We start from the raw sequence: 57,437 nt of genomic DNA, 5'->3' as shown, positions 1-57,437 counted from the left end.
TCTTCCCATGATCAACGTGACCAATCGTACCAATATTAACATGCGGTTTTGTTCGTTCAAACTTGCTCTTCGCCATCGCTATTAATCTCTTGTTTTATTCCCTATTCTTGTTAGCACCTAGGGACAGTCCTGCAAAACTCAATCCGACTAGGCTGTAACCAGCTCAATCACCACAACTCTTAGACGGAAAACCCCACCCAATCTATAAATGGAATATCCTCCATCATACCTATTTGCCCAATCACCAACAACTATTTGGAGCGGGTAGCGGGAATCGAACCCGCATATTCAGCTTGGAAGGCTGCTGCTCTACCATTGAGCTATACCCGCTTGACTCACATAATAACTCTCCTTCGATGAATGGTGGAGGGGGTTGGATTCGAACCAACGTAGCATACGCAACGGATTTACAGTCCGCCCCCTTTAACCACTCGGGCACCCCTCCATTACACCGGTAAAGTCGCGCAATGAGACATTACGGAAACCATCTTGAATACCCATTCAATTCAATCTGATTGCGAAGTGGTTATGACGATTACTATTGTATCTGTCAACAGAATAAATACAATTCTGTACAAATTTCCTGCTCATAACTTTAAATCACAGATTTTTTCTCTCTATTTTTCTTATTAACACGCTATAAAGAAGCTATGAAAGAAAAAACATCACAAAATTCTCATTATGCTCGTTTACGTCGCCGATATCGCGATACAAAAGGCTCTCCTTCTCGATCTTTTACACACCTAAAGAAGAAAGCTGCTTCTTTACAGCAAGGGATCATCCATCTTTATGGCATTCATTCTGTTCAGGCAGCTTTAGAAAACCCAAAAAGAATTTTAAAATGTCTTTACGTTACACAAAATGCCTTAAAACGATTAAATATATCCGAATCAGATTATCCTTGCTCTGTTACATTATGCACCCCCAAATATCTTGATTCGCTTGTTGGAAGTGAGGCTGTTCATCAAGGTATTGTTTTGGAAACTTTACCCCTCAAACCATGCAAACTTTCGGAACTAACCAATACTGATCTGGTCATTGTCATGGATCAAATTACCGATCCGCATAATGTTGGCGCTATTATGCGCTCTGCAGTTGCATTGAAAGCTAAAGCGCTTATTACAACTTGCCGTCACTCTCCCCACGAAAGCGGTGTTCTTGCGAAAGCGGCATCTGGAGCTCTGGAAATGATTCATTATATTACCGTACGAAACCTCGCTGAAGCTCTTCAAGAACTTCATCAAACAGGTTTTACAAGCTTTGGTCTCGATTCAGAAGGGGACAAACCTCTAGAAACAGCATTAACAGGGAATAAAATTGCTCTTGTTTTAGGAGCAGAAGGTAAAGGTTTACGTAAAAAAACACGTGAAACCGTTTGCGCTTTAACACGCCTTGATATGCCTGGAAATATTAAATCATTAAATGTTTCAAATGCAGCAACAATAGCGCTTTATGTGGCACATAAATATCTTAGATTCTAGTTTTTAATTTTTTTGTGAAACATCAAAAAAACCAACCAACAAAAAACCCGCAAGAAACCCGCCAATATGAGCTTCCCATGCTATTGAGATGCCATTTTCTTCAAACAAAATAGAAGAAATACCTATGATAAAATCAGCCGTCAGCCATACACTCATATAAACAAGTACCCCCTTAGAACACAGAGCTTTTTTGACGGACAATAAAGGTCCCAAAAAATTTTCGTTCTGCGCATTAACAGATAGATAACCACTAGAAAAACCGTAACGTGCAATAGCTCCCATCATTCCAGATACGGCACCTGACGCCCCAATAAGTGATATGGTACTTTCTTGATGAAATGTAAAATAAGTCAAAACAGAAATAACAGCCGTTAACACCCAAAAAATTAAAAAACGTAAAACACCAAAATGCCTTGCTAAAGGAGAGCCAAAAACCAAAAGCCAAACCATATTAAGAGCAACATGTTTAAAACTACTATGCATAAATGAATAACTCACCATGGTATAACAGAGTGCTACAGGATCCCTCTTAAACAATGCTGGTATAAATGAAAAAAATTCAAGACTTTCAACATAAACCTTATGAGAAAAAAAATACTGAGAAATGCAATAAAGACAAAAACAAAATGCTATCAAAACAACTATAATAAATGGAACATTCAACAAGGGTTCTTTAGGTTGTTTCGGTAATCGAGAAACATTATTATGTTGGTGACTAGAAACTTTCATTTTATAAAATCTCGTATTCTTTAGAGAATGGGTTATTCTTTATACAAAATAAATATACCACTCCCAGTGATGCAGAATCTTTTCAACGCCTCTTCGAAGCCCCTTTTTAAATTTTCAATAGCTCTACATGAAAACACGTGTATTTTATACAAAAGATTTTAAAAAGCACGGATATCAAGAATATGATTTACAAACTTAGCGGTATCCTGCTTATTTAAATGTGAAGTTATCATGTAATATACAAGAACTTACGAATAGACAAACTCACTTATGAGGTGGTGTATAATAAAAATATATAAACATTGTTTTTTTACTAGAAACATACTGATCATTGCATTTTATAACCAAACTATACTTCGATTGATAAACTTTAAATAATCTTAAATCTCAATTTTTCCATTAATATAGCTTGCATTGCTTCTACTCTTTGAATGAAAAACGACATCTCTATGAGAAAAAACTATCAACACAGCTTTCTCTAGATATATTCATTAGTGTTTCATGATGAACTACTCACTTGATAGTCTGTTTCCCTCATAAATGCAAAAGCTTCAGTTCATCTCTTTAACAAATATCAACAAGCCTTTCATTTCAACCTCTAACAAATATAATTCAAGAACTGTCTCTTATGAAACACTGCAAAATATGTTTATTTTAATGATGCCTCTTTGAATTTAAACAGTTCATGAAGGAAATTTTTATTCCTTATCTTAGAGAATCTTATCTGCACATCCGCCACTTGTAATGCGCAAGAGAATAATTTGGATTAATTCAATATAGAAAAATTTTAAATGAGGCAATCATAGGAAATTGAACCTCTTATTAAGTTGTAAAATGATAAAGGGCCATTATAAATCAATGTATTATAATAGATAACACACTAATCATTGAAGAGGAAGATCTTGAGAATTCTGCTTGCAATCCTTTAACCACACATCATAAATAGGATGCTCAACAGCGTTCAAACCAGGACTATCTGCAAACATCCATCCTGTAAAAATACGCCGTACTTTTTTATCTAATGTCACTTCATTGACTTCAACAAAACCAGTTGTACGCGTTGGTTCATCTTTAGAGCTCGTATAACACGCACGTGGCGTCACCTGTAATGCACCGTACTGATAAATTTTACCAAGAGTAACTTCAAAACGTGTGGTCCGCCCCGTGATTTTGTCAAGACCTGCAAAAACAGCAATTCCATTGCTAATACGCTCAGCCCGCACTCCACTATTTAAGGATAAAAATACTAAAACTCCCATTAAAAAAATATATATAAAATGCTTTACCCCTAACAATAAAAAAAATCTCATCATATCAAAATCAATCGCATCTTAAAAATAATTCTTTTCATAACATAGAGTCCAATAAGACAAAAATACACGCGCACACTAAAATCTTTTATTTTTTAGGTGACCACGCATCATAATCTTCATGCACACAAGAACGCTCTCCATTGGAGGTGATAGCCCCCTTTGGTCGATAGTCCTCACTTGTTCCTGTCATATTTGCAACATGAGGCTTTTCCCATTCATAAGGATGATAATCCTCCTGTGTTGGTGGGTACTCACAGCGATGATGAATCCAGCCGTGCCAACCTGGTGGAATAGTAGAGGCCTCAGAATAGTCTTTATAGATAACCCAACGGTGCGGATAACCATCCTTATGAAGTCCCCCTTCATAATATATATTTCCAAATTGATCTTCCCCTATCCGCTTACCTTTGCGCCATGTGAAAAAACGCGTACCAATGGTATTGCCATTCCACCATGTGAAGATTTGCTTAAAAAAATGAGCCATCTGCTATTCCATTCATTTAGTGCGCTCATGAAATTAATCGTTGGAATAAAACTGTTAACGATTGAAATTACCGAAAAAGTTACTAGTAAATTCAGCTACAATTCCAATTGATAGGATAACGTGCTATCCCTTAATTTCAAGAAGATATCATATGTATGGCTTCTTCTCCACCCCATAAAATTTAATCTATGCCAAGTTTCATCTTAACCAATTCATTAACAGCTTGAGGGTTTGCCTTACCACCTGTTGCTTTCATTACCTGTCCAACAAACCAACCAGCTAAAGCGGGTTTCTGTTTTGCTTGCGCAACTTTATCAGAATTATTAGCAATGATTTCATCAACGGCTCTTTCAATTGCCTTTGTATCTGTCACCTGCTTCATATTTCGCTCTTCTACAATTTGGCGTGCATCTCCCCCCTCATTCCAAATAATCTCAAAAAGATCTTTGGCAATTTTTCCAGAAATAACTCCTTCTTTTATGAGATCAATAATGCTTCCCAATTGATTTGGCGATACCGGTGACTCTTCAATCTCACAATTATCTTTATTTAAAGCCCCTAAAAGGTCATTAATCACCCAATTGGCAACTATTTTTCCATCACGCCCACGTGCTACTTCTTCAAAATAATCAGCAATAGCCTTTTCTGTCACAAGAATGGAAGCATCATACACTGTCAATCCCATTTCCTTAACAAAACGTGCTTTTATAGCGTCAGGCAATTCTGGTAAGTCTGCTGCCAAAGCATCCACAAACGCTTGATCAAATTCTAATGGTAAAAGATCAGGATCAGGAAAATAACGATAGTCATGTGCTTCTTCTTTTGAGCGCATAGAGCGCGTTTCACCTTTAGCCGAATCAAAAAGCCGAGTCTCTTGATCTATGACGCCTCCATCTTCTAAAATTGCGATCTGACGACGCGCTTCATACTCAATGGCTTGACCAATAAAGCGAATAGAATTAACGTTTTTAATTTCACAGCGCGTTCCAAAATTTTCACCAGGACGACGAACAGATACGTTGACATCTGCACGCATAGAACCTTCATCCATATTGCCATCGCAAGTGCCCAAATAACGAACAATCGTACGCAATTTTGTCATATAGGCTTTGGCTTCATCTGATGAGCGCATATCAGGTTTGGAAACAATTTCCATAAGAGCAACACCAGAACGATTAAGATCTACAAAAGACATCGTTGGATGTTGATCGTGCATCGATTTTCCAGCATCCTGTTCAAGATGCAACCTCTCAATTCCTACTTCAATATCCTCAAATTGGCCATTCGAATCTGGACCAACAGATATGATAATCTTTCCCTCTCCCACAATGGGATAGCGAAATTGAGAGATCTGATACCCCTGCGGTAAATCTGGATAAAAATAATTTTTGCGATCAAAAACAGATTTTAAATTAATATGCGCCTTTAATCCTAACCCCGTTCGAACCGCTTGACGGACACATTCTTGATTAAGAACAGGCAACATACCTGGCATGGCTGCATCAATAAGTGATACATGATTGTTTGGCTCTGCACCAAATTTGGTTGATGCTCCTGAAAAAAGTTTTGAATTTGATATGATTTGCGCATGAACTTCCATGCCAATGATGACTTCCCAATCACCTGTAACTCCAGAAATAAAACGCTTAGAATCAGGAGTACGCGTATCAATGATGCTCATTGCCAATCCACTACCAATATTTTAAAATATACTCATGGCTTATCTAAAACCATTCTCTCAGTGCAATCCTAGGATATAAATCTTACAAAAAGCCCGATTCTATCGGGCTTTTTCTGTTTGCATAAATATTAAGCTTTTTTAGGAGCTTTTTTCTTAGCTGATGTTTTCTCTGTAGACGTTTCTTTCACTGCAGACTTTTTCTTTGCCGGCTTTTCTTCAGGGACATCTGATTCGTCATATTCTTTCATCAACTCTTCAACCGTCACTTCTTTATCTGTGACTTTTATCTGTGCTAATAAATGATCAATGACCTTTTCTTCAAAAATCGGAGCACGTAGATTTTCAACAGCTTCCGGAGTCCTGCGGAAAAAATCCATAATCTCTTTCTCTTGTCCAGGATACTGGCGAACCTGATCAAAAACGGCTGCTTTTAGCTCATCCTCACTAACTTTAACACCAACCTTCATTCCAATTTCAGAAAGCACCAAACCAAGACGAACACGACGTTGCGCAAGGACACGATATTCCTCCCGTGCCTTTTCTTCTGTAATACCTTCATCTTCAAAACTGCGCCCAGCCTTTTTCAAATCATCATTAACCTGAGCCCATATATTGTTAAACTCAATCTCTAAAAGTTCCTCAGGAATCTCAAAATTATAATCAGCATCTAAAGCATCAAGAATTTGACGCTTAACTTTTTGACGTGTCACTGAACCATATTGGCTTTCAATCTGCCCACGAACGACCTCACGTAAGCGATCTAGAGACTCTAAACCAACTTTTTGTGCTGCTTCATCATCAATTTTTAATTCATCTGGTTTAAAGACAGCTTTGACAGTAATGTCAAACTCTGCTTCCCGTCCGGCCAAATGTGCTGCACTGTAATCATCAGGAAATTTAACAAAAATCGTTTTTGCATCCCCAGCTTTCACACCAACCAATTGCTCTTCAAAACCAGGAATAAATTGTTTTGATCCAAGAATCAGTTGTGCATCACTATCTGCCCCACCTTCAAATGGAACGCCTTCAAGCTTACCTTGATAATCTATGGTAATACGATCACCTTCTTCAGAAGCCCCCTCTTTTAGGGAATAATTACGCGTAGAAGAAAGGACGCGATTGATTTGATCATCAATATCCTGTTCAGGAATAGTTGCAATTTCACGGATAACCTTAATATGTTCAAAATCTTTAATTTCAATTTTTGGTAAAACTTCATACTTTAAACTAAAAGTAAAATCAGCTTTGCCATCTAGAATTTTTTCATCTTCATCTATATCAATTTTTGGCTGCATCGCTGCACGTTCATTGCGATCTGCTAAAATAGACCGAGGCGCATCACTGAGTATCTCATTGAGAATCTCCGCCATAAAGGATTTACCATACATTTTTCGCAAATGTCCACTAGGCACTTTACCGGGACGAAAACCATTAAGCTTGATTTTTCCCTTGGTATCATCCAATCTTTCATTCAGCTTTTCTTCTAAATCTTTCGCTGGAACCACGATCTTAATTTCGCGCTTCAGTCCTTCATTAAGCGTCTCGGTAACCTGCATTAAACACCTTCATTTTCCTAAGGAGAGGGATAAACCCACTCTAATAATCATTACATTCTAACACTTCGAGTGTTACATTTACCATGAAGCGGAATTTCAGACACGTAGAAATCCGTAGCACTTAAGGGATTGCTTTGGTGCGGATGGAGGGACTCGAACCCCCACGGTCTCCCGCCAGAACCTAAATCTGGTGCGTCTACCAATTTCGCCACATCCGCTCAAACTTACAAGCTAATAACCTTATACAAGCGGCGTCTCTATACCATTAATTACGGGAAAAAAGCAAACAAATATATTAAAAAAAACAAAATCTATGCTTTTCATACATAACTGCTTACGCTAAAAGTCAATTATGTTAAAGACATTCGATATCCCAATTCATATCATCGGTGGTGGTCTTGCGGGGTGTGAAGCAAGCTGGCAAATCGCTCAATCAGGAATTCCTGTTGTTTTGCATGAAATGCGACCCGAAAAAAAATCAGATGCCCATAAAACCGATAATTTGGCAGAACTGGTTTGTTCAAATTCATTTCGTTGCGATGATTCATTAACAAATGCCGTAGGGCTTTTACATGCTGAAATGCGATTAGCGAAATCGTTAATTATGAAAGCTGCTGATGCCAACAAAGTTCCCGCAGGTAGTGCCCTTGCTGTTGACCGTGATGGATTTTCAAAAACCGTTACGACAGCAATCGAAAACCATCCTCTTATAACAATCAAACGTGAAGAAGTTCAAGAAATTCCTAAAGCTTGGAAACATGTTGTCATTGCAACGGGTCCCCTTACATCACCTGCACTTGCTCAAGAATTACAAGCAATAACCGGTATAAAAGCTCTTTCTTTTTTTGATGCGATTGCACCTATTATCCATACCGATAGTATTGATATCAACATTTGTTGGTATCAGTCTCGCTATGATAAAATTGGTCCTGAGGGAACAGGAAAAGATTATCTTAATTGTCCCCTCAACAAAGAACAATATAAAACATTCGTTGAAGCATTAAAAAATGCTGAAAAAACAGAGTTTCGTGACTTTGAAAAAACGCCCTATTTTGATGGATGCCTCCCCATTGAAATTATGGCTGAGCGCGGACTTGAAACGTTAAGACACGGTCCTATGAAACCTATGGGCTTAACCAATGCCCATAACCCTACAGTTAAACCCTATGCTGTCGTTCAATTACGCCAAGATAATAAACTTGGAACGCTTTACAATATGGTCGGCTTTCAAACAAAACTGAAATATGGTGAACAAATTCGCATTTTTAGAATGATTCCCGGTCTTGAAAAAGCAGAGTTTGCGCGTCTTGGTGGTCTTCACCGCAATACCTACCTCAACTCGCCAATTATTCTTGATCAAACCCTTCGTTTAAAACAAAAAAAACAACTACGCTTTGCAGGGCAAATTACCGGATGTGAAGGTTATGTAGAATCAGCGGCAATAGGGCTTCTTGCTGGACGTTTTGCTGCTGCCGAATATCATCATATTTCCCCTTGCCTACCCCCACAAACGACAGCATTCGGAGCCCTTTTGAATCATATTACAGGGGGACACATCATAGATGAAAAAGCAGAAACACAGTCCTTTCAGCCAATGAATATCAATTTCGGACTCTTTCCCCCTATTGCTTCTATTAGACATTCAGGAAAACGCCTAGCAAGTAAAGAAAAAAAATTAGTAAAAAAACAAGCCATCACAGCAAGAGCTCTCAATGATTGTACTCAGTGGTTAGCAGATAAAGAATCAAAGAGTTCCTTATAAAAAACACACGATTCGCCTCTCATCTACTGAATAGATCTTTATGACTCTCGTGAAAAAATCATTCTAAAGCCTTTTAAAGACTGTCTCCCCCAATCAATAAATACTACTCTACGTTTCATCATTTATTTAATTATGTAGGTGCTTGTAAAATAACTTTTGGCTATAAAAAACCTTTACCGCTATCAACAATTTAATATGATTTAATGACTAAAAATAAAATAATTATATCAATATATTATGAATAATAAAAATTTAAATAGATGGAAAATAAACAAGCAATACTGTATTATCTCTATTAATATTTTTTATATTACGTAATATACATTATTTTATAAGAGTAATTTTTCTGTTTTTTAACTTCCTTCATCAAAATTTGTGTTATTCTCTCACTTTAACTCTTGTGTGATGAAGAAAAAACGCTCGCTTGCATATCACAAGTGAAATAGGGATATGGAAAAAATATTTGTAGGATAGAGCTGGATCTATCTCTTCCCTCTCAAATGCCAAGAAAAATCACAATATTGAAAGTGAAATCTGAATATCATAAGATTCTTTCATTTCAGAATCTCTTATAATAAATCAATAAAACTTATCCTCTTGGTGCGTCACAAGCAAGGTTGGCGTATAAGTAAAAGAATAAAACTATTCCTTATGCACTCATCTCAGATGTTGAGGGCTAATCGCAACATTATAGGAACTGAGAAAAACAGTACGGTGGCACCAACATGCACTTTTATTAAGCGTAAATGGTAGTATATAATAACTTTTATAGACTTTACAGAGTTTTTTGCCTCATACTATTTACGGATCTTGTTTTGAAATAAATATCGTAACACTTCAGCGTAATAAAAGTTAACATTACATTTTATAAGCCACACCGGTACTGCACTAATACAGTGCAATATTTTACTGAAAAGGCTAAAAAATATATTTTAAGCTGACAGTATTTTATACAACACTTAAAATTATTTTCAAAAATACAAGTAATACATGAAAATAAAAAATACCGCAAAAATCTCAACGTGTTATATGAAAAATGGGCATAATACATGTGCTAAAAAAAAACCCGCTTATAAATAAATCGGGTTTTTTTATGTAGCTTAAATTATTTTTTATTAACTGCTTCTTTAAGGCTTTTTCCTGCAGAAAATTTAGGTACAGAACGTGCTGGAATATCGATCTCAGCACCAGTTGAAGGATTACGCCCCTTTGTTGCAGCACGATGAGAAACTTCAAAAGAGCCAAAACCTGGAAGACGAACATCTCCCCCTGAAGCCAAAGCTTCTGTTACAGAAGCCATAAAAGCATCAACAACAGCACCAGCTTGCGCTTTCGAAACACCTGCCTTTTCAGCAACGGAGCTAACCAATTCACTTTTATTCATAAAATATTTCCTTTCCCTATATTACCTGACAACATGACTTAATCATGTTATTGGTCAGTTTATTGAAAAGTACAGCAAACAGAAGTCTTATTTTTATCCAAAACATTGTTTTTTTAGCAATAATCACAGTTATTCACGGAATTTTTCACTTTTTCCAACAAAAAACAGAACAATAACCTCAACAACGCCTTCTGCCACCTAAAAAATGCCGTTATAAATGAGATAAGTGAATCAGTGCGCAATCTGTATTCCTTCACTATCACTGCCCTCTGACCGGATTGGGACAGCCACCGTAGAGGGTTCTTTCCATTCAATAGTGTCTGGAAAACGAACCAAAGCGTGTTTCAAAACTTCACTCACATGATTTACCGGAATAATTTCCATATTATTTTTGACATCGTCAGGAATATCAACCAAATCTTTTGCGTTTTCTTCAGGAATAAGTACCTTTTTTATCCCTCCTCGAAGAGCTGCTAGGAGTTTTTCTTTTAATCCACCAATTGGTAAAACGCGTCCACGTAAAGTAATTTCACCAGTCATTGCAATATCTTTATGCACAGCTACTCCTGTAAGAACCGAAACAATTGCTGTCACCATTGCAATCCCAGCAGATGGGCCATCTTTTGGCGTAGCACCCTCTGGAACATGAACATGGATATCGCGTTTTTCAAAAAGTGGAGGTTCAATACCAAAATCAACAGCACGAGAACGTACATAAGATGCTGCCGCTGAAATGGACTCCTTCATAATATCACGTAAATTTCCAGTTACAGTCATCTTACCTTTGCCGGGCATCATAACTCCTTCAATGGTCAATAACTCTCCACCGACTTCTGTCCACGCAAGGCCTGTCACAACACCAATTTGATTTTCTCCTTCAATCTGATTGTAATGATAACGTTTAACACCCAAGAAATCATGAATATTACTTTCTGTAACTTTTACAGATTTTTGATGCGTTTTGAGAATTTTTGTAACAGATTTGCGGGAAATTTTCATGAGTTCACGCTCAAGGTTACGAACGCCTGCCTCACGTGTATAAAACTGAATAATTGACCTTAGTGCTCCATCAGAAATACTGAGTTCTTTTTTAGACAAAGAGTGATCTTTTAGTGCCTTTGGTAAAAGATGCTGTTTAACAATTTCCATTTTCTCACATTCAGTATAACCAGCAATACGAATAATTTCCATACGATCCATTAACGGACCTGGAATATTAAGCGTATTGGCAGTTGTGATAAACATGACATCAGAAAGATCATATTCAACTTCCAAATAGTGATCAATGAATGTACTGTTTTGTTCAGGATCAAGAACTTCTAATAAAGCGGATGAAGGATCTCCACGAAAATCTTGTCCCATTTTATCAATTTCATCAAGCAAGAAAAGCGGATTAGATTTTTTTGCTTTTTTCATAGACTGGATAATTTTTCCAGGCATCGAACCAATATATGTTCGGCGATGTCCGCGAATTTCTGCTTCATCCCGCACGCCTCCCAAAGAGATACGAACATACTCACGCCCCGTCGCCTTTGCAATAGAGCGCGCTAATGATGTTTTCCCTACACCAGGAGGACCTAACAAACAAATAATAGGACCTTTTATCTTTGACGCGCGACTTTGTACAGCCAAATATTCAATAATCCGCTCCTTAACCTTTTCAAGACCGAAATGTTCATTATTCATGACCTTTTCAGCAAAATCTAAATTGTTTTTAATCTTAGATTTTTTACCCCAAGGCATTGCTAATAACCAATCAAGATAGTTACGGACAACTGTCGCTTCTGCAGACATAGGAGACATATTCCGTAATTTTCTCAATTCTGCCCCAGCTTTTTCCTGTGCTTCCTTGGATAGTTTTGTATTCTTGATACGTTCTTCTAATTCAGAGAGTTCATCTCGGCTATCATCACCTGCCCCTAACTCTTTTTGAATAGCCTTCATCTGCTCATTGAGATAATATTCTCGTTGGTTTTTTTCCATTTGCCGTTTAACATGCGAACGAATACGTTTTTCAACCTGCAAAACAGAAATTTCTCCTTCCATGAAGGACAGAACACGTTCAAGACGGGCCCGTACAGGTAAGAGCTCTAGTATTTCCTGTTTTTCTGCAAGTTTAATCATCAAATGAGAAGCAATCGTATCGGCAAGCTTAGAAGGATTATCAATCTGACCAATCGCATTAACAACTTCAGGAGAGATTTTTTTATTAAGCTTTACATAGTTTTCAAAATAAGCAATCACTGACCTTGAAAGAGCTTCAATCTCAACATCACTCTCTCTAGATTCTTCTGTAACAGTCGCATATGCCTGATGATAACCTTCACTTAAAGCAAATTGACTAATTTTTGCACGTGCAGTTCCTTCAACCAAAACCTTTACAGTACCATCAGGAAGCTTTAAAAGTTGAAGAATATTAGCAAATGTACCAATATGATAAATATCCTCTGATTTTGGATCGTCATCAGAAGCATTTTTTTGTGTCACCAAGAGTATTTGCTTGTCAACCGCCATCGTTTCTTCAAGAGCACGAATTGATTTTTCGCGGCCCACAAAAAGTGGAACAATCATATGGGGGAAGACAACAATATCACGAAGAGGTAAAACAGCATAAACCCCATCTCTTACTTCATCTGTCTTTTCATCAATATATTGCATAACTCTCCTTTCTGGAGCCTATGAGCTATCTACAACAACCAGCTCACCTTTAGAAAACCTCAGCTCTTCACAATACATGAAGTGGTAATTACTAATACATAAATCAAGCATTATAATGATATTATTATAAACACCCATCAAATACTGTTTATTACCACCTTTCATATTGTGCTTAGCACAATATCATGCTGATACATTTTCTTTATCTTCTGCACGTTCTGAGTAAATATAAAGAGGACGCGCTTTCCCATCAACGACATCACTCGAAATAACCACTTTTTGAACGCCTTCAAGAGCCGGTAGCTCAAACATCGTCTCAAGAAGGATCTTCTCCATAATAGAACGTAAACCACGAGCGCCAGTTTTACGTTCAATTGCTTTCTTCGCAATAACACGTAAAGCATCTTCATGAAATGATAACTCGACATTCTCCATTTCAAAAAGACGCTGATATTGCTTTACTAAAGCATTTTTAGGTTGTGATAAAATTTGCATAAGGGCGTTAACATCTAAATCCTCTAAGGTAGCGACTATAGGAAGGCGCCCAATAAATTCTGGTATTAAACCAAATTTTATAAGATCTTCAGGCTCTAAATCACGAAAAATTTCACCGACACAACGCTCATCAGGAGCCTTAACGGTCGCAGAAAAACCAATAGAAGTTTTTTCACCACGCCCTGAAATAATCCGTTCTAACCCAGCAAAAGCTCCCCCACAAATGAATAAGATGTTTGTGGTGTCAACCTGAAGAAACTCTTGTTGCGGATGCTTACGTCCACCTTGAGGAGGAACAGAAGCAATCGTTCCTTCCATAATTTTTAATAACGCTTGCTGAACTCCTTCCCCCGAAACATCTCTTGTAATAGAAGGATTGTCAGCCTTACGAGAAATCTTATCAACCTCATCAATATAAACAATGCCACGTTGTGCACGTTCAACATTATAGTCAGCAGCTTGAAGAAGTTTCAAAATAATATTTTCTACATCCTCACCTACATAGCCTGCTTCCGTCAAAGTGGTCGCATCCGCCATCGTAAAAGGCACATCAATAATACGTGCTAATGTTTGTGCAAGATAAGTTTTACCACAGCCCGTTGGACCAACAAGAAGAATATTTGATTTAGCCAACTCAATATCATTGCTTTTAGACTGATGCGCCAACCGTTTATAATGATTATGAACAGCAACAGAAAGAACACGCTTTGCATGCTGCTGACCAATAACATAATCATCAAGAACTGTTATAATTTCCTGTGGCGTAGGAACACCATCACGCACCTTAACCCCAGAAGACTTATTTTCTTCCCGAATAATATCCATGCAAAGCTCTACACATTCATCACAGATAAATACAGTAGGCCCCGCAATGAGCTTACGCACCTCATGCTGACTCTTGCCGCAGAACGAGCAATAGAGAGTATTTTTTGATTCGTTCCCGCTATTGCTAATTTTGCTCATTTTTCTTTCCTTTCACCACGATATATGAATACTTTGCCTTTCCAAAGGAAGCTTTTCATCATGAAAACTAAAAGACATATAGAAAACCATGCATGTCTCAATATTTTTAGGTGTTTCTCTTATTTTGCGATATTTTTTATAAAACTCTGTGATTTAAAGTAGCTGTTTTTTCTATAAAAATTCTTAATCTTTTTCTTCTTTTTCAGTTTCTGCACGATATTGTATAACATCATCAACTAAGCCAAACGCTTTGGCTTCTTCTGCTGTCATAAAATGATCGCGATCGAGAGTTCTCTCAATAATCTCATAATCTTGACCTGTATGTTGAACATAAATTTCATTTAAACGCCGTTTCATCTTTATAATGTCTTGCGCATGTCGCTCAATATCTGAAGCTTGACCTTGAAAACCACCGGATGGTTGATGCACCATAATACGTGCGTTTGGCAATGTAAAACGATGACCTTTTGCTCCAGCTGTTAACAATAAAGACCCCATAGATGCCGCCTGCCCCATGCAAAGCGTAGAAACAGGAGGGCGAATAAACTGCATAGTATCATAAATAGCCATACCAGATGTTACGACACCACCTGGAGAATTAATATAAAGACTAATTTCTTTTTTAGGATTTTCCGCTTCCAAGAAAAGCAATTGTGCACAAACAAGCATTGCCATACCATCTTCGACAGGACCATTAATAAAAATAATCCGCTCCTTTAAAAGACGGGAAAAAATATCATAGGCCCGTTCACCACGATTGGTTTGTTCAATAACCATAGGAACAAGGCTTAATGCTGTTTTCATTGGATCACTCATATTTCTACTTTCCGTTCATATAACAACCGCTCTTTACACATTCAATGTTTTTATCCATACGTTAACATTACTCTCTTGTGCAAGCTACAATCAAGAGCTGTTTAAGATAGATTAAAATCCCAATAGTTAAAATAGCAATAATAACTCTACTTAAACAAATGATGAACATCAGGAATGCGAGATACCGCCCAATGGTAAAAACTTCCTTCCCGAGGTCTTTTCGTGGTTTTTGTCTTTCTGTGAATATGAAAGCCTATCAAGCGTGAATCTGTAAGCGGCTTTACGCCAAAAGCTGGTTCAAAAATACGTTCAGCTTTTCGCCCAGTCCAATAATAAAAAGTTTCCTTTTCCTTTGCTGCATGAAAAAAACCATATCGTTTTGCTAATCGCGAAATACCATCATTGCCAAATATCGTAACGCCAAGACTTCCCGGCAAAATCGGCATTTTTTTCCTCTTTAACCAGAAAGGTCTCCAAACACGACGCTTAAACCCAAGCCAATGAGGAATAATTTCTGTGCCTGCCCAATAATCTTCAAATACTTTTATAATAGGGTTATTAGGCGGAAAATAAAGTGCAGAAACGCCTACTCTTGTATTATTTTCTCTTGCCAACCAAACCTTATCCGCATCTGGATGAAATTGTTTAACAAGGTAAACATCTGTATCTAACCAAACACCTTGTTGATATTTCATCAGCATAACACGAAAAAAATCCGAAAACTGAACAATTGTACACCCTGGTTTATCATCAGAAAAATCGGGATCAAGGCGATAAATTGCTGAGCGTGGCAAAATTGATTCGGCTTCATGCAACTCAACACCGGCAGGAAGATTATCTATTTTTTTATCATAACTAAAAAGCTTAACGCGCTGTCCAGTTTTAACCATTGAGGACAAACAAAGCCTATCCACCAATCTTAATTGTCCACTATACCAAAAAGTACAAATATCCATAGATAATATATCAAAAATATTCTAAACTTACGCGAAAGAGTTGTTCAACATCACGAACCCTATCAGCAAGAGCAAAAATCACTATTCTATCACCAGACAAAATGCGCGTATCTGCCGAAAGCTGTATTATTGTCTTATTGCGATAAATTGCACCAATTCTCAAACCATTTGATAAATTGAGCTCTGATAATGACTTACCAACCAATGAAGATGTTTGCATCACTTCAGCTTCAATAATTTCTGCTCGGCCATTAAAAACTGAATGAACAGAACGAATACGTCCACGGCGCATTTGTTGCAAAATTCTCGATATTGTAACGCTATGGGGATTAAGATATGCATCCACACCAACAGCACGACTAAATTCTTGATAGGCAACATTATTAATCAATACCATATTGGCTTTGCAGCCCAATCTTTTAGCAATAATAGCGCTTAAGAGATTAACCTGATCTTGATTGGTCAATGTAATCATTAAATCGGACTGATCAATTCCCGCATCTTGAAGAATCACTGGATCTAACACGTTACCGTATAAAACTGTTGTTTTTTCAAGCTGATCAGCAATCGTGAGAGCTCTTTCTCTATGCGATTCTATAATCTTCAATTTTAATTTATGGAAACGCTTTTCAATAGCCTGTGCAACATAAAGGCCAATGTGACCGCCTCCTGCAATAATCATGCGGTGGGCATCTTGTTCTTTATGACCAAAAAGCCCAACAGCACGGCGCATTTGATCACGAGCAACAACAAGATAGGTTATATCACCAACGCGTAATTGCGTTTCTGAATGTGCAACCAATAATTCCGCGCCACGTTTAATAGCGGTAACCGTCGTATGAAGATCTGGAAAAAGCTCTGTTAATTGACGCAAAGGTGTATTAATAACTGGACAATCTTCCATGCATTCCAAGGCTAGCGCAACAACATCATCATTACAAAAATAAAGAACATCTATTGCACCAGGTAAAGCAATACGGCGCAAAACCATTTCCCCAACTTCAACTTCTGGCGAAATAACCACATCAATGGGAATATTCTCTCTGGAAAAAAGCGTCTTATAACGTGGCTCTAAATAAGATTGTGAACGAATACGAGCAATTTTTGTGGGCACATTAAATAATGAATGTGCCACTTGACAAGCTACCATATTGACTTCATCAAACAAAGTGACAGCAATCAACATATCAGCTTTGTCTGCATCTGCAGCCAAAAGAACTTCAGGACGTGAACCGTGACCAACAAAACCTCTCACATCCAATGTATCGCGAATCTTTTCAATTAATCTCGTTTCAATATCAATAACAGTAACATCGTGATTTTCAGCAGCAAGACGCTCTGCTATCCCATAACCAACCTGTCCTGCTCCGCAAATAATAACACGCATCGCTTTAAGAAACTCCAAGCGCTTTAAGTTTACGGTGCAAAGCTGAACGCTCCATGCCTATAAATTCAGCAGTACGTGATATATTTCCACCCAAACGCCCAATCTGTGCCACTAAATATCTCTTTTCAAACAATTCTCGTGCTTCACGTAACGGCAAATCCATTATACTTTCATCTGAATCCATTTGAAGACGTGGCAAAGAATCACTTACTTCACTGGGAAGAAAATCCGCTGTTATAGGACCATCACCATCCCGCACAAGAATAAGAAGACGCTCAATATTATTACGTAATTGCCGCACATTACCCGGCCAAGCATGCGTTTGCAAAATAGCAATCACATCATCACTGATTGCACGCGGTTTAATCCCAACCTGCTGTGATATTGTTTTTACAAAATGATGTACAAGTTCTGGAATATCTTCACGACGCGCTGAAAGGGGCGGAACAGCAATAGGAACAACCGAAAGACGGTGGAAAAGATCTTCTCTAAAGCGCCCATCGGAAATGAGGTTTTCAAGATTTTGCGCTGTCGAAGAAATAATACGGACATCCACCTTAACACGTTTTGTGCCGCCAACTCTTTCAAATGTCTGCCCCGTTAACACCCGAAGAATCTTACCTTGAGTCTCACGTGGCATGTCAGCAATTTCATCAAGATATAATATACCGCCATGAGCTTCCTCTAAGGCACCGATCTTGCGCTCTCTTCCTTCCATTTCACTGCCAAACAGCTCTATTTCCATTCTTTCCGGAGTAATCGTTGCAGCATTTATTGTAACAAATGGCCCATTCGAACGCGTTGAGAGCGCATGAATAGTTCGTGCAACAGTCTCTTTTCCTGCCCCTGAAGGACCTGTTATCATGACGCGACTATTGGTTGGTGCTACTTTTTCTATGATTTGACGCAAATTTTTTACAACTGTCGATTTTCCGAGCAACTCTAATGTTTCGTTCGAACGCTTTCGCAATTCTAAAAGCTCACGTTTTAAATTTGAGTTTTCAAGTGTTCTCTCTGCAACCAATACAAGTCTATCTGCTTTAAAAGGTTTTTCAATGAAATCATATGCCCCTCGCTTTATAGCGGAAACAGCCGTCTCAATATTACCATGACCAGAGATCATAACGACCGGAAGAGCCGGATATTGCGTTTTAATTTCATCAAGCAATGCTAAACCATCAAGACGACTACCCTGTAGCCAAATATCCAAAAAAATGAGCTTTGGAATACGCTCACTAATTTGAGCCAATGCTTCATCAGAGTTACAAGCAACACGCGTTTCATAACCTTCATCATCTAAAATACCAGCAACAAGCTCACGAATATCTGCTTCATCATCAACAATCAAGATATCTGATACCATACTATTCCCCTATCTTATGATTTATGGCTTGTATAATACTACCCTGCTTACCCCCATCCGCCGGAAACATCAAACGAATCATCGCACCACGACCTTCATAAAAACTCTCCGGTGCATCATGAAGCTCCATGGAACCACCGTGATCTTCAATAACTTTGCGCACAATGGCTAACCCGAGCCCTGTTCCTTTTTCCCGCGTTGTTATATAGGGCTCTAATAACTTTTGTCTTTGCTCTTTAGGAAGTCCTTTCCCATTATCAACAACATCCACAACCACCCATTCCTCTTGACGATAAGAACGGATAAGAATATGACCGTGAATATTTTCCTCTCGCATAACTGAATCTATGGATTCGCTCGCATTTTTGATCACATTGCAAAAAGCTTGTACAATGAGACGGTTATCAAATGCACCCATAAGTGGTAGACTTCCTAAATCTTGCTCAAAATGAATATCATGTCGTGTCACTTCTATCAAGAAACATGCTTCGCGCAACAATTCTCGTATATCTAAAATATGCATTTGTGGTTTGGGCATACGTGCAAAAGAGGAAAACTCATCAACCATACGCCCAATATCTCCAACCTGTCGAATAATTGTCTCAATACACCGCTCAAAGACCTCTCTATCTTGTGTAATAACTTTGTTATAACGTTTACGAATGCGTTCAGCGGATAACTGAATGGGTGTGAGAGGATTTTTTATTTCGTGTGCAATACGCCGTGCAATATCCGCCCACGCCGCTGTACGTTGTGCTGCAACAAGGTCTGTAATATCATCAATTGTTAGGACCCAAGATTGCCCCTGTCCATCATCCTCTTCCATCGTAACTTGGACATTACAGACACGCTCTTTTCCTGCAACGTTTAAAGTAACCTGCTCACGATGATTTTTACGATCCAATGAACGTGCAAACTGAAAAACCTGCCAAATTTCAGCACTTAAAGATAAAAGACTTTGTCCAACAACGTGTTCAGAGCGAATATCAAACATCGCTTCAATAGATCGATTAATAATTGTAATATCACCATTATCATCTATACCCGCTACTCCTGCTGTTACACCCGATAACACTGCTTCAGAAAAACGCCGTCTCTCATCAATTTGATCACGTACTGCAATCAACTCATTGCGCCGACTTTTCAATTCACTGACCATGTAATTAAAAGTTTTGGATAATTGCCCAATATCTCCGTCCTTCGCGCGTACTGGCACAAAAATTTCCATATTTCCAGTAGCAACATCATCAGCAGCACTAATGAGAAGACGAATAGGACGTACTAAGCGATCAGCGACAGCAATAGCAGCCCAAATAGCCGATAGGAATAAACTAAAAAAAAGACATAAATAAAGCATACCAAATGCAATTTGCGTCAGCAGGCGATTTTCATTTAAATCACGATAACGATCTGTATTGACTTCTGTTAAACGCAAAGCAGATAAAACACCTTTATCAACGTCACGCACCAAATATAAAAATGTGTTTGGAATGTTGGTAAATTTTAAAATAATACCAAAATAATCATGCACGCCTGGTTGAAAAGAAAAAGGCCTCGCACTGGTTGCACGTTCAATAAGATTGGAAGGAGGAATTGGCAGTTTATCTTCATCACCAAGAGCACTCGATATAAAAATAGCTCCGCTAGAACTTAACAAAAATGCGCCACGCAAATTGCGTCCTATAGCATGACGCGTCAATTGCATCCTATATTCAGCCGGATTACGTTCTAAGAGTTTTTTGTTATCAAGTGCAAATGCCATCGCGTAGGATAAATTTTTTAAATTTTGAAGCATTTCATCTGCATAAGCATTTGCTAAATCAATAGAAGAGCCCACAATTTGCCGCGTTGTTGTATCAAACCATCGATCAAGTCCCAAATTTAGTGCTGGACCCGATACAAGAGCTACAGCAACAGCCGGCATTGTCGCAACAAGTGCAAACAATGAAATAAGGCGCACATGAAGACGCGATCCTGCACGCCTTGAACGCCAAGCACGAATAATCGGAATCATCTCATAAAAAACGATGACAATAAGCCCTAAAACCCAAAAACTATTAATCCCTATAAGAATAAGGGTTACTGTTCTACTGGGAACAACAGGGGTTAATCCAATAAGAATAATAAATGAAACAGAGGCCGTAAGTAACGCCAATACAATAATTGTAATCCCTAAAAAAATATATACCTTACTTAAACGATACAACTCATCGTTATAAGTATTTTTATCTATGTCTTGAAGATTCGTTACAGATGTTATATTCGTCATGAGCTTACATACCCTTATCCCATTATTCTCATATAACCTTTTGTAGCAAAAATTGACAATACTAATACTACATTTAAAATAGGGCAAATATAGTCAATGAGAAAGAACTTCTACATTTTGCAAAATATCTTAAAATAAACTGTGTTCGACGATACTTTACGAAGGAAATGAGATGCGATTAACAAAACAAACAAATTATGCTCTTCGAATGCTCATGTATTGTGCAGATAATCAGGGAACTCTCAGTCGTGTTCCAGAAATTGCTAAAGCATATGCCGTTTCAGAACTTTTTTTATTTAAAATCCTTCAGCTGCTTGTTCAAGCAGGTTTTATACAAACAGTGCGTGGACGCAATGGTGGAGTTAGGTTGGCGAAACCCGCAGCAGAGATTTCAGTCGCTGATGTTGTGAAAGTAACAGAAGACAACTTTTCCCTCGCAGAATGTTTCGATACTGCAGAACCGACTTGCCCCTTGATTGATTTTTGTGGTTTAAATACCGCACTTCAAAAAGCATTAAATGCTTTTTTTGAGGTGTTATCCGTGATATCCCTTGCTGATCTACAACAACCATCCTTTCAAAATCATTTTAAAATTAATGACAAAAAAGCAAACTAAGATTATAACACGAGGAGATTAAGTATTTCTATTGCAGCAATAATATTAGCTGCTGGACGCGGTGAAAGAGCAGGGTCTCCCCATAAAATTCCAAAACAATATCGGCTTCTAGGACAAAAGCCGATTATTTATCATACCGTGCATTGTTTTTTGCAGCATCCAGCTATCACAACAATTATCCTTGTTATTCATCCAGAAGATCGTCAAATCTGTGAACAAGCTATCGGCGATTTTAAAGAGCGCCTTATTATCGTTGAAGGAGGCAGGACACGTCAAATCTCTACCTTACATGGACTTCAGGCACTCAAAAAATTCAATCCCCAATATGTGCATATTCATGATGGTGCACGCCCCTTTATCGAAAACAAGCTTCTTGATAACATTCACAACACGATCACACCTCAAGAAGGTGTTCTTCCTGTTCTGCCCATCTCTGATACCCTTAAACGTATAAATAATCAGCATGTTTTAGAAACAATTCCCCGTACCCATCTTTATAGTGCACAAACTCCACAGTGTTTTCCCTTTGAACATATCTTAGCGGCCCATAAACAAGCAAAACAAGCTTGCAAAAAAGAATTCACTGACGATTCTGCGATTGCCGAATGGTTTGGAATTCCTATGCGTACCGTTTCTGGGGATCCTAACAACATAAAAATTACATGGCATGAAGATTTTAATACTGCACATTTATATCTCCAAAAGAAAATGCAAATATTTCCTGATATCCGCACCGGCAATGGTTATGATGTTCACTCTTTCGAGGATGGTGATTTTCTTATTTTATGTGGTATAAAAATTCCTTTTCATAAAAAATTGAATGGACACTCCGATGCGGATGTTGCTCTTCATGCGCTAACAGATGCCCTGCTCGCTACGCGAGGTGCTGGAGATATTGGCACACATTTCCCTCCCTCTGATCCTCAATGGAAAAATGCATCATCAGAAATTTTTCTCCGTCATGCTCTTGATATTCTAAAACAAGCAGGTGGTCGTATCGCCAATGTTGATATCACAATTATTGCTGAAAATCCTAAAATTGGTCCCTATCGTCATGCCATGACAGAAAATCTTATGACGATACTTTCAATAACACCTGATCGAATCTCTATCAAAGCAACAACAAATGAAAGGCTTGGATTTATTGGTCGCGGTGAAGGAATTGCTGCTCTTGCAACAGTGAGCGTTCTTTATTCAGGAGAACTTCCCCAATGACATATCTTTGTGAAAAACAAGCACATGAAGTCCTTAATATCTTTCGCCAAAAAGGTTTGCTGTTAACAACTGTAGAGTCTTGTACAGGAGGACTCATTGCTGCAAGCCTCACAAATATTGCAGGCTCGTCAGATGTTCTCGATTGTGGATTTGTTGTTTATTCAAATGAATCTAAAACACGCCTTGTTGGCGTTTGTGCTGAACTTATAAGAACCTATGGCGCCGTTTCAAAAGAAGTTGCTCTTGCAATGGCTGAGGGTGGATTAAAACATTCACAAGCTGACATTGCAGTCTCTGTAACAGGAATTGCTGGTCCAGGAGGAGCAAGTCTTGATAAACCTGTAGGACTTGTGCACTGCGCAGTTGCTTACAAAAATCATAAAACTCTGCACAAAGAAATGCACTTTGGTCATCTTAACCGCAATGCTATCCGCCATGCAACTGTTGAAAATGTTTTTAAAATGATTCTGGAATTGCTTCACTGAATTCCCCATACTAATTTCAAAGCTCTCTATTCCACATTGAGTCTATAATCGTCAACATCTTGAAAAAATGATTTATTGTGCCACAACTTTAAGTTGAATCAATCAAATTTATTCACTTGCACGCCACAAGAAAAAAACTGTATAAATAAAATGATTAAAGAAAGGGATACTTGTACCTCTCTCAAATGCTAAGAGCTCGCGCAACATCTTGAGAGATGGCAAATCAATGGTGCAGGCTGACTTTTTCATAAGTGTAAAGATGTTGATTTATATACTTTTACGAGTATCTCTACTATTTATTATGAAATGGGTATGACGCAAGCATGTCCTATTTGGGCGTTTTGTTTGGATATGCCTCTATTAAAAAAGAGAAACAAAAGCGTAAAGCTGTGCATCATCTTCATCATTTAAAATGATATTCCTTTAATATGCTTTTCAAAGCTGAAAAAGATGAATTAAAACAAATAGTAAAGATGAAAACCAGTTTTCACCTTCACGCTGTTATAAGCAATACGTATTGTTAAAAAATAACAGAATAGACTATGTTATCGTAGAGCCATAAATCTGATGCGCACGCTTCTCAAAAGCGTCGGTGAATTTACGAAACGCAATATCAAACATTGAGCCCATCACTAATCCAAGCGTTTTACTTTTAAATTCATAATCAATAAAAAACTCTACATTACATGCATTGGTATTTTCAATATCATGAAAGGACCAACGATTTTCAAGATATTTGAATGGACCATCAATATATTTAACTTCTATAAGATTTTTTTCCGGCTGAAGAAATACTTGAGTCGTAAAAGTTTCACGGATAATCTTATAGCCAACGGTCATATCCGCAAGAAGCAACATTTTTTTCCCATACTCTTTTCGAGAACGTACTATCAAAGACTCACACATTGGTAAAAATTCAGGATAACGCTCAATATCTGAAACCAGCTCAAACATTTCACTGGCACTATGGGTGATCTGCCGATGTATTGTAAAAATCGGCATAATTATCTCTGTAAGGAAAATTTTTCATCACGCGCTTTTTGCAAAATAGCAAAATCATCTCCAGCATGATGAGATGAACGCGTCAGAGGATTGGAGGCCATATGTAAAAATCCTTTTACTTTACCAATCTTGGCAAAAGACTCAAATTCTTCAGGAGGCACAAAACGAACAACTGGATGATGTTTTCGTGTAGGCTGCAAATATTGTCCAATCGTCATAAAGTCAACATCAGCAGAGCGCAAATCATCCATCAATTGCAAAATTTCATTTCGCTCCTCCCCAAGCCCAACCATAATTCCCGATTTTGTAAAAATTGTTGGATCAAGTTCTTTAACGCGTTGTAATAAACGAATTGAATGAAAATAACGTGCCCCTGGACGAACCTTCAAATATTTAGAAGGAACTGTTTCTAAGTTATGATTAAAAACATCAGGCTTAGCAGCAACAACAACTTCTAAAGCGCCATCCTTATGACGAAAATCAGGTGTCAGAACTTCAATTGTTGTTTTAGGAGTTTTTTGACGAATCGCATAAATAACTTTTGCAAAATGCTCAGCACCACCATCAGCAAGATCATCACGATCAACAGATGTAATGACAACATGTTTTAATTCCATCCGTGCAACAGCATCGGCTACGCGTTCTGGCTCATTATCATCAACGGCAAGTGGAATACCTGTTGCAACGTTACAAAAAGCACAAGCACGCGTACATATTTCACCTAAAATCATAAAGCTAGCATGCCGCTGGCTCCAACATTCGCCAATATTAGGGCAACCAGCTTCTTCACATACAGTCACTAACTTATGCGTACGTACAATACCATGTGTTTCCTTATAAATTGGTGATGTTGGCGCTTTTACACGAATCCAATCTGGCTTTTTTTGAACGCTTGTATCAGGACGATGTGCCTTTTCAGGATGACGCAAACGTCTATTTGTAACTCTATCAACAACCGTAACCATTTAAGCCTTTGCCTTATAAATACGAAGTAACAATCAAAAATATAAAATCTTTCACACAATCCAGTCATCAAGCGTTTAAAACTTGACCATAAGCATCCAATACACTTTCTTTCATCATTTCCGATAAAGTCGGATGTGGAAAGACAGTATGCATTAATTCTTCTTCTGTTGTTTCAAGATTCATGGCAATAACAAAACCCTGTATCAATTCTGTTACCTCAGCCCCTACCATATGGGCCCCAAGAAGCTGTCCTGTTTTTTTATCAAAAATCGTTTTTACTAACCCCTGATCTTCACCCAAAGCAATCGCCTTGCCATTCGCAGCAAAAGAATAACGACCAATACGTATATCATAACCTGCTTCTTTTGCTGTAGCTTCTGAAAGCCCTACAGAGGCAACCTGTGGTGTACAATATGTACACCCTGGAATTTTTCTTTTATCAAGCGGATGAGCATTCTTTAAACCTGCAAGATGCTCAATACATATCACACCTTCTTCTTCTGCTTTATGTGCCAACATAGGAGGACCTGCTACATCACCAATAGCATAAATGCCTTCCACCCCCGTCCAACTCCATTCATCGGTTACAATGCACCCGCGATCGGTTTTTATTCCCAAAGCTTCTAAACCAAGATTCTCAATATTACCTTGCACCCCAACAGCGGAAATCAATCGGTCAACAGTCATTGACTCTATTTTACCTTGAACATCAATATGTACAGTCACAGAATCAGAAGATTTTTCAACCTTTGTTACTTTTGCTTGACGAAGAATGCGTAAACCTTTTTTCTCTAACTGTTTACAAGCAAACGTTGAAATTTCAATATCTTCAGCAGGCATGATGTGGGGCATCATTTCAACAACAGTTACCTCAGCTCCCATATCACGATAAAAAGAGGCAAATTCAATGCCAATAGCCCCAGACCCTATAACCAAAAGCGATTTTGGCATTGCTGGCGGTATCATAGCTTCAAAATAAGTCCAAATGAGTTTTCCATCTGGCTCAATACCAGGAAGGACACGAGGACGTGCGCCCGTTGCAATAATGATATACTTTGCTTGATAAGTTCCCTCCCCTAACGTCCCTTTAGGGACTGGATTTTGCGGTTGCATAATCGGTTTTGAGGATGAAGAAACCATAATTTCCGCAGGATGGCTTCCCTTCGCTTCTTTGGTAAGCTTTGCTTCACCCCAGATAATATCAATTTTGTTTTTTTTCATTAAAAAATCAACGCCAGCATTTAAACGTGCTGAAACACCGCGTGAACGTGCCACAACATCTTTGATGTTTGCCTCAATTGAACCATTAATTTTTAATCCATAATTTTTTGCATGTTCAGCAAAATGTTTCATTTCCGCTGAACGTAGAAGGGCCTTTGTTGGAATACATCCCCAATTTAAACAGATCCCTCCCAAATGTTCACGTTCAACAATCGCAGTCTTAAAACCACATTGTGCTGCACGAATTGCGGTTACATATCCGCCTGGACCTGATCCAATCACAATTACATCATAAAGATTTGCCACAGTAATTCCTCCATGGATATATATAAAACGGATATGCATTTTTTGAACTTAAGACTGCAAAACAACATCACAGAATTATCTTATGTCTTTTGCTTTAAGCTTCACGTAAATGCTTTACCCAAACCAGAAATAGCAATAACATTGCTCTTCAAACTCTTAAATTTGTTTTTATTCTCTTAACACACTCTCTCACAACTTACGTGAAGAACTGTTAAACAGTTCAAACTAACATTGCTAATGGATTTTCGATTATCTTCTTAAAAGTCCGCGCGAGCTCTGCGGCTAAAGCACCATCGACAGCACGATGATCCGCAGAAATTGTAACTGACATAACTGTCGCAACAACTAATGTACCATTTTTAACAACGGCGCGTTCTTCCCCTGCACCAATCGCAAAAATCGTCGCATGCGGTGGATTAAGGATAGCCGAAAAACTTTTTATACCATACATCCCCATATTTGATACAGCTGTTGTTCCACCCTGATATTCTTCCATTTTTAACTTGCCCTCACGCGCACGCTTTGAAAAATCCTTCATCTCTTTGGAAATAAGGGATAACTGCTTTTCCTCTGCATGGCGAATAATCGGCGTAATTAATCCATTGGGAATAGAAACAGCAACCCCAACATCACAATGTTTATGATGAAGCATTCCGCCTTCAAGCCAAGAGACATTCGCATCAGGAACAGCTTTCAAAGAAAGTGCGACAGCTTTGATCACCATATCATTAACAGAAAGCTTATAAGTAGGCTGAGTTTCTTCCTGCCCCTTAATCATTGGTGCAGCAGCATTCAGTTGTGTACGCAGTGCTAATAGCGCATCAAGTTCACAATCTACCGTTACATAGAAATGTGGAACTCTCTGTTTTGATTCCATCAAACGTGTTGCGATTGTTTTACGCATATTATTATGGGGTGCGAAGGTATATTCATCCTCTTTAAAGAGTTTCAGTATCTGTTTGTCAGAAGCACCTGTAGCTACTAGCTCCCCTATTTGTGATGAATAAGACACTTTAGAAATATCACTACTTACAGCTTTTTCTACATCGCGCTTGATAATACGCCCATGCGGACCACTTCCAAAAATAAGGGATAAATCAAGACCTTCCTGAGATGCTAATCGCCGCGCTAAGGGAGAGGCAAAAAGACGCGCTTCCTTTTTATCTTGCTGCATTAATTGCTGAGCTGATGATTCATGAGACATTTTTGTACCCTTTGAGTCCGTCTGTTTCAGAGAATCTGTCTGTTTTACGCCCTCTGGTTCTTGTCTTGTAGAAGAAGAGATTTCTTCTGAAACTTTTGCAGCTTCAGCTAAATCTTCACCTTCTTCTGCTAAAACAACAATTAAAGCATTTACTTTAACGCCTTGTGTTCCAGCAGGAACAACAATTTTGGCAACCCTACCTTCATCAACGGCTTCGACTTCCATTGTCGCTTTATCCGTCTCAATTTCAGCAATAACATCACCAGAGAAAACTTTATCTCCCTCCTTAATATTCCATTTTGTTAAATTTCCCTCTTCCATCGTAGGGGAAAGCGCTGGCATTGTAATTTTAATGGGCATTATGCTTTCCTCCGTTATGCTCTGTATGTCACAGCCTTAACGGCCTCAATAATTTCAGCAGTATTAGGCAAAGCCAACTTCTCAAGATTAGCGGCATAAGGCATCGGAACATCTTTGCCAGAAATCGTAGCAATTGGCGCATCAAGATAGTCAAAAGCCTGCTGCATAACACGCGTTGCTATTTCAGTTCCCACGGATGACTGAGGAAATCCCTCTTCAATTGTTACCAAACGACCTGTTTTTTTAACCGAAGAAAGAATTGTTGGAAGATCCATCGGGCGAATGGTTCGTAAATCAATCAATTCAACATCAATACCAAGCTGTTCAATTTCCGGCAACGCTTGAACGGCATAATGCATTCCAATTCCACACGCGACAATCGTCACATCTTGTCCAGACTTATGAATACGCGCCTTACCAATAGGCAAAACAAAATCATCCAGTTGAGGGACATCAAATTGATGCCCATACAAAATCTCATTTTCAAGAAAAATAACAGGATTATCATCACGAATAGCAGCTTTCAGCAAACCTTTTGCATCTGCAGCACTATAAGGCATGACAACTTTCAAACCTGGTACATGACTGTACCATGCAGCGTAGCATTGAGAATGTTGAGCACCAACACGGGCAGCCGCACCATTGGGACCTCGGAAAACCATAGGAGCGGTCATTTGTCCACCAGACATATAACGTGTTTTTGCTGCTGAGTTAATAATTTGATCCATCGCCTGCATCGCAAAATTAAAGGTCATAAACTCAACAATGGGACGTAACCCTCCAAAAGCAGCCCCAACAGCCAACCCAGCAAAGCCGTGCTCTGTAATTGGGGTATCAATAACTCGGCGCTCTCCGAATTCTTCCAATAAACCCTGACTAACCTTATAGGCACCTTGATATTGCGCGACTTCTTCCCCCATGAGAAAAACTTTTTCATCACGCCGCATTTCTTCAGCCAAAGCCTGATTAAGCGCTTCACGAACTGTCATTGTAACCATTTGTGTTCCCGCTGGAATATCAAAATCAGGAGACGTATCAAAAGTAGGAACCTGCGGAACTGACGAAGGCAGAGAAAGAGGAGATTCCTTAGGTTTTTGTGCTGTATCCGTAGGTTGCGAAATATCCTCAGCACGCTCACCTTCTTCTAACAAAATCGCAATAACAGTGTTGACCTTTACGCCTTCAGAACCTTCAGGCACAAAAATTTTACCAAGAGTACCTTCATCAACGGCCTCTACTTCCATTGTAGCCTTATCCGTTTCAATTTCAGCAATAACATCGCCAGAGCTAACCTTATCACCTTCTCTCTTGAGCCATTTAGACAGTTTACCTTCTTCCATAGTTGGTGAAAGCGCCGGCATCAAAATATCAATAGACATACTTGCTTCCCTCGCATCAAACTAAAATATCAGTATAGAGCTCAGAAGCATCTGGCTCTTGATCACTTTGTGCAAAATCTGCCGCATCAGCAACAATTGCACGAACCTCTTTCTCAATAGACTTTAAATCATCTTCGTTCGCCCAATTTTTCTTAAGAATCCGACTTTTTACTTGATCAATCGGATCGTGTTCCTCTTTTATTTTTTGGACTTCTTCCTTTGAACGATATTTTGCTGGATCAGACATGGAATGACCACGATAGCGATAGGTCTGCATATCAAGAATGATCGGTCCTTTACCTGAGCGTGCCCAAGAAATCGCTTCATCAGCAGCTCCTTTTACTGATCGAACATCCATACCGTCAACAACAATACCTGGAATTTCAAAAGAAAGACCACGTCGGGAAAAATCAGTTTCTGCAGATGCACGTGAAACTGACGTTCCCATAGCATACTGATTATTTTCAATAATATAAACAACAGGAAGCTTCCAAAGTGAAGCCATATTAAAACTTTCGTAAACCTGCCCCTGATTTGCGGCACCATCACCAAAATAAACCAATGTCACATTATCTTTACCAAGGTACTGATTCGAAAATGCCAAACCTGAACCAATTGGAACCTGCGCACCAACAATACCATGTCCTCCATAAAAGTTCTTTTCTTTAGAGAACATATGCATCGAGCCACCTTTCCCTTTGGAAAAGCCACCTTGACGTCCCGTTAATTCTGCCATGACACCACGTGGGCTCATCCCAACGGCTAACATATGACCATGATCACGGTAAGACGTAATAACCTGATCACCTTCTTTTGCCGCTTTCAATGTTCCTATAACAACGGCTTCCTGACCAATATAAAGGTGACAAAATCCCCCAATAAGCCCCATACCATAAAGTTGTCCTGCTTTTTCTTCAAAACGGCGAATTAAAAGCATTTCACGATAAGCATCAATTTCTTCTTCTTTTGTAAAGTCTGCTATTGGTGCTTTCTTTGTGGTGCTTGATAATGCAGTGCGCGCCACCGACGCAGAATTTTTTTTAAGTCGTTCTGCCATATTAAACTCCCTTTTATGATTATTTAGGAATAACCTTTACGAACAAAAGTTACAAGCCTTATCAATCGGCTTAAACAATATCATTGCTGATTGTTGTTTAAATTAAGCGATTTTTCATTTACCTTTGGTATCATTTCAAGGTATTAAGATTGTCAGTTCATTTGGCTTAGAAAAGTTCAAATTCTTTCGGACATACTCATCCAGCATATCTTTTTCTATATGTCCATTGCGTAAAAGAGAAATACGCTTTTCCATGAATATCCGCTCAGCTTCTATTTTATGAAGCTCCTTTTCTAATTCGCTAATATGCTGATTAACTTCACTGCGTGAATACAATCCATACTCACCATGATAAATGTGATAACTGAAATAGCTTAAGACTCCCACCGTCATAAGAGGTAGTACAAAGCGCACTTTGATTGATCGACGTTTCTGCTTTGTCCACATAAAATAGCACAGTCTTTACAGCACAAATTTTTTAATATTTTGCCCAACTATGCACGATTTTGATTAATACCTCATTACCAAATCTATACACTCAAACAATTTGTTATCACCAATTTATCCCCCCCTTAAATACAATCAAAGTAAGCTGAATGCCCCACTTTTTGTATTACAAATATTGGATATCCCACTAACTTGTGATTTTACACCCATCTTTGTCTTTAAAATTTCCTGTTAAAATGACTATAAAATCAATCAATACCCAAGGTGTAATTATCAAAAAAACTCCTATAAGCCCTACCGGCATAAATATTACACTTATTATAAGTATTACACTTATTATATTTATAAGAAGCATTGCAATGCCCGTTCCAACTTTACCAACCATAAAACGATGAATTCCTAGTCCACCTAGAAAAAAACAAACGACCGCTAACGTCACTTTTGATTGCTGTGACTGACCTTCAGTCAAGATAGGGAAAATAGATTTAATGGTATCCCCTTCACACACAAAATCAACGACGTCACCAACTTTCGGCGGCGTTTTTCCTGACCAATCCCAATTCGCAAACTGATAGCGCTTACCATCAGCCCCTGAAATGAAATAATCTCCTTGATCATGACCAATAATCTTACCTTTCATCTTCACCACCTATAAAATTGTTATTCATAAAGAAGCTTTTCTTCTAATATGATAATATGTTGAATAAACCTCACAGCATGAATACAGTCTGTATTCACCGTGATATATGACAATTTAAAAAGCTAAAAATCCCCCAACAACTTAAAATTCCCGCAATTACAAGTGGTAATACAAAGCACGCTGTTCGATTTGCACCTTTGCTTTTTTCATATGAAATAGTACAGTCTTTTTCAATAGTTTTATTTAAATATTCATAATTTTCTTTAATATTTCACATTTAAAGACATAGACTAAAATAATTTACATTATTAAATTAATATATTGACAACATTAAAAGTAAAGAAAATTCTTAGCTCTTTACATTTTATATTATTCTAAAATTTCTACCAATTTATAATTTTATCCCCATTTTCATCCCTAAAATATCCGGATAAAATAACTATAAAATCGATAAACGACCACGGTATAGTAACTAACAGCCCTATACCTGTTATCGTTATAAGAAGCATTGCAATGCCCGTTCCAACTTTACCAGCCATAAAGTGATGAATCCCCAATGCACAAAAACAGGTAAACGATCGCTCGCATCACATTTAATTTTTGTGACTGACCTTCAACCGAGATAGGAAAAATAGATTTAATGGTATCCATTCATAGACAAAATCAATGGTATCCCCTACCTTTGGTGTTTTTTCCCTAACAAATCTTCAAGCGAAAATTGATAACGCTTACCATCATCTCCAAAAACGAGATAAACCCTTTGATCCTGACCAATAATCTTACCTTTCATCCTCGACCACCTATAAAGCTTCTCCTCATGTGTTATTCATAAAGAGATTATTTCTTTTTATAATATGTTGATTAACCTCACGGTATAAATAAAATTTGTAGCAGCCGTGATAAACGTGAAATTAAAATAGTTTTGATCCCCCCAATGAGCTAATGTTTTCTGCTGCTATAAGCAGCAATACAAAACACACCTTAGTGGATTTACGCCGTTGTTTTACTCACATAAAATAGCACAGTCTTTTTCAATACTTTTATTCAACTGTGCATATTTCTCTTAATATCTCACATTAAAGACATATAGTACAATAATTCGGCATTATGAACTTAATATATTGATAAAAATAACAAGAGAACTGAATTACTTTCTCTTTATTATAAAATTTTTAAAAATCTGTAATCTGATTCCCATCTTTATCCGTAAATCTTCCACCAAGAATGACTATAAAATCAACAATTGCCCAAATACCGGTAATTATCAATCCAAACAATGATAAGGATAGAACCAGCATTAAAGCACCAGTCCGAACTTTACCAACCATAAAGCGATGGACACCAAAGATACCTGAACACCAACAAAGGAGTGCGAACATTATCTTTGAGTTCTCTGTACCTGGTCTCAACAATGGAAAAACAGAACTGACAACACCCCCCTCACAAACAAAATCAACAGTACAACCGATCCTTGGCGGATTCTTTCCCATCCAATCCCAAGTCGCAAACTGATAACGTTTACCATCATCACCCGAAACGAGATAAGTTCCTTGATCTTGACTAATAATTATACCTCTCATCTTAATCCCTATAAATTTAAACACTTAAAAATTATTGCGTATATGCCTTTGATAAGAAATCTCAATTTCATAGTCTAAATGATCTCATACTTTTATATTTTGTGCTCACAACTATACACGATATAAATCACCAGCATAACGCGCTTGGGCTCCTAGCATTTCTTCAATACGAATAAGTTGATTGTATTTTGCTAATCTATCCGAACGTGCAAGAGAACCTGTTTTAATTTGTCCACAATTCGTTGCAACAGCAAGATCTGCAATAAAAGAATCCTCTGTTTCGCCTGAACGATGAGATATAATGGCACGATAACCTGCCTTATGTGCTACTTCTACAGCATCAAGTGTTTCACTCAATGTACCAATTTGATTAACTTTTATGAGAATAGAATTGCCTACCCCCATTTTGATGCCATCACGCAAACGTGCTGAATTCGTTACAAACAAATCATCGCCAACAAGCTGACATTTTCCTCCAATTGTGTCAGTGAGTAACTTCCAACCTTCCCAATCATCCTCAGCCATTCCATCTTCAATTGTAATAATAGGATAATTTTTCACAAGCTGCGCTAAATAATCTACCTGCTCTTGGATGTCACGGCATTTCCCCTCACCTTTATAAAAATACGAACCATTTTTATAAAATTCGGTTGAAGCACAGTCTAAACCAATGGCAATTTGTTCCCCTAGTTTGTAGCCACATGTTGTAATAGATTCCATAATAAAATCAATTGCTTGATCAGCACTTTTAAATTGAGGTGCAAAGCCACCTTCATCACCAACGTTGGTATTATAACCCGCATCTTTTAAACGCTTTTTCAACGCATGGAAAATTTCAGCGCCATAACGAATGGCTTCTCTTACAGTAGGGGCTCCTATAGGAATAATCATAAACTCCTGAAAATCAATCAGATTATCAGCATGAACGCCACCATTAATAATATTCATCATAGGGGTTGGAAGAATATGCGCTTGTGTACCACCAATATAACGATACAAAGGTAAATTTAATGAATCCGCAGCTGCTTTTGCAACAGCTAATGAAACACCAAGAAGTGCATTGGCACCAAGACGGGCTTTGTTTGGCGTTCCATCCAAAGCAATCATCGCTTGATCAATAGCGATTTGATTTGTTGCATCCCGCCCACCAAGTTCTTCAAGAATTTCGCCATTAACTGCAGCAATCGCTTTTTCAACACCTTTCCCTTGATAGCGCAAACCACCATCACGAAGCTCTATAGCCTCGTGTGCTCCTGTTGAAGCTCCCGATGGAACCAGAGCACGACCAAAAGCTCCATTCTCCAAATGAACATCAACTTCTACCGTTGGATTACCACGGCTATCAAGAACTTCACGTCCAATGATATCGACAATTATAGTCATATGTGTTTCCTTATCCAATAAAAGTCTTGATTCATTTCTAATGTCCTATTAATGGAATATTTTTTCTCTTCTCAATTCAACTTCTTTGACAGATAATCAAACTCCATTAAAGTCTCAAGCAATCTTTGTAAATTATCAAGTTTAACCATGTTGGGTCCATCAGAAGGTGCATTATCTGGATCTTGATGCGTTTCTAAAAAAATACCTGCTACCCCAACAGAAACAGCCGCACGTGCTAAAACTTCAACAAATTGACGCTGTCCACCAGATGAAGCACCCTGCCCCCCAGGTTCTTGAACAGAATGCGTTGCGTCAAAAATAACAGGAGCACCAAATGAACGTAAAATAGGCAACGAGCGCATATCAGAAATAAGTCGGTTGTAACCAAATGACGTGCCTCTCTCACAAAGCATAACATTCGGATTACCACTGTAAACAACCTTTTTTAAAACATTCTCCATGTCCCACGGCGCTAAAAACTGACCTTTTTTAATGTTAATAACACACTCTGTTTTAGCGGCTGCTACCAAAAGATCTGTTTGACGACATAAAAAAGCCGGTATTTGTAAAATATCAACCGTAGAAGAAACAATTGTACACTGCTCTTCTGTATGCACATCAGTTAATATGGGACAATCAAACTCCTTTTTTAAATCAGAAAAAACAGCCATTGCTTTTTCAAGACCAATACCACGTGCCGCCCCTAAAGAAGTTCGGTTAGCTTTATCGTAACTCGATTTATAAACAAATCCGATACCAAGCTGATCGGTAATTGTTTTAATACGACCAGCCATTTCAAAAGCATGATCGCGACTTTCCATCTGACATGGCCCTGCAATTAATGAAAGAGGCATTTCATTTGAAAAAATAATATTTCCAACTTTCACACAGGCATTTGGTTTAGCCATTTTATCCCTCAAAAGAAAAGTAACCCAATTTATGCATTAAACCAATCGACTTTGTTCTACAGCGGCTTCAATAAAAGAAGAAAAAAGCGGATGTGGATCAAAAGGACGGGATTTTAGCTCTGGATGATATTGAACACCAATAAACCATGGATGATCTGCATATTCTATTGTTTCTGGTAAAATACCATCAGGAGACATCCCAGAAAAAATCAAACCACACTGTTCTAACTTATCCTTATAATCAATATTGACCTCATAACGATGACGATGTCGCTCGACAATCTTGGTCATCCCATAAATTTGAGCAATATGACTCTCTTCTTTTAATTCAGCAGCAAAAGCACCAAGACGCATTGATCCGCCGAGATCACCATTTCTTGTACGTTTTTCAAGAACGTCTCCTTTAAGCCATTCTGTCATTAAACCTACAATTGGATTTTCTGTTTCGCAAAACTCACTTGATGAAGCATTCTTAATCTGTGCAATATTGCGCGCGGCTTCTATACAAGCTAATTGCATTCCAAAACAAATCCCTAAAAATGGAACTTTACGCTCTCGCGCAAATTGAATTGCTCGAATCTTTCCTTCTGCTCCTCGTGCCCCAAAAGCACCTGGAACCAAAATTCCATGGGCTTTTTGTAAAGCTGAAACAGAATCTTCTTTTTCAAAAAGTTCCGAATCAATCCACTCAATATTAACTTTCACTTTATTCGCTAAACCACCATGCGCAATCGCTTCAATAAGAGATTTATAAGCATCCTTTAAACCCGTATATTTTCCTACAACAGCAATCGTAACTTCTCCTTCAGGATGGTGAATACGATGCGTAATATTTTCCCAACGATCCATCTGAGGGGGAGGTGCCGAATCGATTCCAAATGCGCAAAGAACTTCAGAATCCAAACCCTCCTTATGATATGCCATAGGAACATCATAAATTGTTGGCATATCTAATGCCTGAATGACTGCATTGGAGCGAACATTACAAAAAAGTGATAATTTGCACCGTTCTGTTTCTGGAATAGATCGATCTGCACGTACAAGCAAAATATCAGGAGAAATACCAATTGCTTGCAATTCTTTGACAGAATGTTGTGTTGGTTTCGTTTTTAATTCACCTGCCGAAGGTATATAAGGCATTAATGTGAGATGGACATAAACGACACTTTGTCTTGGTCGCTCATTGCGAAGCTGACGAATCGCTTCTAGAAAAGGCATTGCTTCAATATCACCAACCGTTCCACCTATCTCACACAAAACAAAATCAAATTCTTCATTTCCCATCGTAATGAATCTCTTAATTTCATCCGTAACATGAGGAATAACTTGGACTGTTGCCCCCAAATAATCACCACGCCGCTCTCGTTCAATGATATTGCGATAAATACGCCCTGTTGTGATATTATCTTGGCTATTTGCAGAACGCCCAGTAAAACGCTCATAATGACCAAGATCAAGATCCGTTTCTGCACCATCATCGGTCACAAATACTTCACCATGTTGATAAGGTGACATCGTACCTGGATCAACATTTAAATAAGGATCAAGTTTGCGAAGACGTACACGATAGCCACGAGCCTGTAATAACGCTGCTAACGCCGCCGCTGCGATGCCTTTTCCAAGGGAAGAAACCACACCACCAGTAATAAAAATATAACGTGCCATGGGCTTATGGTGATAAGCAATTTATAATGATTTTTCCAGCAAAAAATGCAAAAAGAAACAATTTTTCTTCTAAAATAAAAAAGGTGAAAAAATCACCTTTTTAAAAAGTCTATATTTTCTTAAAAAACTATTTCGTACTGTTATCCGGAACTGTATTTTCAAGAACCGGTGGAACTGGACTTTCTGCTTCAGGATTTGTGGACTGTTTCTGTTCCTGCGGAGAATTCGAATTGCCTCCTAGCTGTTCAAGAATAGAAGGGGAAGACTCACCATCTGATGATGGGACTGATTCTGAGCCTTTATTGCTAGAATTCTTCTCTGAATTAACCGGTATACGCTTTAAAATATCAGAACTAGAATTTGATATATTACCCACCACGGTAAGTCCAATAGACACAACAAAAAAACAACAGGCTAAAATAGCAGTCAAACGTGTTAAAGGATTTCGAGATCCACGAGTTTTCATCAACCCTGAGCTATTACTCACACCTAGCCCACCACCTTCTGAAGGTTGGATTAATATAACACCAACCAAAGTAATCACAATCAACAAATGAATAACTATAAGTACTGTTTGCATAAACCCTGCTCTTCAAATAACTCTTTCATAGCTATTTACACATAAATAACACACAATCCAAGGGGAAACTCAAATTTCTCTACTATAGTTTACGACAAACATCGCAAATAGTTAAAAAATCAATTGCTTTTAAGCTTGCTCCACCTATCAAAGCACCATTAACATGAGGAATGCTTAAAAGCTCAAATGCATTGGATGGCTTTACGGACCCACCATAAAGCAGGCGTATCTCATTGCCTTCATCACTAAAACGAGAACGCACCTTATCGCGAATGAAATGATGTACTTTTGCAATATCTTCTGGAGTCGCTGTATTGCCGGTGCCTATCGCCCAAACAGGTTCATAAGCGATAATGGTATTCTCTGCTGTTGCATCATCTGGTAAAGATTCTTCAAGCTGCTGCGTGAGAATGTCCAGCACTTTATTATTATTACGCTCCTCCAATGTTTCACCAATACACACAAGAGCCACAAGACCTGCTCGCCACGCAGCTTGCACTTTGGCACAGACAATCGCATCATTTTCCTGATACACTGTACGACGTTCTGAATGCCCAATAATGACATGACTTGCTCCTGCTTCTTTAAGCATAAAAGCTGAAATATCTCCAGTATAGGGACCATGATCATCAAAATGACAATTTTGTCCTCCCAAAAGGAGATTTTCACCATCCAGCATATCAGAAGCACGAGATAAAAGCGTTGCTGGGACGCAAATAAGTGCCTCAAAAAGATGACTGAGATCAGAGCTAACGCCTGTAGCAATAGCACGCAACTCTCCAAGCGATTCACTCGTTCCATTCATTTTCCAATTTCCAGCAAGAAAAGGCCGAGTATTTGGAGACATATTTTCACCTCAAGAGCTCTTACAATACATTGTTTATCTGTAGTTACCAAATTATAACATGAAAGCAAGTCTTTAAAGCTTGCATCTTTCATCTCTTTATTGCAAATTCCATTAGCTTTGATAATAATTCACATTAAAAATGGACTTGAACAATGCTTGACATCATAAGAAATGCTACAAATTCTTGGATTTCTAGAATTTTCCTTGCTATTTTACTCTTATGCTTCATTCTTCTATGGGGAATACCGCAATTACACAAAAAAAGTGAAAGAGATCTTATTACTTCTGGAAAGTCCAGAGTAACTGTCGATGATTATCGTCTTGCACTTGCCGATCAAAGCGCTCGTTTAGCACATGCTGCTCATCTTGGACGAATGTTTACAGCAAATGAAATGCAGCAATACCAAATTCCTGCTTTTGTGTTTAATCAATTACAACAAAATGTATTACTTGATGAACAAGTACGTAAAATGAAAATAAGTCTTTCAAAAGATACAATAGCTCATACGATTGGTTCTGATAAGATGTTCCAAGTAAATGGCACTTTTGATAAAAATTTATTTTATAACTATCTTCAGCATTTACGTATTAGTGAAAGTGCTTTTCTTAATTATTACACCAAACAAGAAAAGCGTAACCAACTTATTTCAGCTTTACTCTCTGATATGAAAGCACCAAATCTCTTTTATAAAGCACTTGCTCTTTATCAAGGAGAAATGCGTATTGCTGATTATCTCGTTATTGATCTAAAAGAAAAGGAAACAATTGCTGATCCTGATGACGAAACACTACAAAAATGGTTTAAAACACATCAAAGTCAATTTCGTGCTCCAGAATACCGCACTGTCTCTTTGCTATCTATGGAACTTAATGATTTTGTAAAACCTAAAGATATCTCAACAGATGAGGCAAAAGCCTATTATACACAAAATGCTTCACGTTTTGTAACGCCTGAAAAGCGTACATTCGAGGAACTGCAATTCCCCTCACGTGAAGAAGCCGATAATGCAGCAAAAAAAATAGCTGATGGATTGAGTTTTGATGAACTGGTAAAAGCTGAAAACAAGACTCTTAATGACATAAAAAAAGGTCCTCTCGCAGAAAATGAACTTCCTAGTCATCTAGCCTCTGAAATTTTTGAACTTCAACAAGGCCAAGTCAGTACTGTGATAAATGACTTACAGGGACCTATTATCATTCGCGTCACGCATATTGAACCCTCAAGCTCTCTTCCTTTTGAAAAGGTCGAAGAAAATATTCGCCAAACACTTGCCAAAAATCGTGCTACTGATGATATCCGTAACAATTATGTAGCCATTGAAAATGCTCGTTTTGAGGGTGCTTCTCTCAAAGAGCTAGCTGACCAATACAAGTTATCTTTGCGCACAATTACCATTGATAAAACGGGAAAAACGCTTGAAGGTGCAGCACTCACGGATTTACCTCAAAAAGATATTTTACTGAATGCCATCTATCAATCAAATGAAGGAGTCGATCTTGATCCTCTCTCTTTTCAAAATGGTGGATATCTCTGGTATAAGGTCGATAAAATTATTCCTGCCCGCGATAAAACACTTGAAGAGGCTAAGCTAGATGTTCTTTCTCAATGGAAAAGTGAGGAAATCCAACGTCTTCTTGATGAAAAAGCTCAAAATGCTCTCAAACAGCTCACGGAAGGAAAAAGTCTTGTTGCTCTTGCTCGTACCCTTGGTGTTACAAAACAAACAACACCAGCCCTCCGGCGTCAAGACTCATCTGACCCTCTTGGCGTTGAAGGGATTAAAGCATTATTTTCTGCTCCCAAAGGTCATTATGGCATCATAAAAGGTCCACTTGCAACAAACCGTATCATTTATCAAATAAAGACTGTCACCATGCCTAAAGATATCACGCCTCATACTCTTTCAACTGAGGTCCGCGCCAATATAGATATGATGATAAGAGAAGATCTCAAGCTAGAAATGCTACAAATTGCCAATAAAGAACATCCTTTGGAAATTAATAGCACAAATTATAATCAGATCTTTAACGCTCTCCAATAAAAAGGTTGTACATAATTTAAAGAACTTATTTGATAAAGTTTCCATCAGCTCTTCGTCTATAGTTGAAGAGGTAAGATAGGTCTCTTGTTTGCATATCTTAGGATCAACATTTGTATAATGATTAATTCTCTCGCAAATCAGTGCATGTATGGATTTGCGAGAAAATAGTCAATGGAATGTAGAGTCGTTTTTGCAACGCATTAAAAAATATTATCCATCCAAAGGTTGTAAAATTTGTCGCACACTAAGCTATACCCATTAAGCTATAAATGTCATCCCTATCGTCATTCATTTATAGCTTATCATATTGCTACTCTTAATACTCATTCATAAGGAGCGTATTGCTTTTTCTTTAAATGATTTCATTTACACACCCAACTTATAGTATACAAAAAACTATTTTTAAAATTCATTATAAAAATGAAGAAATCTTTTTCTATTCAAGACTCTCATTCAATATGAGAAAAAACGAATTATCATTATAAATCAATATATTCATAAATCATAACAGTCATCAATTATGATTTCTCAAAAATAAGAGTTTTTTATAAACTCATAGACTGCCAAGACAACTTCTCTCATAAAATTTCTTATTCTTTTGCGCTCATAACAACCAAAACATCAACATTTTTTATAACAAAAAAATGGTTTGGAAACACCATAGCTCCTTTTATTTTCATATGAGAAAATCAGTCTATATGTTACGCATTTCAACGTGCTAATATTCTTTTACAATATCTTTGGAAAATTGCCGCTTATTGCTGCCCTTGTTATCAACCAATAGCGATATATCAATGGCAACGTTGCACTCTCTTGAAAAATTGCAGCACCCAGCTGTATAGCTTTTTGAAGAGAAGCTGGAACAATGACCAATGGAAGAAAAGCTGGCTTAAGAACTCTAGGTAAAGCACAAGAATACTCGTAAAATTTGGTATAATGATCGCGCGATAATGCTACCATAGCTTCAACAATACGATCCTTTTGTTGATCACTGAGACGATGAGATTCCAAATCTTCCCTATTCACTCCTACAGCCTTTAATATATCAGTAGGTAAATAATATTGATATCGTGATTGCATGAATGATAAAAGACGCAATACACCGCTTAATCCTTGAGAAATCCCTCCATGTTCATAGATATCTGTAAACTCTTGTGCAGTATCAGGATCTAATATCTGACAAGAAAGCTGTAAAATTATGCTTGCTGTCTCACCACAATAATGCTCTAGATCATGAAGTGTTTCTATTGGATTGTGATAAAGATCTAAAATTTGTGCATTACAATAACGTAAAAAAGCTGTCTTAGGTAAATTAAAAAGAGTTATTGCTTTCAATAAATCACTCAAAATCGGATTATTTCCACTCGTTTGCATTTCACCATGAGCAATAGAATCATACCACCAACGTAACCGTATTTCTCCTATGAGTGGATCATGTACACTTTCGCGAATACGAGAAACTTCAGCATTAAATACATAAAGAGCAGCCAATGCTTGGCGCTTTTTTTTAGGCGCAAATAAAACCGATATATAGCGATCACGATCTATGGTACGTAAAATATCAAGACAATAAGGAAGAGAGCCTATCATTTAAACCTATTAACGTCCCTTTTTTAGTAATGAAATTAATATCCTCTTTTTATTCATATTAAAAAATGAGGGATAAGCAAATACAGTTCAGAAAATAAGATTTTTAAATGTGTCTCTTAACTGTATTATGAATTAAAATTTCTTTTCTAGTCACTTTTCGTTTTAGAAAGAAAAAAATTAAATAAATAACTTTTCTGATAAAACTTGTCTTATCGGACTTCAAGTTTTCATTTGCAGTAAAAAAAGCTAAAAACTAATCGTAACATGCATAGTGAAACTTAGAATAACAAACAACGCAAAACACTTTTTACTGAATAGATGACAATGTTATTTTATAAAAAATACACTGATCACAAAAACTTCATCAAATCATTGACCTCCTCCCCATACTAAAGAACAAAGATTCTTACCAATACCAATTTGTAAAAAATCCAATTGCTCTCGGTGAGTTTCTATTACTATCAACGCATTTATTTATAATGATAATTCATTGTTTTATATGTTAAATTAGAATCTCAAATATCGTAGAATGCTTGCATTTCAAACCAATTCCATGTTGAATCAATCAAAACTATTCCCTTGCATATCACAAGCGGGGCTGACTTGTAGGTAAAAACTGTATAAGAAAGAATTAAAAATGCCTCCTATGAACTGTCTCAAGTGCCAAGAGTTGATCACTCATGTGATTCATTGAACTACGAACAAGCTCTGCCCTGAATACTTGCTACTGTATTTAAAAACACTTAATGTGTTAAGTTATGTATATTTTATTCCCCTTCTACCACCACTTTAAACGACGGTATTTTACGGCGCAGTAAAATAATCACACAAGTCTTTCATACTAGACGAGAGCATTTGTTTTATTAAACAATACTCTATTCTACCGCAAATAATAATGCCGCAACAGCGCGATCTTCAGCCAATAAAACATTAAATGTACGCACCGCCGCTCCCGTACTCATTGTATCTGATGAAATACGTTTTTCCCATAAAAGCACCCGTAACTCTTCAGGTAATCGCAATAATTCAATTCCAGTACCTATTAATAAAACTTCGATTTCAGAAGCTTCTTCTAAAATACGAGATAGATCCCCTTGAGTGGGAATAGGCCCTGCCATGTCAATACCATAAATACCCGATGGTACACAAATAATAGAACCTCTATGAGACATATCAGCAAAACGAAATCCACCATTTCCATAAGCATCAATAGGTGCGCGACTTGGAAAATGTGCTTCACGAATTTGAATTGCATCGAACATGAAAAAGCACCCTTTATTTTTGTCTTTGCTACTTCTTACCATAAAAATTAAAGGAAGACTGATACAAACATTGATATGTTAACCATAGCCTAGTATTGAAGTGAAAATTTTATATAAAACCTTAATCTTCTCATACAGCAAGTATATGAAAATTTGATAATAAACCGCGATCAAATGCTCTACCTGCTTAAATAAATCTACCTTTTAAAAAGTTTTCTCAGTTTATTTACTCACAAGTTTCTTTTTATAGAAACAATGATCTTGTTTAAAAAACAGAAAAAAATTGCGTAATATTCTATAAATAAAGCAACTATTTTAATAATCTCAAGGAAACAAAAACTCGATTTTCTGTATCCACTATAAAAGCCACTTTTCCAATGAAATTGTCTTGATCTTGCCAAGCTTTTTATAAAAATGCTTAAAAAATGTAATAAACTGCCATTACACCTTAAGATTCATTTTCTTTTGATATAGCTTTTTTCTCTTTAGAGACACTCATATTTTCTTTCGTTGTCGTTTTAGATTTAGACTTTTGTGATGTTTCTGCTTTAGCATTAAGCTTTGATTTTTTTTCTGCAATCGGCTCACCTTTAACGCGCACATCAGCTAATGTTGAGCGAATAACACGAATATTCATACTCTCACCAATTGCAACCTCTAATTCACCACTCTCGTCGTGAACCTTCGTAACCTTGCCGATAATACCACCACCCGTTATAACTGTATCACCACGACGTACTGCATTAAGCATTTCTTGGCGTTTTTTCATTTGGGTACGCTGTGGACGAATGATAAAAAAATACATAATTGCAAAAATTAAAATGAGTGGGACAGCGCTAACAAATGAAAATCCACCGGAAACATCGCCTGCAACTTGAGCATAAGCGTTCGTAATAAACATTTTTATCTCCTATAGTTAAACTTCAGGTATTCCCCACTCTATTAAAATAAAATTCCGATTCAGAAAAAATTCTTAAAGAATTTATTATAAAAAGCAATAACTACATAATCTAATCACAGCTTTACAAAAATGCAATAAATCCTTAAGAGACAGAATACCAAAATACAATGAGAAAAATCTTTAAAAATAGATTCATTTTTCCCTATTATATATCCTACAATGTAAACCTTTTCACTAACTCAATAAATGATACAAGATAATTTTTCTAATGAAAAAACTTTAATTTATATAGATAATTTATCGTTTTTGATATCGAATGACAGACATAAATACAGTAAAATGCTCTCATTTCAAACCCTCTGAATTAATCAAAACGATTTTTTTGCACGTCTCACATATGAAATGAGCCTGTAGATAAAAACTTTTTAAGAAAGGCGTGAAATATCTCTTTTCATGCTTCTCTCAAATGCAAGAGCCGTTGAAACACTGAAAGCTGACAAATAAGTATGATACTATTGTTTTACACTTTCATAGACACAAAGATGGTAATATCTAACGACCCCAACGAACTGCTCTCCTTAAAGCAATGATTTTTTTGCTGCAGTGTTATTGATTTAAGAAAATCAATTGTTTTTCATGAAGTTTCTATAAACTATAAGACTATTTAAATTTAAAAATCATCAATAAATTAGTTTTCTAAATATTTAAGGGGATCAACAGGTAATGAATTCTTACGCATCTCAAAATAGACACGTGGCGTTTTAACATTTCCTGAAACACCAGATTTAGCAATCTCATCACCACGTCTTATCCTTTGTCCTTTGTTAACAACAAGCTTACTGTTACATCCATAGATAGTGATAATATTATTTTCATGTCGAATCATCACAACATTACCAAGCTCTTTTAATCCATCTCCCGCGTAAATAACAACACCATTTTCTGCCGCCTTTACCGAAGATCCTTCCGGCACTGCAATATCTATTCCTCGATTCATTACTGTTCCCTTTTTTTGACCGAACTGGCTTAATAAACGCCCTCGTACTGGCCAACGCATCTTAGAAATTCCTGTGGCTTGCGGAGTCGTCATATTATCGGTATTCGTAACAGTACTTGATAAACCAGTCTCATGATTCAATTGCGTCATCTGTTTAGAAAAACTTTTCTCAGAACTTGATTTGTTCATCTTTGCAGAAGGGGGCGTTGTTACAGGCGCTTTATATATAGGAGAGGACTTCTTGTTTTTTATAGAGGACATCACTTGAGATTGGAATGCAGATTCTGTTTTTGACACTGCCCAATCGTTATTAGTGTGTGCATTTGAAGCTGCTAATGTACGCCTGCTTGGAACAACAAGTACCTGACCGATATAAATGGAATTGCTGTTTATACCATTTGCTAATTTTAATGCCTCAACACTAACCCCTATTTGTCGTGCAATACTGAGCAGTGTATCTCCACTCTGGACAATATAAGAGTTCCGCCGAAAAATAGGAGATTTATCCATTTGTGAACGGGAAAGTGTTCCAAGATTACGTGGAGGGACTCCCATAACGCGACCATCAGAAGAAGTTATCCTACCTTGATGTGGAAAATTATAGGGAGAATTGTCATCTCCCCACGAATCATCGCTTGATTCCACAGGTGGCAATTCAGTGCTTTGTATCATACCGCTACCGTACGATAGCATTCGCGGATCTGTAGACATAGTACTCGATATATTTGATTGAGATGATACCGTACGATGAGAGACAATATTGGAAAAACGCTGTGTACCAGAACTACAACCAGCAACAATAGTTACCACCGCTAAAAAAGTTATTCTCTGAAAATTATGCTGGAAAATATTATCCAAAGCTTTTAAACGCATCGTTTTGCTCACTCATCAATAATCAACTCACTCCATTAAAGCTTTTTTAAATTACCGAAGAGTTAAAATGAGATGTTTTATTCATAAATATCTTTATATAAGATCAAAATGAATTTAACGTAGGCTATTTGCGGCTATTTCTTAACTTTTAAAAATTAAAGTATCTCCGCAATGCCTTTAATAAAAGGTTGGTAACGCACTTGAAACAGTTCTAAACACTCAAATCGACTACCAATTTTTGTATAGCGCGTCACCGCTTGTACCCCTTCGTCAGGTCCTATCGCCTGAATGAGAATTCCGTTTTCAGCTAAAAGTTCTAAAAATTCCTTGGGTTCATCAAAACGTGATGGCCAAATAAGAATGCGATCAAATGATCCCAAACCTGTCACACTATGACTTCCATCAATCTGCCGTATAATAATATTTTCAATTCCTAAAGTTTGAAATTTTTGGCGTGCCAAATCAACAAGCGTTTTATAACGATCAATCGTTGTCACACGGTCACTCAGACATGCCATAAGCGCAGTACAAAAACCAGATCCTGTACCGATTTCTAAAACGCGATGCCTTTTTTTCAACGATAATGCCGAAAGAATTAAGAGTTGTTCTTCCAAACGTTCCATATATTCACCACACTCAAGGGGAATAACTTTATTATCATAAGCACTATTAAACCAAGGAGCAGAAACAAACTGTTGACGCGGAATTTTCTCTAATGCCGAAAAAAATCGCACGTCATCAATGCCTTTGCTACGCATTTTCAGTACAAGAGCGGCTAACTCCTCACGAAATTGTAAAATACCCTTTTGCCCCATAGTATCATTCAATCTCCAATGGAGGTGCACTTTTATCATACTGACAAACTGCTTCTTTTAAAATGGCAAAAACTTGCGTTTGCATATCATCACCTCTTGGCAATAAACGCATATTGTCTCTCCTTTCGTAAAATTAAGCAGTAATACAACGCATGCCTCCCATATAAGGTTGTAAAACATCTGGAACAATAATTGATCCATCAGCCTGTTGATAATTTTCAAGCACGGCAATAAGACAACGTCCAACAGCTGTACCAGAACCATTAAGGCTATGAACAAAATGCAATTTTTTATCGCCTTCTTTACGATAACGCGCATTCATACGACGACCTTGAAAATCTCCACAAACTGAACAGCTAGAAATTTCACGATAACATTCTTGACCAGGAAGCCAAACCTCGATGTCATAGGTTTTACGTGCTGCAAACCCCATATCACCCGTAGAAAGAACCACTGTGCGAAAAGGCAAACCAAGTCGTTTTAATATATCTTCTGCACATTCCGTCATACGTTCTAATTCAATTAAAGACTGTTCTTCACTGGTAATTGAGACCATTTCAACTTTCCAAAATTGATGCTGACGCAACATACCGCGCGTATCACGACCGGCTGCTCCCGCCTCTGAACGAAAACAGGGAGATAAAGAAGAAAATCGCAGTGGTAAATCTGATATTTCAAGAATTTCATCGTTGACCAAATTGGTTAATGGCACTTCTGCTGTAGAAATAAGCCATCGACCATCTGTTGTACGAAAAAGGTCTTCAGCAAATTTCGGCAATTGTGCTGCTCCGTAAACAATCTCATCACGAACAAGAAAAGGTATTGAGACTTCTGTATAACCATGCTCATTGACATGCACATCAAGCATAAATTGGCCTAATGCTCGTTCTAGCCGTGCTAACGCCCCTGAAAGTATTGTAAAACGTGTTCCAGACAAACGACTAGCTCGTTCAAAATTCATCTGCTTGAGATCTTGACCAAGATCAAAATGTTCCTTTGGTGTAAAATTAAATGTTGGAAGTGTACCAAAATGTCGAATGACGACATTATCACTTTCATCTTTACCTTCTGGAACATCATCTAATGGAATATTTGGAAGTGCTGAAAGAATTTTCTCAAGACTCTCCGTCAGCTGTTTTTCTTCCGCTGTTGCAGAGGAAAGAAAGACTTTAATCTCTTCACCTTCAGCTCTAAAGCTTTCAGCCATTTGCTGATCAGATACCGCTAAAGCCTGTCCTATTTCCTTTGAAACCGCATTGCGACGTTCCTGCGCCAATTGCACCTTAGCAATATGCGACCGACGTGCAAGATCAAGTTGTATTAACCTTTCAGCTTGTGGCTCAAGACCTCTACTTACGAGTGCTTTATCTAATTTCTCAGGATTGTCACGAATCCACTTAATATCAAGCATAAAAATTCCTCATTTATATTGTTTTTATTCATTTCTTGTCGCATAAGATTATACACTTTTCTTAAGCGGATTTTCTTCTCTTTTCTATACTGTAAGCAATTAAAATTGAAATCTCGTAAAGTGCTATCGTTGGTAAAGCCACTGCAAACATCGTAAAAAAATCCGACGGCGTTATGATTGCCGCAATGATAAAAGAGAGTAAAATAGCCCATTTTCGTTTAGACACCAAATCATGAGACGTTAAAAATCCAACTTTTGTTAAAAGACTGATGACAAGAGGTAATTGAAAAATCAAACCAAAAATTAGGATAAAGGATGTCATAAAGCCCAAATAATCAGAAATACGCACTATAAACTCTATTTTTAAATGAACATCTGGAAGAAATTGTTGAGAAAGGCTAAACCATAGTATTATTGGCGCCAATAGACCATAAACAAACGCTCCCCCAATACAAAATAAAATAGGCCCCCCAATGAGAAATGGTAAAAAAGCCATACGCTCATTTTTATAAAGCCCTGGTGCAATAAAACTATAAAACTGAAAAGCCGTATAGGGAAAAGATAAAATAATTCCCCCAAAAGCAGAAAGCTTCATCTTCGTTAAAAAAGTTTCCCATACTTGCGTTGATTGCAAACGAATACCCTCAGGATTACCCCCTGCTATTTTCATTGCCCACTGATATGGCCATAGTAAAAAATTTAAGATATAATCTTTAACAAGAAAACACATCATAAAAGCGATCATAAATGCAACCAAGGCAGCAATAATTCGCTGACGAAGTTCAATTAAATGTTCCAAAAGTGGTGCCATATGGGCATCAACTTCGTCTTTGTTAACATTCATGACACATCTTCTTTATCTTTAGAAGCTATAGATCCTGTCATATCTTTATTGGTTACGTTGTGATCGCATTCCAAAAATTCTTTACCTTTTTCTGATTTATGGTGTGTTGCCTTAACATCCAAATTATCGTGGATATCTTCTAATGTATTTTGAATGGGATCAAAAGTCTCTGTCAACTTCTTGCTTGAATCGCTAGTATCCGAATATGTTTTTTGCAAATCGTCGAGCTCGATTTGTTTTATTGCATCTTCAAACTGATGACGAAGTTCATTTGCCATTAAACACATATGAGCTCTTACCTTTGCTATTGTCTTTAATATTTTAGGTAAATCTTTCGGTCCAACAACAATGATGAGAATAAGTAAGATTACGACAAACTCTGGTCCATCAATCCCAAACATCTCTTAATTCGACTTCCTCATCAAAAAATAACGCACAATGATGATTACGTTTTTGTTATTTGACACGCTGTTTTTTAGCAACAGATGTTTTGCTTCTTTTAGAAGCAGAAGAAGCCTTTCTGCGCGCTGTTACATGTTTTACCGATAACGGCTGAGATTGTTGAGATTCTACATCAACTATTTGGGAAGTAGTAGCCATTTCAACTTTATCCTCAATGCCGTCATCTTCTTCCTTCATATTTTTTTTGAAGGCTTTAATTCCCTTAGCAACATCGCCCATTAATTCAGAAATCTTACCGCGACCGAAAAGCACAAAGATAATCAGTAAAATTATAATTAAATGCGTTGGTGAAAAAATATTACCCATTACTCTCTCTAACTTTATGCTTGTAAATTCGATTTCATTTATTCATGCTTCCTCTGAAGAATGTATCAAATATAATATCTTACTTATATATTTTCTTCTTAACTTAAAAGCAATCACACGCTTTTATTGCAAAAGAACTTTTTATCCTCTCATCCCTTTTTAGCGTATTATAACACAAACCATTCAAAAATGATAAACCGCTTCATACAAAATTCAAAAGGCTTAAAAACTTTTCTAAAATAACTCCATCTGATCTCTTAGGTTACTCATCTTCCTGTAAATACTATAGCTCATGTCTTTCCTTTTAAACAAAGTTGTACGTATCATTACAAACATTTCCTCCAAATTATCCGTTACTGATAAAGATCATAACATGCTGTAAAAAATTTTACGTATTTAATTAAAAAAAATCAGAAAGAAAAATCTCTAAAAAACTTTCTTGAAACATCATCAGTCTCTTTAAAAACTATCATCTTACGCATAATATTTATTCTTTGCGTTGGTGGGAATTTTATCATCCATTATTCCATATACAATACGAAATATAAGCCATCATCGCATTCAATTAAATATCTGTCGTGTGGATAAAAACTATTAGCGGAAAGAGTAAAAATGCACTTTATGAATCAGGTCAAGTGGCCAAGAGGTATGGCAATACTGCTAAAAAATAAAAATGGTACCAGCTTGCGCCTTTATTCAGTAAAATACCTCCATATAACCAGCTCTTTGAACCGCTGCATGCCCTAACTATTACAAGTCTCCGGATTCTGGGCATGCGTTCTCATAATATCATGTGCTTAACTTATCTCAGTATTGAAAACAGAATAGGCATTAATAGAAAATTACATTCAATCAAAAGCATGGAATCGAAGCATAATCCATGTAAAAGAATTTCTTATCCTAGTCTTTTTATAAGATTATCTCATAAAGCCGCTAGATAATACAGTGTTAGAAATAGATAAACCTATTTACTTTAGTTAAAAATCGCTCATTTTATTGAGATCGCTTGCAGAGAGCATATCACTTTTCAAAAGTTTTGTTTTAGCACCATACACAATAATCTAGCCATTTAGCGTGTATAATGTAAAGCTTGGGCTCCGCTTAAACCAATGAGATTCATCCACACTTTTACAAAAATCTATCACTATAATACCAGCACTTTATTGCTCTATCCATAATTTTACGCTCGCTAAAAAAACTGATAAATGTAATAATGTTTTTATCAAGCATTTTAAATTCTTTAATCTTTAAACAAGTAAATTTATGAATGAATTTGAAAGATAACCTTAATTTTTTTAACAAACTTCACTAATATTCTATGCTAATAATCCGGTACAGTTATACATATGATAGAGTTTATTCCATGAATTATCGGCATATTTATCATGCTGGCAATTTTGCTGATGTTTTTAAACACATTATTGTCACTCGCATTGTAGAATATCTCAAACGCAAAGAAAAAGCTTTTCGCGTTATAGATACGCATGCTGGAATCGGTATTTATGACCTTTCTTCTTTAGAAGCACATAAAACAGGAGAGTATCGCGAAGGTGTCCAACGACTTTTTTCAACTCCTCTCCCAGAAGATTTAAGAGCACTCCTTTGTCCATGGTGTAATATCATTGATGCCCTCAATAAAGGGGAAAAAGAAATTGTATTTTATCCTGGATCTCCTGTTCTTATTCGTCAATTATTACGGAAACAAGATCGCCTCACCGCAATAGAATTGCACAATGAAGATTATCATATTTTAGCAAAAAACTTTGCCGGAGATTATCAGACAAAAGTTCTGCATTTAGATGGTTGGCTTTCCTTAAATGCTCATGTACCACCAAAAGAAAAACGTGGGTTTATCCTTGTTGACCCTCCCTTTGAAAAAACTGGAGAATTTTTCCGCCTTATTGAGGGATTAACGAAAGCCTATCGTCGCTTTTCTGGAGGGATCTACGCTTTATGGTATCCTGTTAAATATGACAAAGAAATTGAAAGTTTTCTTCACGCGCTTTATCAAACAGGAATTCCTAAGATTCTACAGCTTGAAATGCGTATCCGAAAAAGTTCAAGTCCACCGACAATGAATGGAAGTGGTATGATTATTATTAACCCTCCCTACCTTTTGGAAGAAGAAATGAAAAAACTCAGCCCCTTTCTTATCAATCGCCTGGGACAAGATGAAAATGCCCAAATAACGCATAAGTGGCTTCAAAAAGAACATCTATTATGTTAGATCTTTCTCTGTATTTTTTCTAAATCAAATATCATGTTGTAAGATACAAACGCATTAAATGATAAAGTTCTTTGATTTTTTGAATAATATCAACACGTTATAATGATAAGCTAATAACGATCAGCGTGAATTAATTTTTTCCCTTTTAGAACGTCTATCTTCTTAATCATCATGAATTTCCTATTCCAATCATTTTAATGAATAAATTGGGCAAATTCATAAAGCTGTTTTAGAATAACAACTCTCATATTTTTTATGAAAAATCGGCTCTCTAAAATCATACTCTTATGCTATAAGATGTTATTTATAGAAAAAATTATAAGGATATAAATAATCATTATTTAATAAAAAAGAATATTTCATATATTAAACAAAAAACATATTCTTAATAAACGGAATGGTCCTGAAAAATAATACAAATTGTCCGAAAAATGAGCGGGAAAAGCTTTCTTTTCTCTCTAACATTACATGGAATAATGCCAATCAAAGTAATGAGAAAAATCAATTCCAAGGTGTAAAATTCATACAAGAGTTTGTTAGACACCTTCCGCATAAGCCAGGGGTTTACCGGATGATTGGTAAAAATGGTGATATTCTCTATATTGGCAAAGCTCGTAATCTCAAAAAACGCGTTTCAAACTATACACGTGAACAGGGACACAATAATCGTATTACCCGCATGATTCGCGCAACATATCATATGGAATTTATCGTCACCCATACAGAAACAGAAGCACTCCTTTTAGAAGCCAATCTCATCAAAAGATTGCATCCACATTTTAATGTATTACTACGTGATGATAAAAGTTTCCCTTATATTATGATTACAGATGATCATCGAGCGCCTGGACTTTACAAACATCGTGGTGCCCGAACACGAAAAGCTCACTATTTTGGTCCTTTTGCTTCTGCTGGTGCAGTGACACAAACAGTTCATGTTTTACAACGCGCCTTCTTATTACGAACCTGTACTGATTCAGTTTTTGAAAACCGTACACGCCCCTGTTTGCTTTATCAAATTAAGCGATGTTCTGCACCTTGTACCCATGAAATTAGTGACAATGATTATAAAGAACTGCTGAGGGGAGCAAAAGCGTTCCTTTCGGGAAAAGATCAATCTGTTAAAAACAATATGGTTCAAGCTATGCATAAAGCCGCAGAAAATCTTGATTTTGAACAAGCAGCTTCCTATCGTGACCGCTTATCAGCCCTTTCTCATATACAAAGCCATCAAGGTATTAATCCTCAAACGATAAAAGAAGCGGATGTATTTGCAATTGCGCAAAAAGAAGGAATGACCTGTATTCAAGTGTTCTTTTTTCGCATGGGGCAAAATTGGGGAAATCGTGCCTATTTTCCTAAAGCAGATCCCTCTTTTTCCTGTACTGAAATTTTAGCGAGTTTTCTTGCCCAATTTTACGATGATAAACCACTTCCCAAAAGCATCCTTTTATCTGAAGAAATTGAAGAAAAGACACTTCTTACAGAAGCATTGAGTCTCAAAGCAAATCACAAAGTGTCTCTCTCTTTACCCAAACAAGGTGAACGGAAAACTCTTGTTAATCATGCCTATCTCAATGCTCATGAAGCACTTGAACATAAGCTTTCTGAAACAGCCACTCATACAAAATTGCTTCAAGGTCTTGCCAAAACATTCCAACTACCTTTTCCTCCACGCCGGATAGAAGTCTATGATAATTCTCATATCATGGGAACAAATGCTGTAGGGGCTATGATTGTTGCTGGTCAGATGGGATTTGTTAAAAATCAATATCGCAAATTCAACATTCGCTCAATAGATATCACGCCTGGCGATGATTTTGGCATGATGAAAGAAGTGATTAAACGAAGATTTTCACGCCTTATAAAAGAGCATGATCAGTCAAATAGAAGTCATGACATAAAAGATAATGATCTTTTTCCCATTTGGCCTGATCTTATCTTAATCGATGGTGGTGAAGGACAAATCAACAGCGTACATGCAATACTTGCTGAATTACAATTAAATGACCTCTTCACAGTTGTTGGAATCGCCAAAGGTGTTGACCGCCATGCGGGACGTGAACGATTTTTTATAAAAGGTATCCCCCCCTTTACACTTCCTCCACGTGATCCTATCCTCTATTTTTTGCAACGTCTGCGTGATGAAGCACACCGTTTTGCAATTGGAGCTCATAGGATAAAACGAAAAAAAGAAACATTCAAAAACCCACTTGATGAAATCGAAAATATCGGTCCGACAAGAAAGCGTGCGTTGCTTCATCATTTTGGAAGTGCCAAGGCTATTGCTAGTGCCTCACTTGAAGATTTAAAAAAAGTTACGGGAATTTCTATGACAATTGCACAAAAAATTCATAACCATTTTCATGAAAAATAGGCTTGTTTCATAACCTTTGCCTTGTTACGTTTAGGAAATATATTCTCTTTCACAAGAACTAAAAATGGCTCCATGAAAAATCATACTTTTTCTTTTCCAAATATTTTAACTTATGCACGAATTGTCGCAGTCCCAATGGTTGTTGCATGCTTTTTTTTAGAAGGGCGATTACAATCAAGTGATATCACTCGCTGGATTGCTGTGTCCATTTTTATCGTTGCATCCATTACTGACTTTCTTGACGGTTACCTTGCTCGTATTTGGGAACAAACATCCAATATTGGTCGCATGTTAGATCCAATTGCTGATAAACTTCTCGTCTCTGCTTGTTTGCTCTTGCTTGCCGCAGACAGTACCATCGCTGGGTGGACACTATGGGCAGCTATTATCATTCTTTGCAGAGAAATTCTTGTATCAGGATTACGTGAATATTTGGCTGAGTTAAAAGTTAGTGTTCCTGTCTCTCGTCTTGCAAAATGGAAAACTTTTGTACAGATGATCGCTATTGTATTTCTTTTAGCTGGACCAGCCGGTAATAAAATTTTTCCTTACACAGTAGAGTTTGGCATTACTATGCTGTGGATTGCTGCCCTCCTTACATTGTGGACAGGATGGGATTATTTTCGTGCAGGTTTAAAACACGTTATCCTATGAATAGTATGGAGATTTATAATGATAATTTATCTTTTTGTACTTAAATAAGAGATGAGAGTAGCATAAGATTGATTCATTTTAAATCTATTAATGATAAATCAATAAAACACTCTTTTGCACATTACAAGTAAGGGTGGCATGTAGATAAAAGCTCTTCAAAAAAATAGTAAAAAGCTAAAAAAACGATGAATGCTCCGTATGCTTTTAAAAAAGTCTATAATCTTATAAGCAAAAAACCGAAATATAGTGTTTCGGATTTTTGCTTCTTATATACGCTTTATTATTATAAACGCTTTATTAACCAACAATTTCTACCTCAGAAAACCAAAAAGCGATTTCTGTTTTTGCCGTTTCAGCGCTATCGGATCCATGGACAGAATTTTCGCCAATCGATAAAGCATGAACCTTACGAATTGTCCCTTCTTCTGCATCACTAGGATTCGTAGCCCCCATTACTTCACGGTTTTTAGCTATTGCATTTTCGCCTTCCAAAACTTGTACAACGGTTGGACCAGAAGACATGAATTCCACCAATTCACTAAAAAAAGGGCGTTCTTTATGAACAGCATAAAAATTTTCAGCCTCACGTTTGCTCATCCAGACACGTTTAGACGCAATAACACGTAGCTCCGCATCCTCAAGCATTTTAGTAATTGCGCCAGTCAAATTACGACGGGTTGCATCTGGTTTAATCATCGAAAAAGTACGCTCTAAAGCCATTTAACCACCTTTATTTCATTTATAACATTCTCTCGCCATTTCTATAGCGAGCAAGAAGCCCTTTGCCAAGTGACTCTGCAAAAATCTACACAAATTCTCAAAAATATAGAATGAATTATAAAAAAAACTTTAATAGAAATACCTTTAATTTCTCATCCCATCATAAAGATGCGCTACCGACTCTCAATAAATATTGAACCTTCTTACATAATCTTAAATGCCTCTCATCAAATTTATCATTGAAGCAATAAAGAATCATAAGAAAAGCCTAACATGCAAAATATATCTTTTTGAAAGCCTTCTTCTTTAAAGAGGATGAACCTAGATACTCCGATCTAGGTTTGAAAATCCTTCTACACACATTGAGATCTATCAAAAAATAACCATATAATTAAAAACTATAGCGTACACCTAAAATACCCTGAAGGGACTGTTTTGTTTTACGTCCTTTAACATAATGTGCCTCACCATATAACTTTAACTTCTCACTCACTAAACTGCTCAAACCGATTCCTAACTTACCTGCATTACCCGATAAGTCAGTGGTAAATGAATGCCGTTGATTAATCAATGTATGGTTGTCATTTTTATTCTCACGCAACCATGCTGCTGTAATATACGCAAGTGATGAGGAATCCATACGAGAACCAAATTCATATCCTAAAGATATGCCAACCTCACTGCGTAATGAAGTGAATGGACGCATGTCACCTATCATGTCATTCGATAACTTGATTTCTTTACCCTCAACTTGCAACCATGTAAATTGTCCATAAGGCTGCAACCAACTGCTCTTTG

Annotated in this window: 48 protein-coding genes, 3 tRNA genes and 1 pseudogene; 9 read left to right on the top strand and 43 right to left on the bottom strand. The window is 37.2% G+C overall.

Going from position 1 to position 57,437, the window contains the following annotated elements:
- From ACFIK8_RS06985 to ACFIK8_RS06975, 3 genes and pseudogenes are all read right to left on the bottom strand, one after another.
- Positions 1 to 76 (bottom strand): annotated as a pseudogene (locus ACFIK8_RS06985) (elongation factor Tu); the annotation flags it as partial.
- A 180-nt stretch (positions 77 to 256) separates the two neighbouring features.
- Positions 257 to 330: transfer RNA gene (locus ACFIK8_RS06980), tRNA-Gly, on the bottom strand.
- 31 nt (positions 331 to 361) lie between these two features.
- Positions 362 to 445: transfer RNA gene (locus ACFIK8_RS06975), tRNA-Tyr, on the bottom strand.
- 205 nt (positions 446 to 650) lie between these two features.
- On the opposite strand from ACFIK8_RS06975, the gene ACFIK8_RS06970 reads away from it, so the two are divergent.
- Positions 651 to 1,481 (top strand): RNA methyltransferase, encoded by an 831-nt coding sequence (locus ACFIK8_RS06970; protein WP_026500346.1) that lies wholly within the window; start codon positions 651 to 653, stop codon positions 1,479 to 1,481.
- Between the two features lie 3 nt (positions 1,482 to 1,484).
- On the opposite strand, the gene ACFIK8_RS06965 is transcribed toward ACFIK8_RS06970, so the two are convergent.
- The 6 genes from ACFIK8_RS06965 to ACFIK8_RS06940 form a co-directional block, all read right to left on the bottom strand.
- Positions 1,485 to 2,210 carry a rhomboid family intramembrane serine protease gene (locus tag ACFIK8_RS06965; protein ID WP_375636474.1) on the bottom strand — a complete coding sequence of 242 codons (726 nt, stop codon included), beginning with the start codon at positions 2,208 to 2,210 and terminating at the stop codon, positions 1,485 to 1,487.
- An 884-nt stretch (positions 2,211 to 3,094) separates the two neighbouring features.
- On the bottom strand, positions 3,095 to 3,520 hold the full coding sequence (locus ACFIK8_RS06960) for a DUF2155 domain-containing protein (protein WP_012755019.1): 426 nt from the start codon (positions 3,518 to 3,520) through the stop codon (positions 3,095 to 3,097).
- A gap of 88 nt (positions 3,521 to 3,608) precedes the next feature.
- Positions 3,609 to 4,007: an NADH:ubiquinone oxidoreductase subunit NDUFA12 gene (locus tag ACFIK8_RS06955; RefSeq protein ID WP_375636476.1), complete on the bottom strand. Its 399-nt coding sequence runs from the start codon at positions 4,005 to 4,007 to the stop codon at positions 3,609 to 3,611.
- 181 nt (positions 4,008 to 4,188) lie between these two features.
- The gene (gene gatB, locus ACFIK8_RS06950) at positions 4,189 to 5,688 is read right to left on the bottom strand and encodes an Asp-tRNA(Asn)/Glu-tRNA(Gln) amidotransferase subunit GatB (RefSeq protein WP_375636478.1); all 1,500 of its coding nucleotides are present in this window, start codon (positions 5,686 to 5,688) and stop codon (positions 4,189 to 4,191) included.
- A 128-nt stretch (positions 5,689 to 5,816) separates the two neighbouring features.
- Positions 5,817 to 7,244 (bottom strand): trigger factor, encoded by a 1,428-nt coding sequence (gene tig, locus ACFIK8_RS06945; protein WP_375636480.1) that lies wholly within the window; start codon positions 7,242 to 7,244, stop codon positions 5,817 to 5,819.
- 135 nt (positions 7,245 to 7,379) lie between these two features.
- Positions 7,380 to 7,462, bottom strand: a tRNA-Leu gene (locus tag ACFIK8_RS06940).
- A gap of 134 nt (positions 7,463 to 7,596) precedes the next feature.
- On the opposite strand from ACFIK8_RS06940, the gene trmFO reads away from it, so the two are divergent.
- A complete protein-coding gene (gene trmFO / locus ACFIK8_RS06935; protein ID WP_273788337.1) occupies positions 7,597 to 9,006 on the top strand; it encodes a methylenetetrahydrofolate--tRNA-(uracil(54)-C(5))-methyltransferase (FADH(2)-oxidizing) TrmFO in 1,410 nt (469 codons plus the stop codon).
- Between the two features lie 1,105 nt (positions 9,007 to 10,111).
- Here the strand turns inward: trmFO and ACFIK8_RS06930 are convergent.
- The 8 genes from ACFIK8_RS06930 to ACFIK8_RS06895 all read right to left on the bottom strand — a co-directional run bounded on the left by ACFIK8_RS06930 (position 10,112) and on the right by ACFIK8_RS06895 (position 21,297).
- On the bottom strand, positions 10,112 to 10,390 hold the full coding sequence (locus ACFIK8_RS06930) for an HU family DNA-binding protein (RefSeq protein ID WP_012231443.1): 279 nt from the start codon (positions 10,388 to 10,390) through the stop codon (positions 10,112 to 10,114).
- 231 nt (positions 10,391 to 10,621) lie between these two features.
- A complete protein-coding gene (lon, locus tag ACFIK8_RS06925; RefSeq protein WP_012755014.1) occupies positions 10,622 to 13,048 on the bottom strand; it encodes an endopeptidase La in 2,427 nt (808 codons plus the stop codon).
- A 183-nt stretch (positions 13,049 to 13,231) separates the two neighbouring features.
- Complete coding sequence (gene clpX, locus ACFIK8_RS06920) at positions 13,232 to 14,506, bottom strand: ATP-dependent Clp protease ATP-binding subunit ClpX (protein WP_012755013.1); 1,275 nt, start codon at positions 14,504 to 14,506, stop codon at positions 13,232 to 13,234.
- A 183-nt stretch (positions 14,507 to 14,689) separates the two neighbouring features.
- Positions 14,690 to 15,322, bottom strand: a complete 633-nt coding sequence (gene clpP / locus ACFIK8_RS06915; protein WP_012755012.1) for an ATP-dependent Clp endopeptidase proteolytic subunit ClpP — start codon at positions 15,320 to 15,322, stop codon at positions 14,690 to 14,692.
- A 146-nt stretch (positions 15,323 to 15,468) separates the two neighbouring features.
- Positions 15,469 to 16,278 (bottom strand): hypothetical protein, encoded by an 810-nt coding sequence (locus ACFIK8_RS06910; RefSeq protein ID WP_375636485.1) that lies wholly within the window; start codon positions 16,276 to 16,278, stop codon positions 15,469 to 15,471.
- Between the two features lie 10 nt (positions 16,279 to 16,288).
- On the bottom strand, positions 16,289 to 17,665 hold the full coding sequence (gene trkA / locus ACFIK8_RS06905) for a Trk system potassium transporter TrkA (RefSeq protein ID WP_375636487.1): 1,377 nt from the start codon (positions 17,663 to 17,665) through the stop codon (positions 16,289 to 16,291).
- A gap of 4 nt (positions 17,666 to 17,669) precedes the next feature.
- Complete coding sequence (locus tag ACFIK8_RS06900; protein WP_012755009.1) at positions 17,670 to 19,028, bottom strand: sigma-54 dependent transcriptional regulator; 1,359 nt, start codon at positions 19,026 to 19,028, stop codon at positions 17,670 to 17,672.
- 1 nt (position 19,029) lies between these two features.
- A complete protein-coding gene (locus tag ACFIK8_RS06895) occupies positions 19,030 to 21,297 on the bottom strand; it encodes an ATP-binding protein (protein ID WP_375636489.1) in 2,268 nt (755 codons plus the stop codon).
- A gap of 172 nt (positions 21,298 to 21,469) precedes the next feature.
- On the opposite strand from ACFIK8_RS06895, the gene rirA reads away from it, so the two are divergent.
- Genes rirA through ACFIK8_RS06880 form a run of 3 tightly spaced genes read left to right on the top strand, consistent with a single transcriptional unit; the run spans position 21,470 to position 23,613 of the window.
- Complete coding sequence (gene rirA, locus ACFIK8_RS06890) at positions 21,470 to 21,913, top strand: iron-responsive transcriptional regulator RirA (RefSeq protein WP_273788340.1); 444 nt, start codon at positions 21,470 to 21,472, stop codon at positions 21,911 to 21,913.
- A 24-nt stretch (positions 21,914 to 21,937) separates the two neighbouring features.
- On the top strand, positions 21,938 to 23,128 hold the full coding sequence (locus ACFIK8_RS06885; protein WP_375669069.1) for a bifunctional 2-C-methyl-D-erythritol 4-phosphate cytidylyltransferase/2-C-methyl-D-erythritol 2,4-cyclodiphosphate synthase: 1,191 nt from the start codon (positions 21,938 to 21,940) through the stop codon (positions 23,126 to 23,128).
- Complete coding sequence (locus ACFIK8_RS06880) at positions 23,125 to 23,613, top strand: CinA family protein (protein WP_375636491.1); 489 nt, start codon at positions 23,125 to 23,127, stop codon at positions 23,611 to 23,613. Before ACFIK8_RS06885 ends, ACFIK8_RS06880 begins: the two co-directional genes overlap by 4 nt.
- A 540-nt stretch (positions 23,614 to 24,153) precedes the next feature.
- Here the strand turns inward: ACFIK8_RS06880 and ACFIK8_RS06875 are convergent.
- The 15 genes from ACFIK8_RS06875 to tpiA all read right to left on the bottom strand — a co-directional run bounded on the left by ACFIK8_RS06875 (position 24,154) and on the right by tpiA (position 39,158).
- Positions 24,154 to 24,615, bottom strand: a complete 462-nt coding sequence (locus ACFIK8_RS06875) for a type II toxin-antitoxin system RatA family toxin (protein ID WP_273788342.1) — start codon at positions 24,613 to 24,615, stop codon at positions 24,154 to 24,156.
- 2 nt (positions 24,616 to 24,617) lie between these two features.
- On the bottom strand, positions 24,618 to 25,580 hold the full coding sequence (gene lipA / locus ACFIK8_RS06870; RefSeq protein WP_273723360.1) for a lipoyl synthase: 963 nt from the start codon (positions 25,578 to 25,580) through the stop codon (positions 24,618 to 24,620).
- Positions 25,581 to 25,647: 67 nt separating this feature from the next.
- Entirely contained in the window at positions 25,648 to 27,108 is a 1,461-nt protein-coding gene (gene lpdA, locus ACFIK8_RS06865; protein ID WP_375636493.1) for a dihydrolipoyl dehydrogenase, read from the bottom strand.
- 220 nt (positions 27,109 to 27,328) lie between these two features.
- On the bottom strand, positions 27,329 to 28,672 hold the full coding sequence (locus ACFIK8_RS06860) for a pyruvate dehydrogenase complex dihydrolipoamide acetyltransferase (protein ID WP_375636495.1): 1,344 nt from the start codon (positions 28,670 to 28,672) through the stop codon (positions 27,329 to 27,331).
- 14 nt (positions 28,673 to 28,686) lie between these two features.
- The gene (locus tag ACFIK8_RS06855) at positions 28,687 to 30,051 is read right to left on the bottom strand and encodes a pyruvate dehydrogenase complex E1 component subunit beta (RefSeq protein ID WP_375636497.1); all 1,365 of its coding nucleotides are present in this window, start codon (positions 30,049 to 30,051) and stop codon (positions 28,687 to 28,689) included.
- Between the two features lie 16 nt (positions 30,052 to 30,067).
- A complete protein-coding gene (pdhA, locus tag ACFIK8_RS06850; protein WP_273788346.1) occupies positions 30,068 to 31,108 on the bottom strand; it encodes a pyruvate dehydrogenase (acetyl-transferring) E1 component subunit alpha in 1,041 nt (346 codons plus the stop codon).
- Positions 31,109 to 31,243: 135 nt separating this feature from the next.
- Positions 31,244 to 31,555 (bottom strand): septum formation initiator family protein, encoded by a 312-nt coding sequence (locus ACFIK8_RS06845; RefSeq protein WP_012754998.1) that lies wholly within the window; start codon positions 31,553 to 31,555, stop codon positions 31,244 to 31,246.
- 187 nt (positions 31,556 to 31,742) lie between these two features.
- Positions 31,743 to 32,195, bottom strand: coding sequence for a TM2 domain-containing protein (locus ACFIK8_RS06840; RefSeq protein ID WP_375628670.1), 453 nt, complete (start codon positions 32,193 to 32,195; stop codon positions 31,743 to 31,745).
- A gap of 383 nt (positions 32,196 to 32,578) precedes the next feature.
- On the bottom strand, positions 32,579 to 32,734 hold the full coding sequence (locus ACFIK8_RS06835) for a hypothetical protein (RefSeq protein ID WP_375669068.1): 156 nt from the start codon (positions 32,732 to 32,734) through the stop codon (positions 32,579 to 32,581).
- Positions 32,735 to 33,367: 633 nt separating this feature from the next.
- Positions 33,368 to 33,775 (bottom strand): TM2 domain-containing protein, encoded by a 408-nt coding sequence (locus tag ACFIK8_RS06830; protein ID WP_012754997.1) that lies wholly within the window; start codon positions 33,773 to 33,775, stop codon positions 33,368 to 33,370.
- Positions 33,776 to 33,886: 111 nt separating this feature from the next.
- The gene (gene eno / locus ACFIK8_RS06825) at positions 33,887 to 35,158 is read right to left on the bottom strand and encodes a phosphopyruvate hydratase (protein ID WP_208439579.1); all 1,272 of its coding nucleotides are present in this window, start codon (positions 35,156 to 35,158) and stop codon (positions 33,887 to 33,889) included.
- A gap of 71 nt (positions 35,159 to 35,229) precedes the next feature.
- Positions 35,230 to 36,066, bottom strand: coding sequence for a 3-deoxy-8-phosphooctulonate synthase (gene kdsA / locus ACFIK8_RS06820; protein ID WP_012754995.1), 837 nt, complete (start codon positions 36,064 to 36,066; stop codon positions 35,230 to 35,232).
- Between the two features lie 36 nt (positions 36,067 to 36,102).
- Positions 36,103 to 37,731 (bottom strand): CTP synthase, encoded by a 1,629-nt coding sequence (locus tag ACFIK8_RS06815; RefSeq protein ID WP_375669067.1) that lies wholly within the window; start codon positions 37,729 to 37,731, stop codon positions 36,103 to 36,105.
- 127 nt (positions 37,732 to 37,858) lie between these two features.
- Complete coding sequence (gene secG / locus ACFIK8_RS06810) at positions 37,859 to 38,311, bottom strand: preprotein translocase subunit SecG (protein ID WP_375669066.1); 453 nt, start codon at positions 38,309 to 38,311, stop codon at positions 37,859 to 37,861.
- 82 nt (positions 38,312 to 38,393) lie between these two features.
- The gene (tpiA, locus tag ACFIK8_RS06805; RefSeq protein ID WP_375669065.1) at positions 38,394 to 39,158 is read right to left on the bottom strand and encodes a triose-phosphate isomerase; all 765 of its coding nucleotides are present in this window, start codon (positions 39,156 to 39,158) and stop codon (positions 38,394 to 38,396) included.
- Between the two features lie 152 nt (positions 39,159 to 39,310).
- Here tpiA and ACFIK8_RS06800 point away from each other — a divergent pair, with 152 nt between their 5' ends.
- Positions 39,311 to 41,200 (top strand): peptidyl-prolyl cis-trans isomerase, encoded by a 1,890-nt coding sequence (locus ACFIK8_RS06800; RefSeq protein WP_375669064.1) that lies wholly within the window; start codon positions 39,311 to 39,313, stop codon positions 41,198 to 41,200.
- A 729-nt stretch (positions 41,201 to 41,929) separates the two neighbouring features.
- On the opposite strand, the gene ACFIK8_RS06795 is transcribed toward ACFIK8_RS06800, so the two are convergent.
- The 9 genes from ACFIK8_RS06795 to tatA all read right to left on the bottom strand — a co-directional run bounded on the left by ACFIK8_RS06795 (position 41,930) and on the right by tatA (position 50,661).
- Positions 41,930 to 42,790 carry a phytoene/squalene synthase family protein gene (locus ACFIK8_RS06795; protein ID WP_375636505.1) on the bottom strand — a complete coding sequence of 287 codons (861 nt, stop codon included), beginning with the start codon at positions 42,788 to 42,790 and terminating at the stop codon, positions 41,930 to 41,932.
- Between the two features lie 875 nt (positions 42,791 to 43,665).
- Positions 43,666 to 44,052, bottom strand: coding sequence for an Mth938-like domain-containing protein (locus ACFIK8_RS06790; protein ID WP_012754989.1), 387 nt, complete (start codon positions 44,050 to 44,052; stop codon positions 43,666 to 43,668).
- Positions 44,053 to 44,500: 448 nt separating this feature from the next.
- Positions 44,501 to 44,953 (bottom strand): preprotein translocase subunit YajC, encoded by a 453-nt coding sequence (gene yajC / locus ACFIK8_RS06785; protein ID WP_375636508.1) that lies wholly within the window; start codon positions 44,951 to 44,953, stop codon positions 44,501 to 44,503.
- 688 nt (positions 44,954 to 45,641) lie between these two features.
- Entirely contained in the window at positions 45,642 to 46,823 is a 1,182-nt protein-coding gene (locus tag ACFIK8_RS06780) for a peptidoglycan DD-metalloendopeptidase family protein (RefSeq protein ID WP_375636509.1), read from the bottom strand.
- A gap of 155 nt (positions 46,824 to 46,978) precedes the next feature.
- Entirely contained in the window at positions 46,979 to 47,638 is a 660-nt protein-coding gene (locus tag ACFIK8_RS06775) for a protein-L-isoaspartate(D-aspartate) O-methyltransferase (protein ID WP_375636528.1), read from the bottom strand.
- Between the two features lie 133 nt (positions 47,639 to 47,771).
- Positions 47,772 to 49,049, bottom strand: coding sequence for a serine--tRNA ligase (gene serS / locus ACFIK8_RS06770; protein WP_375636511.1), 1,278 nt, complete (start codon positions 49,047 to 49,049; stop codon positions 47,772 to 47,774).
- Between the two features lie 61 nt (positions 49,050 to 49,110).
- A complete protein-coding gene (tatC, locus tag ACFIK8_RS06765) occupies positions 49,111 to 49,893 on the bottom strand; it encodes a twin-arginine translocase subunit TatC (protein WP_375636512.1) in 783 nt (260 codons plus the stop codon).
- Positions 49,890 to 50,294: a twin-arginine translocase subunit TatB gene (locus tag ACFIK8_RS06760; protein ID WP_375636514.1), complete on the bottom strand. Its 405-nt coding sequence runs from the start codon at positions 50,292 to 50,294 to the stop codon at positions 49,890 to 49,892. Before ACFIK8_RS06760 ends, tatC begins: the two co-directional genes overlap by 4 nt.
- A gap of 55 nt (positions 50,295 to 50,349) precedes the next feature.
- Positions 50,350 to 50,661 carry a twin-arginine translocase TatA/TatE family subunit gene (gene tatA, locus ACFIK8_RS06755; protein WP_375636516.1) on the bottom strand — a complete coding sequence of 104 codons (312 nt, stop codon included), beginning with the start codon at positions 50,659 to 50,661 and terminating at the stop codon, positions 50,350 to 50,352.
- A 1,363-nt stretch (positions 50,662 to 52,024) separates the two neighbouring features.
- On the opposite strand from tatA, the gene ACFIK8_RS06750 reads away from it, so the two are divergent.
- The 3 genes from ACFIK8_RS06750 to pgsA all read left to right on the top strand — a co-directional run bounded on the left by ACFIK8_RS06750 (position 52,025) and on the right by pgsA (position 55,919).
- Positions 52,025 to 52,888, top strand: a complete 864-nt coding sequence (locus ACFIK8_RS06750; RefSeq protein WP_375636518.1) for a 23S rRNA (adenine(2030)-N(6))-methyltransferase RlmJ — start codon at positions 52,025 to 52,027, stop codon at positions 52,886 to 52,888.
- Positions 52,889 to 53,285: 397 nt separating this feature from the next.
- A complete protein-coding gene (uvrC, locus tag ACFIK8_RS06745; RefSeq protein WP_375636520.1) occupies positions 53,286 to 55,265 on the top strand; it encodes an excinuclease ABC subunit UvrC in 1,980 nt (659 codons plus the stop codon).
- A gap of 72 nt (positions 55,266 to 55,337) precedes the next feature.
- Complete coding sequence (gene pgsA, locus ACFIK8_RS06740) at positions 55,338 to 55,919, top strand: CDP-diacylglycerol--glycerol-3-phosphate 3-phosphatidyltransferase (protein ID WP_012754979.1); 582 nt, start codon at positions 55,338 to 55,340, stop codon at positions 55,917 to 55,919.
- A 297-nt stretch (positions 55,920 to 56,216) separates the two neighbouring features.
- Here pgsA and ndk read toward each other — a convergent pair whose 3' ends face one another.
- Both ndk and ACFIK8_RS06730 read right to left on the bottom strand, forming a co-directional pair.
- Entirely contained in the window at positions 56,217 to 56,639 is a 423-nt protein-coding gene (gene ndk / locus ACFIK8_RS06735; RefSeq protein WP_375628682.1) for a nucleoside-diphosphate kinase, read from the bottom strand.
- A 391-nt stretch (positions 56,640 to 57,030) separates the two neighbouring features.
- On the bottom strand, positions 57,031 to 57,437 hold a 407-nt coding region (locus ACFIK8_RS06730), incomplete at its 5' end, for an autotransporter outer membrane beta-barrel domain-containing protein (protein WP_375636522.1).

The organism is Bartonella sp. MR168JLCBS, assembly GCF_042194175.1.
The sequence above is the reverse complement of the archived record's forward strand: the minus strand, read 5'-3'. Positions and strand labels throughout refer to the sequence as shown.

Coding starts and splice junctions, on each gene's coding strand:
- ACFIK8_RS06970 (WP_026500346.1), top strand. CDS start 651: ATGAAAGAAAAAACATCACAAAATTCTCATTATGCTCGTTTACGTCGC.
- ACFIK8_RS06965 (WP_375636474.1), bottom strand. CDS start 2,210: ATGAAAGTTTCTAGTCACCAACATAATAATGTTTCTCGATTACCGAAA.
- ACFIK8_RS06960 (WP_012755019.1), bottom strand. CDS start 3,520: ATGAGATTTTTTTTATTGTTAGGGGTAAAGCATTTTATATATATTTTT.
- ACFIK8_RS06955 (WP_375636476.1), bottom strand. CDS start 4,007: ATGGCTCATTTTTTTAAGCAAATCTTCACATGGTGGAATGGCAATACC.
- gatB (WP_375636478.1), bottom strand. CDS start 5,688: ATGAGCATCATTGATACGCGTACTCCTGATTCTAAGCGTTTTATTTCT.
- tig (WP_375636480.1), bottom strand. CDS start 7,244: ATGCAGGTTACCGAGACGCTTAATGAAGGACTGAAGCGCGAAATTAAG.
- trmFO (WP_273788337.1), top strand. CDS start 7,597: ATGTTAAAGACATTCGATATCCCAATTCATATCATCGGTGGTGGTCTT.
- ACFIK8_RS06930 (WP_012231443.1), bottom strand. CDS start 10,390: ATGAATAAAAGTGAATTGGTTAGCTCCGTTGCTGAAAAGGCAGGTGTT.
- lon (WP_012755014.1), bottom strand. CDS start 13,048: ATGCAATATATTGATGAAAAGACAGATGAAGTAAGAGATGGGGTTTAT.
- clpX (WP_012755013.1), bottom strand. CDS start 14,506: ATGAGCAAAATTAGCAATAGCGGGAACGAATCAAAAAATACTCTCTAT.
- clpP (WP_012755012.1), bottom strand. CDS start 15,322: ATGAGTGATCCAATGAAAACAGCATTAAGCCTTGTTCCTATGGTTATT.
- ACFIK8_RS06910 (WP_375636485.1), bottom strand. CDS start 16,278: ATGGATATTTGTACTTTTTGGTATAGTGGACAATTAAGATTGGTGGAT.
- trkA (WP_375636487.1), bottom strand. CDS start 17,665: ATGCGTGTTATTATTTGCGGAGCAGGACAGGTTGGTTATGGGATAGCA.
- ACFIK8_RS06900 (WP_012755009.1), bottom strand. CDS start 19,028: ATGGTATCAGATATCTTGATTGTTGATGATGAAGCAGATATTCGTGAG.
- ACFIK8_RS06895 (WP_375636489.1), bottom strand. CDS start 21,297: ATGACGAATATAACATCTGTAACGAATCTTCAAGACATAGATAAAAAT.
- rirA (WP_273788340.1), top strand. CDS start 21,470: ATGCGATTAACAAAACAAACAAATTATGCTCTTCGAATGCTCATGTAT.
- ACFIK8_RS06880 (WP_375636491.1), top strand. CDS start 23,125: ATGACATATCTTTGTGAAAAACAAGCACATGAAGTCCTTAATATCTTT.
- ACFIK8_RS06875 (WP_273788342.1), bottom strand. CDS start 24,615: ATGCCGATTTTTACAATACATCGGCAGATCACCCATAGTGCCAGTGAA.
- lipA (WP_273723360.1), bottom strand. CDS start 25,580: ATGGTTACGGTTGTTGATAGAGTTACAAATAGACGTTTGCGTCATCCT.
- ACFIK8_RS06860 (WP_375636495.1), bottom strand. CDS start 28,672: ATGCCCATTAAAATTACAATGCCAGCGCTTTCCCCTACGATGGAAGAG.
- ACFIK8_RS06855 (WP_375636497.1), bottom strand. CDS start 30,051: ATGTCTATTGATATTTTGATGCCGGCGCTTTCACCAACTATGGAAGAA.
- pdhA (WP_273788346.1), bottom strand. CDS start 31,108: ATGGCAGAACGACTTAAAAAAAATTCTGCGTCGGTGGCGCGCACTGCA.
- ACFIK8_RS06845 (WP_012754998.1), bottom strand. CDS start 31,555: ATGTGGACAAAGCAGAAACGTCGATCAATCAAAGTGCGCTTTGTACTA.
- ACFIK8_RS06840 (WP_375628670.1), bottom strand. CDS start 32,195: ATGAAAGGTAAGATTATTGGTCATGATCAAGGAGATTATTTCATTTCA.
- ACFIK8_RS06835 (WP_375669068.1), bottom strand. CDS start 32,734: ATGGCTGGTAAAGTTGGAACGGGCATTGCAATGCTTCTTATAACGATA.
- ACFIK8_RS06830 (WP_012754997.1), bottom strand. CDS start 33,775: ATGAGAGGTATAATTATTAGTCAAGATCAAGGAACTTATCTCGTTTCG.
- eno (WP_208439579.1), bottom strand. CDS start 35,158: ATGACTATAATTGTCGATATCATTGGACGTGAAGTTCTTGATAGCCGT.
- kdsA (WP_012754995.1), bottom strand. CDS start 36,066: ATGGCTAAACCAAATGCCTGTGTGAAAGTTGGAAATATTATTTTTTCA.
- ACFIK8_RS06815 (WP_375669067.1), bottom strand. CDS start 37,731: ATGGCACGTTATATTTTTATTACTGGTGGTGTGGTTTCTTCCCTTGGA.
- secG (WP_375669066.1), bottom strand. CDS start 38,311: ATGCAAACAGTACTTATAGTTATTCATTTGTTGATTGTGATTACTTTG.
- tpiA (WP_375669065.1), bottom strand. CDS start 39,158: ATGTCTCCAAATACTCGGCCTTTTCTTGCTGGAAATTGGAAAATGAAT.
- ACFIK8_RS06800 (WP_375669064.1), top strand. CDS start 39,311: ATGCTTGACATCATAAGAAATGCTACAAATTCTTGGATTTCTAGAATT.
- ACFIK8_RS06795 (WP_375636505.1), bottom strand. CDS start 42,790: ATGATAGGCTCTCTTCCTTATTGTCTTGATATTTTACGTACCATAGAT.
- ACFIK8_RS06790 (WP_012754989.1), bottom strand. CDS start 44,052: ATGTTCGATGCAATTCAAATTCGTGAAGCACATTTTCCAAGTCGCGCA.
- yajC (WP_375636508.1), bottom strand. CDS start 44,953: ATGTTTATTACGAACGCTTATGCTCAAGTTGCAGGCGATGTTTCCGGT.
- ACFIK8_RS06780 (WP_375636509.1), bottom strand. CDS start 46,823: ATGCGTTTAAAAGCTTTGGATAATATTTTCCAGCATAATTTTCAGAGA.
- ACFIK8_RS06775 (WP_375636528.1), bottom strand. CDS start 47,638: ATGGGGCAAAAGGGTATTTTACAATTTCGTGAGGAGTTAGCCGCTCTT.
- serS (WP_375636511.1), bottom strand. CDS start 49,049: ATGCTTGATATTAAGTGGATTCGTGACAATCCTGAGAAATTAGATAAA.
- tatC (WP_375636512.1), bottom strand. CDS start 49,893: ATGAATGTTAACAAAGACGAAGTTGATGCCCATATGGCACCACTTTTG.
- ACFIK8_RS06760 (WP_375636514.1), bottom strand. CDS start 50,294: ATGTTTGGGATTGATGGACCAGAGTTTGTCGTAATCTTACTTATTCTC.
- tatA (WP_375636516.1), bottom strand. CDS start 50,661: ATGGGTAATATTTTTTCACCAACGCATTTAATTATAATTTTACTGATT.
- ACFIK8_RS06750 (WP_375636518.1), top strand. CDS start 52,025: ATGAATTATCGGCATATTTATCATGCTGGCAATTTTGCTGATGTTTTT.
- uvrC (WP_375636520.1), top strand. CDS start 53,286: ATGGTCCTGAAAAATAATACAAATTGTCCGAAAAATGAGCGGGAAAAG.
- pgsA (WP_012754979.1), top strand. CDS start 55,338: ATGAAAAATCATACTTTTTCTTTTCCAAATATTTTAACTTATGCACGA.
- ndk (WP_375628682.1), bottom strand. CDS start 56,639: ATGGCTTTAGAGCGTACTTTTTCGATGATTAAACCAGATGCAACCCGT.